Annotated in this window: 51 protein-coding genes and 1 pseudogene (1 of these 52 running past the window's edge); 34 read left to right on the plus strand and 18 right to left on the minus strand. The window is 44.1% G+C overall.

Translation table 11 applies throughout. The features are described 5' to 3' along the window. Positions 1–173 precede the first annotated feature (173 nt). Positions 174–656: a hypothetical protein gene (locus R8N47_RS19960; protein WP_017635276.1), complete on the minus strand. Its 483-nt coding sequence runs from the start codon at positions 654–656 to the stop codon at positions 174–176. Positions 657–670: 14 nt separating this feature from the next. Continuing rightward, positions 671–1,204 carry a nicotinate-nicotinamide nucleotide adenylyltransferase gene (locus tag R8N47_RS19965; protein ID WP_064354884.1) on the minus strand — a complete coding sequence of 178 codons (534 nt, stop codon included), beginning with the start codon at positions 1,202–1,204 and terminating at the stop codon, positions 671–673. Between the two features lie 178 nt (positions 1,205–1,382). Here R8N47_RS19965 and nadE point away from each other — a divergent pair, with 178 nt between their 5' ends. Then, positions 1,383–2,213 carry an ammonia-dependent NAD(+) synthetase gene (gene nadE / locus R8N47_RS19970; protein WP_005375299.1) on the plus strand — a complete coding sequence of 277 codons (831 nt, stop codon included), beginning with the start codon at positions 1,383–1,385 and terminating at the stop codon, positions 2,211–2,213. A 99-nt stretch (positions 2,214–2,312) separates the two neighbouring features. Here nadE and R8N47_RS19975 read toward each other — a convergent pair whose 3' ends face one another. Continuing rightward, the gene (locus tag R8N47_RS19975; RefSeq protein ID WP_064354885.1) at positions 2,313–4,130 is read right to left on the minus strand and encodes a hybrid-cluster NAD(P)-dependent oxidoreductase; all 1,818 of its coding nucleotides are present in this window, start codon (positions 4,128–4,130) and stop codon (positions 2,313–2,315) included. Positions 4,131–4,397: 267 nt separating this feature from the next. On the opposite strand from R8N47_RS19975, the gene R8N47_RS19980 reads away from it, so the two are divergent. Continuing rightward, positions 4,398–4,562 carry a YqaE/Pmp3 family membrane protein gene (locus R8N47_RS19980; RefSeq protein ID WP_005375297.1) on the plus strand — a complete coding sequence of 55 codons (165 nt, stop codon included), beginning with the start codon at positions 4,398–4,400 and terminating at the stop codon, positions 4,560–4,562. A 155-nt stretch (positions 4,563–4,717) separates the two neighbouring features. Continuing rightward, a complete protein-coding gene (pyrC, locus tag R8N47_RS19985; protein WP_064354886.1) occupies positions 4,718–5,746 on the plus strand; it encodes a dihydroorotase in 1,029 nt (342 codons plus the stop codon). A gap of 95 nt (positions 5,747–5,841) precedes the next feature. On the opposite strand, the gene R8N47_RS19990 is transcribed toward pyrC, so the two are convergent. Beyond that, positions 5,842–6,747 carry a DUF808 domain-containing protein gene (locus R8N47_RS19990; protein WP_062730918.1) on the minus strand — a complete coding sequence of 302 codons (906 nt, stop codon included), beginning with the start codon at positions 6,745–6,747 and terminating at the stop codon, positions 5,842–5,844. Positions 6,748–6,919: 172 nt separating this feature from the next. Between R8N47_RS19990 and R8N47_RS19995 the strand changes: the two genes are divergently transcribed. The 7 genes from R8N47_RS19995 to R8N47_RS20025 all read left to right on the plus strand — a co-directional run bounded on the left by R8N47_RS19995 (position 6,920) and on the right by R8N47_RS20025 (position 17,355). Next, positions 6,920–7,840, plus strand: a complete 921-nt coding sequence (locus tag R8N47_RS19995; RefSeq protein ID WP_064354887.1) for a M14 family metallocarboxypeptidase — start codon at positions 6,920–6,922, stop codon at positions 7,838–7,840. 760 nt (positions 7,841–8,600) lie between these two features. Next, positions 8,601–9,545: an iron ABC transporter permease gene (locus tag R8N47_RS20000; RefSeq protein ID WP_005375291.1), complete on the plus strand. Its 945-nt coding sequence runs from the start codon at positions 8,601–8,603 to the stop codon at positions 9,543–9,545. Further along, positions 9,542–10,495 carry an iron chelate uptake ABC transporter family permease subunit gene (locus R8N47_RS20005; RefSeq protein WP_064354888.1) on the plus strand — a complete coding sequence of 318 codons (954 nt, stop codon included), beginning with the start codon at positions 9,542–9,544 and terminating at the stop codon, positions 10,493–10,495. The genes R8N47_RS20000 and R8N47_RS20005 overlap by 4 nt, the downstream gene beginning before the upstream one ends. 53 nt (positions 10,496–10,548) lie before the next feature. Beyond that, a complete protein-coding gene (locus tag R8N47_RS20010) occupies positions 10,549–11,517 on the plus strand; it encodes a siderophore ABC transporter substrate-binding protein (RefSeq protein ID WP_064354889.1) in 969 nt (322 codons plus the stop codon). Between the two features lie 94 nt (positions 11,518–11,611). Further along, on the plus strand, positions 11,612–13,792 hold the full coding sequence (locus R8N47_RS20015) for a TonB-dependent receptor (protein ID WP_005375288.1): 2,181 nt from the start codon (positions 11,612–11,614) through the stop codon (positions 13,790–13,792). A 264-nt stretch (positions 13,793–14,056) separates the two neighbouring features. Then, positions 14,057–15,667, plus strand: a complete 1,611-nt coding sequence (locus R8N47_RS20020) for an ATP-binding cassette domain-containing protein (RefSeq protein ID WP_064354890.1) — start codon at positions 14,057–14,059, stop codon at positions 15,665–15,667. After that, positions 15,664–17,355, plus strand: a complete 1,692-nt coding sequence (locus R8N47_RS20025; protein ID WP_064354891.1) for an ABC transporter ATP-binding protein — start codon at positions 15,664–15,666, stop codon at positions 17,353–17,355. The genes R8N47_RS20020 and R8N47_RS20025 overlap by 4 nt, the downstream gene beginning before the upstream one ends. Positions 17,356–17,558: 203 nt before the next feature. Here the strand turns inward: R8N47_RS20025 and R8N47_RS20030 are convergent, their stop codons facing one another. Further along, the gene (locus R8N47_RS20030; protein WP_025768515.1) at positions 17,559–18,347 is read right to left on the minus strand and encodes an AraC family transcriptional regulator; all 789 of its coding nucleotides are present in this window, start codon (positions 18,345–18,347) and stop codon (positions 17,559–17,561) included. Between the two features lie 98 nt (positions 18,348–18,445). On the opposite strand from R8N47_RS20030, the gene R8N47_RS20035 reads away from it, so the two are divergent. The 3 genes from R8N47_RS20035 (at position 18,446) to R8N47_RS20045 (ending at position 20,399) form a co-directional block, all read left to right on the plus strand. Further along, the gene (locus R8N47_RS20035) at positions 18,446–19,351 is read left to right on the plus strand and encodes a DMT family transporter (protein ID WP_017821248.1); all 906 of its coding nucleotides are present in this window, start codon (positions 18,446–18,448) and stop codon (positions 19,349–19,351) included. A gap of 145 nt (positions 19,352–19,496) precedes the next feature. Further along, complete coding sequence (locus R8N47_RS20040) at positions 19,497–19,982, plus strand: acyl-CoA thioesterase (RefSeq protein ID WP_005375279.1); 486 nt, start codon at positions 19,497–19,499, stop codon at positions 19,980–19,982. A gap of 171 nt (positions 19,983–20,153) precedes the next feature. Continuing rightward, entirely contained in the window at positions 20,154–20,399 is a 246-nt protein-coding gene (locus R8N47_RS20045; protein WP_005375277.1) for a hypothetical protein, read from the plus strand. Positions 20,400–20,766: 367 nt separating this feature from the next. On the opposite strand, the gene malG is transcribed toward R8N47_RS20045, so the two are convergent. From malG to malE, 3 genes are all read right to left on the minus strand, one after another. Beyond that, positions 20,767–21,657 (minus strand): maltose ABC transporter permease MalG, encoded by an 891-nt coding sequence (gene malG / locus R8N47_RS20050; RefSeq protein WP_005375275.1) that lies wholly within the window; start codon positions 21,655–21,657, stop codon positions 20,767–20,769. Positions 21,658–21,669: 12 nt separating this feature from the next. Next, positions 21,670–23,244, minus strand: coding sequence for a maltose ABC transporter permease MalF (gene malF / locus R8N47_RS20055; RefSeq protein WP_005375273.1), 1,575 nt, complete (start codon positions 23,242–23,244; stop codon positions 21,670–21,672). A gap of 79 nt (positions 23,245–23,323) precedes the next feature. Then, entirely contained in the window at positions 23,324–24,502 is a 1,179-nt protein-coding gene (gene malE / locus R8N47_RS20060; RefSeq protein ID WP_005375272.1) for a maltose/maltodextrin ABC transporter substrate-binding protein MalE, read from the minus strand. Positions 24,503–25,174: 672 nt separating this feature from the next. On the opposite strand from malE, the gene malK reads away from it, so the two are divergent. From malK to R8N47_RS20145, 17 genes are all read left to right on the plus strand, one after another. Beyond that, positions 25,175–26,293: a maltose/maltodextrin ABC transporter ATP-binding protein MalK gene (malK, locus tag R8N47_RS20065; protein WP_005375271.1), complete on the plus strand. Its 1,119-nt coding sequence runs from the start codon at positions 25,175–25,177 to the stop codon at positions 26,291–26,293. Between the two features lie 421 nt (positions 26,294–26,714). After that, positions 26,715–28,115 (plus strand): undecaprenyl-phosphate glucose phosphotransferase, encoded by a 1,401-nt coding sequence (locus tag R8N47_RS20070; RefSeq protein ID WP_033906767.1) that lies wholly within the window; start codon positions 26,715–26,717, stop codon positions 28,113–28,115. 10 nt (positions 28,116–28,125) lie between these two features. Continuing rightward, on the plus strand, positions 28,126–29,331 hold the full coding sequence (locus tag R8N47_RS20075) for an outer membrane beta-barrel protein (RefSeq protein ID WP_064354892.1): 1,206 nt from the start codon (positions 28,126–28,128) through the stop codon (positions 29,329–29,331). Positions 29,332–29,343: 12 nt separating this feature from the next. Beyond that, the gene (locus R8N47_RS20080) at positions 29,344–29,877 is read left to right on the plus strand and encodes a polysaccharide biosynthesis/export family protein (RefSeq protein ID WP_064354893.1); all 534 of its coding nucleotides are present in this window, start codon (positions 29,344–29,346) and stop codon (positions 29,875–29,877) included. A 15-nt stretch (positions 29,878–29,892) separates the two neighbouring features. Beyond that, positions 29,893–32,073, plus strand: coding sequence for a GumC family protein (locus R8N47_RS20085; RefSeq protein ID WP_005385847.1), 2,181 nt, complete (start codon positions 29,893–29,895; stop codon positions 32,071–32,073). Then, complete coding sequence (locus R8N47_RS20090; protein ID WP_005385848.1) at positions 32,051–32,860, plus strand: putative capsular polysaccharide synthesis family protein; 810 nt, start codon at positions 32,051–32,053, stop codon at positions 32,858–32,860. Before R8N47_RS20085 ends, R8N47_RS20090 begins: the two co-directional genes overlap by 23 nt. Before the next feature lie 2 nt (positions 32,861–32,862). Then, positions 32,863–33,915, plus strand: a complete 1,053-nt coding sequence (locus R8N47_RS20095) for a glycosyltransferase (RefSeq protein ID WP_064354894.1) — start codon at positions 32,863–32,865, stop codon at positions 33,913–33,915. Next, positions 33,881–35,128 carry an O-antigen ligase family protein gene (locus R8N47_RS20100; RefSeq protein ID WP_064354895.1) on the plus strand — a complete coding sequence of 416 codons (1,248 nt, stop codon included), beginning with the start codon at positions 33,881–33,883 and terminating at the stop codon, positions 35,126–35,128. Before R8N47_RS20095 ends, R8N47_RS20100 begins: the two co-directional genes overlap by 35 nt. Before the next feature lie 15 nt (positions 35,129–35,143). Then, positions 35,144–35,977, plus strand: coding sequence for a putative capsular polysaccharide synthesis family protein (locus R8N47_RS20105; protein WP_005375258.1), 834 nt, complete (start codon positions 35,144–35,146; stop codon positions 35,975–35,977). After that, the gene (locus tag R8N47_RS20110) at positions 35,974–37,005 is read left to right on the plus strand and encodes a glycosyltransferase (RefSeq protein WP_064354896.1); all 1,032 of its coding nucleotides are present in this window, start codon (positions 35,974–35,976) and stop codon (positions 37,003–37,005) included. The genes R8N47_RS20105 and R8N47_RS20110 overlap by 4 nt, the downstream gene beginning before the upstream one ends. Before the next feature lie 8 nt (positions 37,006–37,013). After that, a complete protein-coding gene (locus R8N47_RS20115; RefSeq protein ID WP_042521586.1) occupies positions 37,014–38,321 on the plus strand; it encodes an oligosaccharide flippase family protein in 1,308 nt (435 codons plus the stop codon). A gap of 2 nt (positions 38,322–38,323) precedes the next feature. Then, positions 38,324–38,719: a VanZ family protein gene (locus R8N47_RS20120; protein ID WP_053350073.1), complete on the plus strand. Its 396-nt coding sequence runs from the start codon at positions 38,324–38,326 to the stop codon at positions 38,717–38,719. A gap of 67 nt (positions 38,720–38,786) precedes the next feature. After that, positions 38,787–39,107 (plus strand): N(4)-acetylcytidine aminohydrolase, encoded by a 321-nt coding sequence (gene yqfB / locus R8N47_RS20125; RefSeq protein ID WP_005385855.1) that lies wholly within the window; start codon positions 38,787–38,789, stop codon positions 39,105–39,107. A 50-nt stretch (positions 39,108–39,157) separates the two neighbouring features. Next, complete coding sequence (locus R8N47_RS20130) at positions 39,158–39,757, plus strand: TetR/AcrR family transcriptional regulator (protein ID WP_005385858.1); 600 nt, start codon at positions 39,158–39,160, stop codon at positions 39,755–39,757. A gap of 151 nt (positions 39,758–39,908) precedes the next feature. Continuing rightward, the gene (locus tag R8N47_RS20135; RefSeq protein ID WP_005385860.1) at positions 39,909–40,943 is read left to right on the plus strand and encodes an NADP-dependent oxidoreductase; all 1,035 of its coding nucleotides are present in this window, start codon (positions 39,909–39,911) and stop codon (positions 40,941–40,943) included. Between the two features lie 14 nt (positions 40,944–40,957). Next, on the plus strand, positions 40,958–41,575 hold the full coding sequence (locus R8N47_RS20140; RefSeq protein WP_005375238.1) for a glutathione S-transferase family protein: 618 nt from the start codon (positions 40,958–40,960) through the stop codon (positions 41,573–41,575). Positions 41,576–41,856: 281 nt separating this feature from the next. Further along, the gene (locus tag R8N47_RS20145) at positions 41,857–43,296 is read left to right on the plus strand and encodes a catalase (RefSeq protein WP_005385862.1); all 1,440 of its coding nucleotides are present in this window, start codon (positions 41,857–41,859) and stop codon (positions 43,294–43,296) included. Positions 43,297–43,491: 195 nt separating this feature from the next. Here the strand turns inward: R8N47_RS20145 and R8N47_RS20150 are convergent, their stop codons facing one another. From R8N47_RS20150 to norV, 4 genes are all read right to left on the minus strand, one after another. Next, positions 43,492–44,370, minus strand: a complete 879-nt coding sequence (locus R8N47_RS20150; RefSeq protein WP_005375233.1) for an NAD(P)-dependent oxidoreductase — start codon at positions 44,368–44,370, stop codon at positions 43,492–43,494. A 184-nt stretch (positions 44,371–44,554) separates the two neighbouring features. Further along, a complete protein-coding gene (locus R8N47_RS20155) occupies positions 44,555–44,893 on the minus strand; it encodes a DUF1971 domain-containing protein (RefSeq protein ID WP_005375231.1) in 339 nt (112 codons plus the stop codon). Positions 44,894–44,936: 43 nt separating this feature from the next. After that, positions 44,937–46,085, minus strand: coding sequence for an NADH:flavorubredoxin reductase NorW (norW, locus tag R8N47_RS20160; RefSeq protein ID WP_064354897.1), 1,149 nt, complete (start codon positions 46,083–46,085; stop codon positions 44,937–44,939). Between the two features lie 8 nt (positions 46,086–46,093). Continuing rightward, on the minus strand, positions 46,094–47,596 hold the full coding sequence (norV, locus tag R8N47_RS20165; RefSeq protein WP_064354898.1) for an anaerobic nitric oxide reductase flavorubredoxin: 1,503 nt from the start codon (positions 47,594–47,596) through the stop codon (positions 46,094–46,096). A gap of 190 nt (positions 47,597–47,786) precedes the next feature. Here norV and norR point away from each other — a divergent pair, with 190 nt between their 5' ends. From norR to azu, 4 genes are all read left to right on the plus strand, one after another. Then, positions 47,787–49,319, plus strand: coding sequence for a nitric oxide reductase transcriptional regulator NorR (gene norR / locus R8N47_RS20170; RefSeq protein ID WP_064354899.1), 1,533 nt, complete (start codon positions 47,787–47,789; stop codon positions 49,317–49,319). Between the two features lie 399 nt (positions 49,320–49,718). Next, on the plus strand, positions 49,719–50,237 hold the full coding sequence (locus tag R8N47_RS20175; RefSeq protein ID WP_054578641.1) for a hypothetical protein: 519 nt from the start codon (positions 49,719–49,721) through the stop codon (positions 50,235–50,237). Between the two features lie 256 nt (positions 50,238–50,493). Further along, complete coding sequence (locus tag R8N47_RS20180; RefSeq protein ID WP_054578640.1) at positions 50,494–51,144, plus strand: HAD family hydrolase; 651 nt, start codon at positions 50,494–50,496, stop codon at positions 51,142–51,144. A gap of 335 nt (positions 51,145–51,479) precedes the next feature. Further along, positions 51,480–51,932 carry an azurin gene (azu, locus tag R8N47_RS20185; RefSeq protein ID WP_005375211.1) on the plus strand — a complete coding sequence of 151 codons (453 nt, stop codon included), beginning with the start codon at positions 51,480–51,482 and terminating at the stop codon, positions 51,930–51,932. A gap of 226 nt (positions 51,933–52,158) precedes the next feature. On the opposite strand, the gene R8N47_RS20190 is transcribed toward azu, so the two are convergent. The 6 genes and pseudogenes from R8N47_RS20190 to R8N47_RS20215 form a co-directional block, all read right to left on the minus strand. Continuing rightward, entirely contained in the window at positions 52,159–52,509 is a 351-nt protein-coding gene (locus R8N47_RS20190; protein WP_017635301.1) for an ethanolamine utilization protein EutQ, read from the minus strand. Then, the gene (locus R8N47_RS20195; RefSeq protein WP_005385877.1) at positions 52,506–53,822 is read right to left on the minus strand and encodes an NAD(P)/FAD-dependent oxidoreductase; all 1,317 of its coding nucleotides are present in this window, start codon (positions 53,820–53,822) and stop codon (positions 52,506–52,508) included. Before R8N47_RS20195 ends, R8N47_RS20190 begins: the two co-directional genes overlap by 4 nt. 12 nt (positions 53,823–53,834) lie before the next feature. Further along, the gene (locus tag R8N47_RS20200) at positions 53,835–55,118 is read right to left on the minus strand and encodes an NAD(P)/FAD-dependent oxidoreductase (protein ID WP_242412963.1); all 1,284 of its coding nucleotides are present in this window, start codon (positions 55,116–55,118) and stop codon (positions 53,835–53,837) included. After that, positions 55,107–55,268: pseudogene (locus R8N47_RS20205) on the minus strand (rubredoxin); the annotation flags it as partial. The gene R8N47_RS20200 and the pseudogene R8N47_RS20205, both read right to left, overlap by 12 nt. A gap of 157 nt (positions 55,269–55,425) precedes the next feature. After that, positions 55,426–56,847: an aldehyde dehydrogenase family protein gene (locus R8N47_RS20210; protein ID WP_005375192.1), complete on the minus strand. Its 1,422-nt coding sequence runs from the start codon at positions 56,845–56,847 to the stop codon at positions 55,426–55,428. Between the two features lies 1 nt (position 56,848). After that, positions 56,849–57,671, minus strand: partial view of an aromatic ring-hydroxylating oxygenase subunit alpha gene (locus R8N47_RS20215; RefSeq protein ID WP_005375185.1) — the 3' portion only. Its footprint extends 365 nt past the window's final position; 823 of the gene's 1,188 nt are visible here — the last part of the coding sequence; its start codon lies off the right edge, out of view — the gene reads right to left on this strand; the stop codon is at positions 56,849–56,851.

The raw sequence follows: 57,671 nt of genomic DNA on the forward strand, positions 1-57,671 counted from the left end.
CAGTGAGTTTAAAAGCGAGGGAGTAATCGCGCTGAGTTCTTTTAGTTGTTGATTTCATAACACTCTCCAATTTTTTTTGGGGGGAAAGTGTCAACCTTATTTAGGACGGCACAATTAAAACAAAAAGGGCGTACATTGATAATGTACGCCCTTTTTTCATTTGCTTGAGATGCCTAGAAAGGTACTTCTATCTGCATCATCCAGTCAGCGTCATAATATTCGTGCCAACGATAATCAAACCGCATTCTTGGCTGCCCGTCGGATTTATCACCAAAACCAACGCTGAACATCAACCCGTGACTACGTAGCCACTCTTCTGTATCCATTTTACTCTCTTCGTCTCGAAGCTCTTCCGGCATCCAAAAACCAAGACCAAAGTAATTCTTTTCTAAGTTTTGAGTTAGAAGTGGGGTGTCTTCCGGCTTAATCGCCCACTCCTCCCAATAGTTTTCTGTTGGTCCTTCAAGCTTCGCTTCCGCTGCATACCAAATCAATGCTTCAGTACTTAACACGCCGATGGAATCTAAAATTTCTTCACAGATTGGAAGCGTGTTATCTTCAAACACCACGGAACGATCAGAAAAATAGTTACACGCGGAATGAGCTTGTGTCACCACAAGCAGCGCACATGCACTAAATAAAACGACTCTGACCATGAAAATCTGACCTCTCAGCTCCCAGACAATGTTTCTCTGTATAAGCCTTTACTAAGTAATAAATCACGTACGGAAGGTGTTGTATAGGCGCCGATCTCTTCACCCTCGGCCAATGCTTTGCGAATATCCGTGCTTCTGACTTTTACTTTTTCAGGACATGCCATAACAGTCCAACGTTCCGTAATCTCTTCAGCTCTACTAAATTTAGCAAATTTGAAGAAATTATCAGGACCAATGACAAAAGTTATATCGGCAGTTGGGTAGATTTCTTGAATTTTTTCTAACAACGCATAGGTCGTCACACTTTGTCCAGGTTGGTATAAAGCTTGCTCTGCATCAGAACGCTGAACATTAGAAAGCCCCATATCCTTGATGAACACATCAACCATTTTGCACCGAGTTGGGTAATCAAGCATGTTCTTGCCCCAAGCGTGTGCAATGCTTGGCTCAAGTAGCACAAGATCAAAGTGGCTCAAAGACTCAATAACACTTTTATGCCCTAAACTAGGTGGGTTAAATGCACTACCAAAAATGGCGATTTTTTTCATATCCGGTGATTACCTGGTTGAAGAGAGTTTTCTAATCTGATGATTTCGGTATGATACTACTAATCTTTACAGCTTTTGACCCTAAAGTCGCGTTTAATGAGCCTCAACTGTATGGTTTATCACCATTTGAGCAAATGCGCTTTAGAGTCTGAAATATTTGCAGGAAAAGGAACCCTAAATGGAACAATCCATCCGTGACGAAATGCGCGTACTCCCTTCAATTGATCCGCATTTTGAAATTGAACGCCGTGTCGCTTTTATTAAGCGTAAATTGCAAGAAGCGGGCTGTAAGTCTCTTGTTCTTGGCATCAGCGGTGGCGTTGACTCAACGACATGTGGTCGTTTAGCTCAGTTGGCTGTAGACCAACTAAACGAAGAAGCGGGCAACAATAGCTACCAATTTATCGCAGTTCGTCTGCCTTACGGGGAGCAAAAAGATGAAGATGAGGCTCAGCTCGCTCTGTCTTTTATCCAGCCAACCCATTCTGTATCGGTGAACATCAAAGCAGGTGTTGACGGGCTTCATTCGGCTTCTCACGTTGCATTAGAAGGCACAGACCTTCTACCAACTGATGCAGCAAAAGTCGACTTCGTAAAAGGCAATGTAAAAGCGCGTGCTCGCATGGTTGCTCAATACGAGATCGCGGGCTACGTAGGCGGCCTTGTTCTTGGTACTGATCACTCAGCAGAAAACATCACTGGTTTCTACACTAAATTTGGTGATGGCGCTTGTGACATGGCACCATTGTTCGGATTAAGTAAGCGCCAAGTTCGTGAAGTAGCTGCTACATTGGGTGCACCTGAGCAACTAGTTAAGAAAGTGCCAACAGCAGACTTAGAAGAGCTTGCTCCACAAAAAGCAGATGAAGATGCCCTAAGCCTAACTTACGAGCAAATCGACGACTTCTTAGAGGGCAAACCTGTTCCACAGCAAGTGAGTGACCGTCTGGTAGCGATTTACAAAGCAACGCAGCACAAACGCCAGCCAATCCCGACGATTTACGACTAAGCGATATTTTCAGCTCTCTTTAAAACTCAAAACGCTGCTAAAAATAGCAGCGTTTTTTGTCTAGGAACAGTTTTTGTCGAAGGACAAAATTGCTCTCGCCTAGTTGGTTACTGTTACGTCCGTCTCTGGCACAGCACAACACGCCAATACGGTTCCCATTGCACGTTCCTCATCTGTCAACGCAGGCACGTCCGGATGATGTACTTGACCCGACGTAAGCTGAACCTTACACGCGCCGCATAAGCCAGCACGACAGCTATTGCTAACAACCTTCCCAGCATCCTCGAGCTGATCTAACAACGTTTTTTGGTTGTTGCCTACGACTTTAGTTCCATTAAAGTCAATAGCGAGACTTTTCTCTGGCTTTGACGTAAGAGAAGAAACTCCAAACGCTTCTTGATGGTAGTTTTCTTCTGGCAGCCCTTTTCTTAGCAGGAGATTTTTCGCTTTCTCCATAAAACCATCAGGACCACACACAAACACTTGGCGCTGTTCAACATCTTTGATTTGCTTAATGTGTGACAAACTTAAACGCCCTTTTAACCCAAACCAATCAACGGCAGGCTGCGTTAAACAGACTTTTACTTCTAGCCCTGGGTGCTCACGCTTTAACTGCTCCAACTCTGAGCGACAAGGAATATCATTTTCGGTCCGACATTGATGGTAGAAAACCACGTTCTCCAACTGATTATGATCCGCTAAGTAACGCACCATTGATAACATTGGTGTTACTCCGCTACCCGCAGAGAGTAACAGCAGAGGCTGCGCTTCATGCGTTTTAAGGTGGAACTGACCGTCAGGTTGTTCTGCCTCTAAAACATCACCGACTTGTAAGTTGTCTAAGAGTGAGTTAGAGACTCTTCCGCCCGCGATACGCTTTACAGAAATAGCATAACGACCCGGACGAGAAGGACTGGATGATAAGGTATAGCGTCGACCCACTTTCTTACTATCAATATTCACCTCTATTGGCAGGTGTTGTCCTGGCAAGTAATTAGGCAACGAACCTTTGTTTGGCTCTAACCATAAGGTCACAAAGTCTTGGGCAATTTCTTCACGCTCAACACATGTAAGCTTCATGCGCACTGGCGAGTTATCTGCGTAAAACTCCGGCTCTTTGTACTCCAATACTTCAACTTTATCGCCTTGACGAATAATGCCTTCATTTCGCGCGACAAGATTCTGGCCAAAGAACACACCACCGACATCGTTTGCACGGAACTGTTGCAAGGTTTTGAGCGGCTCTTTGCTCTCACGGAATGTGCCTCTTTGGGTATTCACCGTAGTCAGGATACAGCGCTCGCAAGGTTTGAGAGACTCAAACTCTACCTCACCGATTCGTATGCGCTTCCATGAATCTTCTTCAAATGGCTTAGTATCAGAGACAACTAAGTTAGTACGAAACTGATCCATTGAGTGCAGCTCTGAACTTCTTCGATTCAGCTCATCAAGTGAAGCTTGGCTGATCACTAAAACCGGATAACCATCAGCAAAACTGACGTTTTGACCTAGCTTTTCACGGACACGATTCGATTGCTCACCACTAAATAACAACTCAACGCGCTGCCCCAAAACACGACTAAACCAGTCATCTGCATCATCTGTCGTGGTATAGGCAGTAAATGTATCTTTCCAAACCGTTGCAGGTGTCTCCTGCATTTTGAAATCTTGGTAACGGATTTTAAGTGGCTCCATACCCAAACTACTAAACACCACTCCATCGGACAATAAGGCAGACTTAATGGTTACCATTTGCGGATACTTTCGCGCAGTGATCATCGAGCCATCAGCTTTCGCAATCATAAAGCGACGATCGAAGCTCAATCCTTGCTTCTCAACCCATACGGACGACAGCGATAATCCGCCAACTGACTTAACCGGAAAAACATTAATTTGGGATAAAACGGGTTGCGACATTGCCTTCTTCCTACGGGTGTTTTTTATTTGTTGCGGTATTGTATACTCAAATCACATTAAGTTGCAGAGTCTACTGCCTCTTCATCCATCGCAACTTTCTCGAAACCATATTCTTATAAATTTGGTTTTAGTGACAAGTATTTACTACACTCAACATTCGCGTTTTTTAACACCGTTCTGACCAAATACCGTTTGATAAAGTGTGATACGACACACATAATTCACCCAAGTTATCACTACTCCCATTTATCGATTTGGAGCTTAATTATGGATACAAGAAAACTGGTTCTGATTTTGTTATGTATCTTTCTTCCGCCTGTCGCGGTGTTTATGGAGAAAGGTCTAAATAAAGACTTTTTGATTAATCTAATATTGACGTGTTTCTTCTTTCTACCAGGTACGATCCACGCGCTTTGGTTAACAATGAAGTAACCACTTACACTCTCACTCTTTATAAAATTGAAAAATGGGATGAAATATGAGGGCAATTCCTCTATCATCCTGTCGCCTAAGCGCAAGCGTTTGCTCAAAAGCAAATACGGCGCTTAGGCTCCAATCAGACAACTTTTCAATGGTGGGAGCAATTAATGACAACACTGACTATCACTCGTCCTGACGACTGGCACGTTCACTTACGCGATGGGGAAGTTCTTAAAGACACCGTTCGCGACATCAGCCGCTACAATGGCCGTGCGCTGATTATGCCAAATACCGTCCCACCTGTTACTACAACTGAGCTCGCCCTAGCCTACCGTGACCGAATTATTAAAGAGCAACATGGCGAACAGTTTGAGCCTTTAATGGCGCTTTACCTTACAGATAACACGACACCAGACGAAATACGTAAGGCTAAAGCAACCGGACACATTGTTGCTGCCAAGCTTTATCCTGCAGGCGCTACCACAAACTCAGATTCCGGTGTGACCAATGCGAAAAACATTTATCACGTTTTAGAAGCAATGGAAGAAGTAGGAATGTTACTTTTGGTTCATGGGGAGGTAACACATCACGATATTGATATATTCGACCGAGAAAAAGAATTCCTTGATACCGTCCTCGCTCCTATCGTCAATGACTTCCCTAATCTTAAAATCGTTCTAGAACATATCACCACCGCCGACGCAGCAAACTTCGTTAGCAACGCCTCAGACAACGTAGCGGCTACCATCACTGCCCACCACCTTCTTTTCAACCGTAACCACATGCTTGTGGGTGGTATTAAACCTCATTTCTACTGTTTGCCAATTCTTAAGCGCGGAACCCACCAGCAAGCGCTGATCGAAGCAGCAACTAGTGGTAGCAAGAAGTTTTTCCTAGGTACAGACTCAGCGCCACATGCGAAAGGGGCAAAAGAATCGGCTTGCGGTTGTGCTGGTTCTTACACTGCACACGCAGCGCTAGAGCTTTATGCAGAAGTCTTCGAAAAAGAAGGCAAGTTGGAAAACTTGGAAGCTTTCGCAAGCTTCAACGGTCCTGATTTTTACGGCATTGCACGTAACACAGATACGGTAACGTTAGAAAAATCCGCTTGGGATGTGCCAGAAACGATGCCATTTGGCAATGATATCGTTGTGCCTATTCGAGCAAATGAACAGATCGAGTGGAAAGTGAAGTAAGTACTTTACTGACGTTTCACCTATAAAACAGGGTCATGCTTTTTGTAAAAAGAAGTCATGACCCTTGTTACTATCGTCTCATGTTTTAGATGTGATTATTGACCACGAAGCTTTTCAACCATCGTCCATACCGCAACCACAACTAACCCTGCCACAAAGCCGATAATACCGTTCAATAAAATAGGCAAAATGGCTGTAGCAACCGAATGGCCACTAAAGTTCATAATAATCGGCTCTACAAAGTGATGAATGGCTGGCACGTTGTGCACCACAATTCCTCCACCCACCAAAAACATCGCAGCAGTTCCTACAATGGTTAACAACTTCATCAACTTTGGTGCAAAAGCGACCAAGGCCCCTCCGACTTTCGCCACCCAACCTTTACCGTTTGAGCGACTTTCAAGGTAAAGGCCTAAATCATCTAGCTTCACAATCCCAGCGACTAGTCCATAAACCCCAACCGTCATAATCACTGCAATTAAACTGACAACTAAAATTTGCGTAACAAGACTGGCTCCTGTCACGGTACCTAACGCAATCACGATGATTTCTGCGGAAAGGATAAAGTCTGTTCGAATTGCACCAGAAACTTTACGCCTTTCATACTCTTCTATCGACTCGCCAGTATTAACTAGCTCCTCTTTTTCTTCGTGCGGATGCGAGTGAGGAAACACTTTCTCAAGTACTTTCTCTGCCCCTTCAAAGCAGAGAAATAAGCCGCCAATTAGCAATAATGGCATGATAAGCCATGGAATAATCGCGCTAATAAGTAAAGCTGAAGGAACTAAAATCAATTTATTTTTGAATGAGCCTTTTGCAACCGCCCAAACTACTGGAATCTCTCGCTCAGATGCAACACCAGACACTTGTTGAGCGTTTAACGCTAGATCATCTCCCAACACACCTGCGGTTTTCTTTGCCGCCATTTTTGACATTAAGGCGACATCATCAAGCACCGTGGCAATATCGTCCAACAGTGTGAGTAAACTTGCTCCAGCCATTTTTGGTCTCTTATATGAAATTGAGTAAGTAACAAAATGTAACACCAATGAATCACTCATCAAAGTGATGATTTTGCAAAGAATACCACCCCAAATGGTGTTTTATATTGCCGTAAAGATAAGACGGGTCTAGTCTTGTGATACCTTTCAGCAGTCAAAAGAAAAAGTATAGATGAAAAGTGGATACATTTACCCGATCGGTACTCCTGGCCAACCTTGGACCGAAGAAGAACGTAAAGCTTGGTTAGCAACGCAAGAAGTAAAACGTAGCTACCAAGATGAAGTCGTCAGTAAAATCGATGCCCTACGCGGGCATTTTGATGTTGAACAATATGGTGCGCTCTCATACAACGAGGCACGCTTCCCTCTGTTTTGTATCAAAACACGCAATTGGGATTCAACTAAACCTGTTGTGTTGGTCACAGGCGGCGTGCACGGTTACGAAACCAGCGGTGTACATGGCGCATTAAAGTTTGTAGAAACGGAAGCAGAGCGCTATGCAGAGCATTTCAATATTGTCGTTGCCCCCTGCGTAAGCCCTTGGGGTTACGAGGTGATCAACCGCTGGAATCCAAACGCGATTGATCCAAACCGCTCTTTCTATAAGAATAGTCCTGCCGAAGAATCCGCTAACCTCATAAAGCTAGTTGCAACTTTAGGCGATGTGTTAATGCACATTGATCTACATGAAACGACAGATTCTGACGAAACTGAGTTCCGTCCAGCCTTAGCTGCTCGTGATGGTATTGAGTACATTGAAGGTATGATCCCAGATGGCTTTTACACGGTGGGAGATAGTGAAAACCCTCAGCCTGACTTCCAAAAAGCGGTCATTGAGTCAGTTGCAAAAGTGACTCACATTGCACCAGCAGATGAAAACGGCGAAATCATTGGTTCACCCGTCGTACAGTTTGGCGTTATCAACTACCCAATGGTAAAACTGGGCCTGTGTGGCGGCGTAACAAATTGCGTTTACGGCACGACAACGGAAGTGTACCCAGACAGCCCAACGGTGACCGACGAAGAATGCAACGATGCGCAAGTTGCAGCCGTAGTTGGTGGTTTGAATTACGTACTAAGTAAGCTCGAATAACACAGGTTAACAATAAAGCAACTGACGATGTCTTTGAATTGTGAATCAGCTTTACTTTGCTCCAAAAGCAAGTTGAGACATTAATCCGCTAGTTTATTAGAAATTACCGCATTAACATCGCTAACACTGAAGATGCGAAGCATCACGACTTTATGACGCTATTTTAATGCGGTATCTAATAAATCCTAAAATACAAATGACATCTAGACATCATCGTCACTACTAACTCCTCTTCCTGAACAAACTATCGTCATACCATTTAAATCAAACCTCAACCAACGAGCTTCTGAAGCGAAAAACATCCTTAAACAATAAGAAAGCTTAATGCTCTTTGGCTTTATTTTTTAATCACTTACCCAAAAGCACATGCATTAGCCATTGCCTTGTTTTTATACGCGATTGATCTTTTTAGAGAAACACATATGAACCTCATTGCTTAACCGAAAAAACAAAGATATAATGAAAATAATTATCATTTGTATTTTAATTTTAAATCGAGAACCTCTTTCTCTTTGCATTGAAAGCGGCACTTTTCTTTTGCTAGTTAATCCAGTTTTAAAGCCAAATCAGCACGTTGAATTTTTAGGTATGGCCTAGTGATACTTTGAGGGCTGGATTGTGACCTTAATGTTTATAAAAAATAACTTGGTTATGTTTTGTTGGAATTTAGAACCTATATGCGAATAGATATTCATTATTCGTATTCCATCCCCAAGTCATAAGTTAAGAGAAACTCACTTTATTTTGGGGCAGATTCTGTATGAGTATTCACGTAGTAAGCCTGTTTTTTATACTGTGCTTAACTTCAATTTTCGTCGGCGCAAACCAACTAGATTGGTCGTTATTGCTGACCATGGATGACAAAGCTTGGCTACCGATTACTGCTAGCAGATTACCAAGGCTAATCGCACTAATTCTTACCGGATCTGGTCTCGCAATATGTGGTGTTATTCTTCAACATATTGTTAGAAATCGTTTTGTTGAGCCGGGCACCACAGGCGGTATCGATGCGGCAAAGCTCGGTATTTTGGTATCTATCGTCATGCTTCCATCCTCAGACAAGCTTGAACGTATGCTCTTCGCCGTACTATTTTGCTTCGCCGCTGGCCTTATCTACATTGCCATCGTACGAAAAATTAAATTCAGTAACTCTGCGTTAATACCTGTGATTGGGCTTATGTTTGGTAGTGTACTAAGTGCCATAGCGGAGTTTTATGCTTATCAAAACAACATCTTACAGAGTATGTCCGGTTGGTTAATGGGAGATCTCTCCAAAGTGGTCCAAGAACACTATGAAATAATTTTCTTGATTTTACCCATCACCCTACTGACTTACTTATATGCACATAAGTTTACTGTGATGGGAATGGGCGAAGATGTTGCGTCCAACTTAGGAATTAATATTGCGTTCACTGCCGCCTTGGGTCTAATGCTAGTTTCCGTGACAGTTGCTATAACAGTGGTGACCGTAGGTGCCATTCATTTTATCGGTTTAGTCATACCTAACCTAGTCGCACTAAAATATGGCGATCACCTTAAAAATACCCTACCAATCGTTGCACTAGGCGGCGCTTCGTTACTTATTTTTTGCGATGTCATAGGCAGAGTTGTTGCCTTTCCTTTTGAAGTCCCAATTGGATTAACAGCCAGTGCTATCGGGGGAGTTATGTTTCTTGTGTTTCTTTTGAAAGGAGCACGAGTATGAGATCACATTACTCAAACATGCGAGTGAGCATTATACTCGTTTGCATACTATCTATCGCCTTTATCTTTACAAGCTCTGGGTGGGATTTTGATTACGTCATCCCCAAGAGACTGATTAAACTTGGTGCCATAGTTATTGGGGGCAGCTGCGTGGCCATCTCTGCTGTTATTTTCCAAGCTTTGGCTGGTAATCGTATTCTTACGCCATCCATTATGGGATATGAGTCGGTTTATCTGGTTTGGCAAACCCTACTCTTATTACTAGCGGGCACTTCTGGCATCGCTACATTAGGCGTTGTCGGTAATTTCGCTGTCTCTGCAATACTCATTCTGTTGTATTCCTTAGCGATTCAATCTTGGGTACTCAATAGATTTAAACATGACATGCACCAAGTTCTGCTGATTGGCTTTGTTTTGACAATGGTGCTGACAACTCTTGCTCAATTTATCCAGATCAGAATAAGCCCTGGAGAATTCTCTATCCTTCAAGGATTCAGCTATACCTCGTTTGAGCGAGCGAAACCTTCTACGTTACTTTTTTCCAGTATTGCGTTAAGCGTTTTGGCACTCTTTGCTAACAGATGGTCACGCGAGCTAGATGTGATAGGTCTAGGTCGAGACCAAGCGATGTCATTAGGACTAAATGATAAGCAATATGTACCAAAGTTCTTTGCTGTAATCGCCATTTTGGTAGCAATTTCGACGAGCTTGATTGGCCCAACGGCTTTTATGGGAATTTTTATTGCCAATATTGCTTATTCCATTACTAGCGCACCGAACTACAGACACATATTGCTCGTTGCTTGTGCTATTGCAATTGTCATGTTCTTGTCTGGTCAACTTCTGGTAGAGCACTTATTTAACTTTAAAACCACCGTCTCTATTTTGGTGAATGTCCTTTGTGGGGGATATTTCCTAGCCATCACGATAAGAGCAAGAAGCCAAATATGAAAACTGTTACTCGCCTGTTTAAAGACAACTCACTGACAAAAAGGAAATACCCCATGTTTAAGAGCCCCCTACGTTTGAGTATCGTGCTTGCTTGCTGCGCTCTAGGAACCTTATCAGGTTGCGAGCCGGAAATAACTAAAATTGAAGATACTCAGCCATTAGAAAAGCTCATCGTGATTGAACACAATCTCGGAGCAACTACTATTTCTCATCGCCCTCAACGAGTGGCAGCATTAGATATGAACGAAGTGGACTTTTTAGATCAGCTAAATGTTCCAATCTCAGGAATGGTGAAAGACTTTGTTCCTCACTTTCTAGCGAAATACAAAGACACACCTGAGATAGCGGATCTTGGTGCGATAGTTCAGCCTAATATGGAAAAGATCTATGCCCTAAAACCAGATCTCGTATTGATGACTCCGCTACATGCTAATCAGTATGAAGAACTCTCTCAACTCGCTCCGACTTTACATTTTGACATCAGCTACCGTAATAGTCGTGACCATCACGTCGATACCATTAAGAAACACCTTGTAGAGCTTGGTGAGATCTTTGAAAAGCAAGAGCTAGCCCAACAGAAAGTTGCCGAAATCGATGCAAAAGTCGCAGAAGTGCGCGCTGTTACGAAAGAGCGTTCAGAAAAAGCTTTGGTTGTCATGCATAACAATGGTGCTTTCAGCTCATTTGGCGTTGAGTCTCGTTATGGCTTCGTTTTCGATGTTCTGGGGGTAAAAGCAGCGAGTGAAAAAGTGGAGACAGGTTTGCATGGTCAGCCAATTTCTAGCGAGTTCATTAGCCAAGCTGATCCAGACATTCTTTACATCATTGATCGAACAGCAGTAATGGAAGGAAAGCCTGTCATTGATGCGGAACACTTAGCAAACCCGCTACTCCGTCAAACCAAAGCATGGAAAAACGACAACGTCGTTTTTGTTGATGTCGATGCTTGGTACATCACTTCAGCAAGCATCACATCTCTGAAAATCATAATTGATGACATCCTAAAAGGTTACCAAAGCTAAATCTAATAACAATGAGTTGGATCTTAAGTAATTCAACACTCAACCGACGTCAGAACGGATGTGAGCTAGCCCAAACAAAGAAAAGGAATCTATAATGACTCATGACTATCATCAGATAGCGATGGACTCTTCACAGAAAAACAAACCAAGCCCGTGTCATATCGCCCTCTTTATTTCACTTCAATTTAGTACTTTTGTCGTACCAATTAGTATCGCTCAAGCTGAAGAAGTCGTAGATGAATCAATGACAGTTTATGGTGAAGCAAACAGAGTTTATGCCGCTGGCAAAGTTTCTCACGCGAGTAATATGGGAATGCTTGGCGACAAAAACTTCATGGAAACGCCTTTCAATACGATTGGATACACAGAAAAACACATTCAAGACCAACAAGCACGCGATATCTCAGATGTAATCTCAGCTTCTGATCCCTCTGTTTTCACCAGCGGTGAAACCGGCTTAAACAAAGAAAGTTTCAAAGTAAGAGGTTTCAACTCAGACATTAGCGACGTTATGTTTAATGGATTGTATGGTATCGCTCCTTATTACCGAACCTCTCCTGAAATGTATCAACGTATTGATGTACTTAAAGGTCCTGCTTCTTTGCTCAACGGTATGCCACCGAATGGATCTGTTGGTGGCACCATCAACTTAGTGACAAAAAGAGCACAAGAAACACCAATCACATCTTTCACCGGCAGCTACTTATCGGACACTCAATTCGGAGGACATATCGATATTGGACGTCGCTTTGGTACAAATGAAGAATTTGGTATTCGTTTCAACGGTGCATTTAAAGATGGAGACACCGCGATAAACAACCAAAGCAAAAAAACTCAACTTGCATCATTAAGCCTTGATTGGCGTAATGACATTGCTTTCCTTGAAGCAGATTTTTACTACAGTACAGAGCGAGTTGAAGGTGCAAACCGTGGGTTAAGCATCGCTTCTGGTCTCAAAATCCCATCACCTCCTCCATCTGACACATTATTGACGCCAAGTTGGGCCTACAATGATAGCGAAGATAAAGGGATGATGATTCGCGGGGAGCTAAACGTTAGTGACTCTGTAACTGTATACAGCGCATTGGGTGGTAGCCGTACAGATTTTCATTCAAATGTACCGCAACGAATCAAAATCATCGATAACGAGGGTAACCTAGAGGTATCTCTCGGATCAGTTAAGCTTGAGAACAAACGAACTTCAGGTGAGATAGGTGTTCGTAGCAACTTTGACATTGGCCCAGTAGAACACCACCTTGTACTGAATAGTACTTACTTTAGAGAAGATAAAAATGATTCTCCAACAGGTAATAATAATCCAGCCCCTTGGAACTCGAATATTTATGATCCTGTTTGGGGACCAGAAAATTCAGTTTACGACAACTACTATGGTTTACCTGTCGATTCAACTCAGGTCAGCTATGGCATTGCCGATACGTTATCTTTTGTTGATGGGAAATATCAAATCACGCTCGGCTTGCGTTACCAGAGCATTGATTATGAATCTGGAATAATAATGAACGGAATGTCGCTTCCTACCACCAAGTTTAAGGAAAGTACTTACACTCCCGCACTTGCAGCATTATACAAAGTTTCGAGCTCAGTTTCGCTTTATGGTAACTACACCGAAGGCTTAACGAATGGGAAAACAGCAGGCTCTAGCGCCGCAAACGCAGGAGAGGCTTTTGAACCCCAAAAAACCAAACAGACTGAAGCAGGCGTGAAGCTTGACCTGGACGGCTTTGCTCATACGTTCAGTTTATTTGAGATTAAAAAGCCAAATGGGTACCAAGATCCGGATACCAACATTTTTTCTTTCGGTGGTGAACAGCGCAATCGCGGTATTGAATGGGGGTTCTACGGCACACTATCAAAGGACTATACGCTCATCGGTGGTATCGCCTATACAGATGCAGAGATTACAAAAGCAACAGATGTGACAGAGGAGGGGAAACAAGCAACTAAGCTACCCGATTTACAAGCTAAACTCGCATTAGAATGGAACCTCCCTGCGATGCGTGATCTCACGCTTATCGGCCAAGCGAACTATATGTCTGAACAGTACATTGATGCACAAAACACTCAGGCATTACCTGCACAGACTATTCTTGATCTTGGCGCACGCTACAACTCAAAAATTGCTGAAACAAGCGTGGTTTGGCGCCTTAGCGTAAACAATGTCCTGGATGAAGATTACTGGACAACCACCCACTATGCGGACCTAGCTCTAGGCGCACCACGCACAGTGATGCTGTCAGCTACTGCGGATTTCTAATCCCTCCACCTCCCCTTTAGCCTGCCTTCTAAGGGGGACTTACTCCCATTTGGCTGTTCATGAAAATTCACAACAAATCAAAGGAAGTACTCATCTTCAACATTCAAGCAGACAAAGAGCTCGCAACACCTACGGCCAAAGTTAATTCAAAACATAATCCATCAACGTCCACTTCCATAGGCTTTATATGAAAAACGATAAGAGCTCAATATGCTCTACCACGTTCTCCTTATTTTCGCTTGATAGGCTAGATAAGGTGACAATATGATAAGTAAAATCAGCCAACATTACGTTACGCCTAGCTTAATGCCAGCCTTAAAGCCATCGATTAAGAAGCTTGCTTTGGGAACGTTTTGTGAAGCACTTGCCGCTGTGGCAAAAGTTGGTGCACTGCTATGCTTGATAAACCTTATCGATAAATTTGCAAACCAATGGATTTACGGTGCCATAGGACTTTGGGCGGCTAGCGCACTTGCCTCATCAGTGGGCTCGTGGTTAGTTCATGATGCCGAGTCGCAGTTTTCCACTCGATTACGTCGCCAAGTTGCTCAGCACTTGACGCGCTTGCCAAGCAAGACCATCTCTCAATATGGTGATAATCAACTGCGTCGCATAGTTTCCGAAGACATCGGCACGCTTCACCACATGGTTGCGCATTTGCCTTCAGAACTCGTGACATTCATTGTCGTACCCGCAACTTCTATTTTTATCATGTTGAATCTCACAGGTCCGGTAGCGATGCTTACTCTGCTCCCTGGTCTAATTGCATCATTGTACTACCTACTCTTTTTACCTAGGTTCGCCGCTAAACATGGCAAAGAGCGCATGACAATAATGGGTGATATCGTTACCGCAGTAAACGACTACACAAGAGGTATCCGAGTAAATCGAATTTACGGCACGCAAGCAGGAGCACTCGACAGCTATAATGATGCCACAAGACGCTTTACTCACGGCATAGTGAAATGGGTTGGTAGCGTTGCCCTTCCAGCAGCAATTGCTACCGCATTACTTCAAGCGGTTTCGACTTTCGCAATGGCCTATACCATTGGCTATGAATTAAGTCCCGTGGCAATGGCGTCGCTATTCTTTTTTGGTTTGGCCGTCGTATCACCCGCACTGAAGCTTGGCCATGGATTGGACTACGTTAACGCAGGAAAGAATGCTGCAAAGAACATCAGCGACTTTTTACAGCAACCACAAATAGAAAGTGGCAGTTTGAGCGCGGGAGAAAAACCGCTATCACTACAAGCATCAAATATCGTAGTGGCTAATGGAACTGTTAATATTATTGATAACTTCTCCCACTACTTCCCACGGGGTTCATTTACAGCCATCATGGGGCCTAGCGGAGCAGGCAAAAGTACGTTACTACGTCTATTAGCAGGTCAAGAAACACCTCTTTCAGGCTTCGTTACCTTAGGAGGCAATCAACTGTCTAAACTCTCTGAGATATCCCGATACTCCGCCATACGCTATGTACCCCAAGATATCGGTGTACTCAAAACTACCATTAGGCAGAATTTGAAACTATCAACGCCAAGTTCAAGTGACGACGAGCTGAACCAAGCTTTGCAACAAGCTCAATTAAAGATTGACCTCAATTCTGATGCAAGCGTGCTTTCAGGAGGCGAGCAACAACGTGTCGCAATAGCTAACACATTTCTAACTCAAGCCAACGTTCTATTACTGGATGAACCAACCAGTGCTCTCGATAAAAATACGGCCTTCACTGTGATCAGAAATCTCGCGAAGTTTGCGAAAACACAAGACAAGATATTGATCATAATTACTCACGACTCAGAACTCGCGAAACTTGCAGACACTACATTGATGCTCAACAGAAAGGCTCAACGACAGGATGAAGAAGTATGACGGCTCACAATACCCTCTATTCCAATTCGACAATTCCACAAAGTGCAAAGCACCGTCTATATCGAGTCGCTATAGGTTGGGGACTAGTTGCATTATTTGAGGCAACGGCTTACACATTTCTTGCAATATCTATTGTCGAACAAGCTTCACCATTGAACGTCATAATAGCTGCTGTTCTAACTGTGATAGTTACCGTTATTGTAACTCGTTCTGGATTTCTCTCTGGTGCGAAACTGGCTGGGGATCTTTATTCATCAGTAGGTCATTCGCTCAGTAAAGCAAAGTTAGCTTGGTTTAATGATCAGCATAGAACTCAGCTCACTCAACTAGCAGAACGAGGAATACCTGGCTTTATAGCCATTCCTGCTCATCAGCTACAAACATTTTTACACGCTCCAATGTTACCCATATTTTTAATTATCGGTATTGGGGTCGTTGGAGGAGGTGAAATTGCACTACTCAGTGCCGTACTGTTACTAGTTGCACTGCTCGTTCAGTACAAGGCGCAAAGATACCTAAGTCGCTCAGATAGCGACCGACATGACGCAGAGCTTCAAGCGACTAAATCAACACTTGAGCTCATAGATCACCTTGAGTTACTTCGCTCAACAGCGGGGCCTGAGCGCTCAATCGAGCGTATTGAACAGAGTTGGCACGCACAAGAAGAAGCTCATTCAACTATTAATCGTAACGCTTCTATCGCAACCTTAGTATCAGGATTGGCAACGATTTTACCCCTTGCAGGTATCGCCATCTATCTCGTCTTAGAGCCGATTACTCAACCCTTATTAGTCTTGGCTTTATTGATATTGATTACCCGTGCAGCTGCACCTTTGGGTGAACTCGCGTTGGCAGGCTTTGCGATTAACGACGTAAAATCCTCAATTAAAAATTACGCTCAGTTAACGAATGTCCCTGTTCTGCCTGAGCCTAATCCTCAATTTGCAACCTCCCCCAAAAACCATAAGTTCGAACTGAACCTTGTGGGCCATTTAGATCTCTTTGAAGATGCTAGCACGGAGATCAAACAAGGTGATACCGTCGTCATCAATGGAGTCAGTGGCAGTGGCAAAAGCACTTTACTGGGCCTGTTTCTAAGGTTTGATGATCCTGACCAAGGTCTTATTTCGCTCGGAGGGATAGATCTAAAGAATATCCCTTATGACGTGCTCACCCAGCATATAGCCTATGTTGCTCAAGAACCGGTCATTTTTACTGGCACATTGGCGGATAACATTCGGTTAGGTAATCCCAATGCAAGTGATTATGAAGTTGAGAGCTTTGCAAGACACGCACAATTGGACAAACTTATTGACTCATCTCCTAAAGGAATACATCAAACAGTAGGACAAAGAGGCTCAGGGTTGTCAGGAGGTGAAAGACAGAGAGTCGCAATTGCGCGAGCTCTCATTAAAAAGGCGCCAATCCTCATTTTCGACGAAGCGACGGCAGCATTAGACGAAGCAACCGAAAAAAGTATTGCTCAACATATTCAAACATTGAACTCGACCGTGATTATTGTGACGCATCGCGATCAGAATATATGGTCACCCACATTGGAACTCACGATTGAGGGTAGAAGAGTTATAGTTGCACAGTACAACTCTACTTCCTTGAAAAGTAGGGACAAATTGGCGGCTGAAGAAACTAATAACAATCAATACTTAAATCTAAGCGGTGTCAATTGAGTTTTTTGTCACTTTAGCACATTGTATCATCTAAAGAATCTTACAGGCATGTTGTAAAGCAATAATAATAAAGCGAATTCTCAAGGTTATAATTCTGACTCAATCTGACACAAGATAGACGTAAGTCTTTCCAATACCATCAGCTTTTCGAGTCGGTCATCATACAGCGCATTGTCAATTTTTTTAAAATAGACTCTACACTTTTACAACAATCGATTCTTGTATTGCTCCGGTGTCATGCCGGAGTATTTCTTGAACATCGCGATAAAAGGGCTAGCTTGGTTATAACCTAACGTCAGAGCGACTTCTTTTACGGTCTGCCCTTTACGCAGCAACTCCATAGAATGTAAATATCGCACACGTAAGCGCCACTCAGTAAAGCTCATGCCCAACTCACTCTGGCAATGTCTCGCTAACGTGCGTTCTGTAGTATGCACTTTTGCCGCCCACTCCGCCAAACTAATTTCATCGGTTGGCGATTCTTCTACTGCTTTTAAGATTGGCTGAAGATATTTGTTGTCGGTTGTCGGTAAAAAGTGATGTTCCACTTCTTGTTTCGCCAGTTGATCCAACAACACTCGCACCAAGCGTTTGTCTTCATCGCTCTGCGCGACGTTAATGTCACGCTGACGAAAGTCCTCAATGATGGCAGAAACGATGGGGGTGACTTTGATTAAACTGGTTTTGGTTGGAAAATGCGCCGTCAATTCAGGGGCAATGTTCAAAGAACAATATTCGATTGGCTTACGGTTGTAGCTAGTGTGACGAACTCCGGCGGGAACCCAAATAGCAAGATGTGGAGGTGCTAGAAATCTTGTGTCTTCTGCATCCATCTCCAGAATCCCACCGCTGATCAGTTGCACTTGCCCCCAAGGGTGGCTATGAATTCGTGTTTCTGTATTAGAGAGAAACGCTTCGAAATTCATAAATACATCTGATGGCGCACGATCGATTGATAAGGAGGGGTGAAGATTTCTGGCGCTCTTTTTCAAAATTGTCTTCCTATCGCTTACGATGTCTTTTAAGAGATACTTTTTATTATAAAGACCTGCCAGACTAGCGCCATCAATAATTGTGCTATAGGGTTCTCATGATTTATTTACTTCCGTTTTTCACCGTTATGATTTGGGGTGGTAACTCAATTGTGAACAAGATGGCTGCGAGCGCCATTGAACCAAGTGCGATGAGTTTCTACCGTTGGTTTGTCGCAATGGTACTCCTAACGCCATTTTGCCTGCCTGCAATCATCAAACAACGACACATTATTCGACCTTACTTAGCTAAGTTGGCGTTTCTTGCGTTACTTGGTATGGTTCTCAACCAGTCACTTGGATACTATGCCGGTTTAACAACAACGGCCTCTAATATGGCCCTGATCACCTCTTTAGTTCCTTTGATCAGTGTGTTTTTAAGTGTCCCATTGCTCGGTAAATCTATATCAATGTTAAGTATCGTCGGTGGTGTCATTTCGCTCGGCGGCTTGGCATTTATGCTTGGTCACGGTGATATCACTTACTTTTTACATCAAGACTTAACGCAAGGTGACAGCTTAATGCTCGTTGCTGCCATGGTATACGCGGCTTATTGTGTTCTGCTAAAACGCTGGAAAATGCCATTCAGTAGTTTGACTCTGGTTTACATGCAGGGCTTCTTTTCTGTTTTGATGCTCACACCACTTTGGCTCTCTAGTGAGCAACTGTTACCAAGCCAAGACGCGCTACCATTAATCGCTTATGCTGGTATTGCTGCTTCCATTTTCGCGCCGCTGATGTGGGTCAAAGCGATTGATTCAATTGGTGCTGATTCAAGTGCTATGTTCATGAACCTAATGCCTGTGGTTTCCGTCATACTTGCTTCAACACTAATTGGTGAGAAAATTTACGCTTACCACATTATTGGTGGGTTGTTAGTCATCTCTGGCGTTATCTTGTCGCAAATAAAAGTAAGACAGAGAAAACCATTATCCAATTCTGAGATTGCCTCTACCGCCAATTAACATCTACACCCCAAGCCACAGAACTACGCTGTGGCTTGTCACTTCCAGCGTTCGAATAAAAGTTAATATTTTGTTTCATTCGCTATTCCCGAAAATTCATCTTGCTGCTAAATTGGGAAAACAATAACCCATCAAGGAAAGACAGATGAGCAGTGGTCAAAGAGACATTACCCTTCGCTTTTTAGCAGAACCCAGCGATGTAAATTTTGGCGGAAAAGTGCACGGCGGCGCCGTAATGAAATGGATCGACTTGGCAGCGTACGCCTGCTCTGCAGCGTGGAGTGGTAAATATTGCATTACCGCATATGCTGGCGGCATTCGGTTTGTTGCGCCGATTCATGTCGGCAACTTAGTCGAAGTTAGCGCGAAAGTCATTTATACCGGACGAAGCTCAATGCACATTGCGATTGACGTGCAAGCTAGTGATCCAAAGCAAATGAAAAACAGACTCACCACTCACTGTATCGTTATCATGGTTGCTGTAGATGAAAACGGAAAACCAACCGATGTACCGAAATGGATTCCAGAGTCAGATGAAGACAAAGCCTTAGAGCAATCCGCTATCCGTCTTATGAACATGCGTAAAGAGATTGGGGAAGAAATGGAAGCACACGTTAAATATCTCAAGTAACTGGCATCCGTTAAGAACGCTATTAAGTACCTCAACGTTACCTAGACCCAGAGTGTGGAGCAACATCATGGTTTTGCCATTTGTTTCACGCTCGCCCTTCTCTGTCATAAATCCTTCACCTAGCTTTGCTTAAATCCATCCATTATTTTAGAGTTGGATAGAGTTTGGATCTTGAGACTAAAAGAAACGACCTTAAGTGAAGAGACGTTGACCAATTTAAAAGCGGTCGAGTACCAGTGGGTGAGAACCATGTACGTCGAGGGGTATAACGAAACAGAAATTAATCATTACATTCAAACTTGCTTTGGCGGTGACGTTACCTTTGCTAATCTATTTCGTCGCGTCGCACTGCAGCAAGAAAGTTTGTACACGCTGCTTCAATACGTTGGATGCGCACCTTCCAGCCGAGAGTTTTAATCTCTTCCTTCCCTACCTCAATTTAGCTTTTTACTAAGCTCTAGTTATTTATGTGAAGTGCTACGCAGGGCATTATTCAAGCCCTGTGTAATCCATTGCAAAGCCGCTAGTCTCTGTCTACTTATTGCAAAATTGCCTTTAACAGGCATAAAAAAACCTGAGTCTAAACTCAGGTTATGGTTACAAAAACTGTTAGTGATTGAATCGTAAGGAACTAAGCTAACAGCCAGCTATGCGTAACGCCAATAAAAGCCAAGATATTACTGATCGGCGGCCAAACCAAAAGTGTAATATCCGTGCTAAGTATAAGGGCGACCATGTGGTCGCCCTTTTCTAGTTATTCTTATCAATCTCAGACCACAAGAGATTATCCTTTCACACCACCAGCGGTTAGACCACCAACCAACCAGCGCTGCGCAAGTAAGAATACGGCAGTGATTGGCACTGCTGAAAGTACAGCAGCTGCGGCAAAGTCACCCCACAAGTAGTTTTGTGGATATAGGTATTGCTGCATACCCACTGCAAGTGTGTACGAGTCTACATCAGAAAGCAGTAGTGACGCTACAGGAACTTCACCAATTACCATGATGAACGACAATATGAAGACTACCGCTAGGATTGGCACAGACAGTGGCAGCAATACCAAACGGAATGCTTGCCATGGTGTAGCACCATCAAGAGCCGCTGCTTCTTCTAGAGACGAGTCAATACTTTCGAAGTAGCCTTTAATGGTCCAAACGTGCAGTGCGATACCGCCTAAGTAAGCGAAGATCAGACCGCCATGCGTGTTCAGACCAAGGAAAGGAATGTACTGACCCAGTTTGTCGAACAACGCGTACAGAGCAACCAGTGCCAACACCGCAGGGAACATCTGGAAGATCATCATCGCTTTAAGAATGGTGTTCTTACCTTTGAACTTCATACGAGCAAACGCGTAAGCCGATGTGGTTGATAGCGCCACGATTAGGATTGCAGAAATACCACCCACTTTTACCGAGTTCCACAACCATGTCATTACTGGGAATGGTGGCGGTGTAACTGTACCGTCTGGATTAGTCACCGAGAAACCTAATGCCAATTTCCAGTGATCAAGTGTTGGGTTGTCTGGGATCAGGCTACCCGTTGCAAAGTTACCTTCACGGAATGAAATCGCGATGATCATCAGTAAAGGGAAAATAATCAGTGCCAAGAATGCCCACATTGCAATATGAGTAGCCCAAACACGATACTTTAATGACTTACCTTGTACCATTGCCATTGTAATTTCTCCTTAGTCCTGAGCTACTTTAGTTACACGTAGGTTGATAAGTGCCAATGCGCCAACCAATAGGAAGATAAGCGTTGCTACCGCACTTGCTAGACCGAAGTCTTGACCGCCAGCACCTTCGAATGCGATTCGGTAGGTGTAACTTACTAGTAGGTCGGTGTAACCCGCAGGCTCTGATGTACCAATCATGTTTGGACCACCGCCAGTCAACAACTGGATAAGTACAAAGTTGTTGAAGTTAAATGCAAAACTCGCGATCAACAATGGTGTTAACGGCTTCAACATCATTGGTAGTGTGATACGTGTAAAGTTCGTGACAAAGTTCGCACCATCAATTGCTGATGCTTCATATAAATCGTCTGGAATCGCTTTTAGTAAGCCCATACACAAAATCATCATGTAAGGGAAACCAAGCCAAGTGTTCACAATTAAGATCATGGTTTTCGCCATGAACGGGTCAGAGAACCAAGCCGGGCTAATGCCGAATAAGCCTTCCAACAACATGTTGATCTCACCAAAGCTTTGGTTAAACAAACCTTTAAAGATCAAGATAGAAATAAACGCCGGAACTGCATAAGGCAGGATTAGCAACAAACGGTAAACTGAGCGACCTTTAAGTGCTTCCCACTGAACCACACTGGCAAGGACAAGACCAATAACAAGCGTAAATAATACGGTTAGCGCAGAGAAAACAATGGTCCAGATAAAGATACTGATAAACGGCTCTTTGATACCATCATCTTTCCAAACACGCTCAAAGTTGTGGGTACCAATGTTCACCACGAAACCTGGTGACACTGTGCTGCCAACAAATTGACCGTTTTCATCGACAGGCTGGTAGTAACCTACTTCCATATTTGGACGTAGCGTTTCTTCAGTCCGGTTGTTGTAAAGCGTTTCACCATCTTCTTGTAATGTGTACAAAGGCACAACTGCAGCAAATTTGCGCAGCCCACTCATGCGGATATCATCACCACTTGGCAAATGTAAATCGACACTGCTCAACGCACTGCGGTTCTTAACAATCGCCTTGATTGATTCTTTTTCACCCGTTACTTCTTCAATTGGTGAAAGATCAAACTCCGATGCTGAAAGGTTATCAAGCTGAAAAGTCGGGCTTGCAAGTAGCTCACCATCTTTTTCAACCACAAGTTGATGGCCTTGCTCCGTTTTATACAAAGTGAACGGGTAGCTATCACCACTTTGGTAAGTTCGGTCCAAAAGTACGTTCTGAGCGCGATCAAAAGAGAGTTGGTTTTTCGCGCTATAGTTGGTAAACGCCAAACCTATGGTGTACGCCAAAGGAAAAAGAATGAAAAGGATCATCCCTGCTATACCAGGGTAGATGTAACGGTGTGCGTACGTCTTTTTGCTACCAAAGATGAACAACGCTAAAGCGGTAAGAATGAGCGTAAGTAGTGCAAACGCAATCTCACCGCGAGAATACATAAGGATTGTTGCGTAGCCATTGATGATGCCGACTGTGCCTAAAAGTGACCATTTCATGAACACTTTTTTGCTGCTCGGAAGGCTGGCTTCTGGTGCTGTCATAGCATTTGTACCTTGAACTGACTGCATAGGGAACCTGCTAGCGAATATAGAATAAATATAGAAAAGTAAGGAGGAGTTGCCTCCTCCTTAAAAAGGTCTTACTTAATTATTTAGTCATTTGTTTTTCTGCATCTGCAAGAGCTGCATCGACAGTTTGACGACCGTCAACTACGTTGATGATTGCGTTCTTAGCCGCACCCCAGAATGCGTTCATTTGAGGGATATTTGGCATGATTTCGCCGTTCATCGCATTGTCCATTGTTGCTGCGATACGAGTATCTGAATCTAGCTCACGTTGGAACGAGTTAAGTGCTACCGCACCTAGAGGCTTATCGTTGTTAACCATACGTAGGCCATCGTTTGTTAGTAGGTAGTTCTCAATGAACTCAACTGCTAGGTCTTTGTTTGGAGACGCAGTGCTGATACCAGCCGTTAGAACACCAACGAATGGCTTAGAAGATTGACCTTGGAACTTAGGTAGCGTAGTCACGCCGTAGTTAACGCCAGACTTCTCAATGTTGCCCCAAGACCATGGACCGTTAATCGTCATCGCTGTTTTGCCTTGGTTGAACGCAGACTCAGACACGGAGTAATCCATATCCGCAGAGATTACGCCTTTATCAACTAAGCCTTTTACGAAGCTCATTGCGTCTTTAACGCCTTCTTTCGCGATACCAGCGTCTTTAACATCGTAACCTTCAGAAGTGTATTTGAACGCGTAGCCGCCATCAGCCGCCATTAATGGCCAAGTGAAGTACGGTTCTTTTAGGTTCCACATGATTGCAGACTTGCCGTCTTTTTTAAGTTTTGCATCTAATGCTGCAACCTCTTCCCAAGACTTTGGTGGGTTTGGAACTAGGTCTTTGTTGTAGATTAGAGATAGAGACTCAACCGCAACTGGATAGCCGATCAATTTGCCGTCGTAACGTACTGCATCCCAAGCGAAATCAACGATACCTTCTTGAATATTCTTAGAAGGTTTAATTTCTGCTAGCAGGCCAGCTTCTGCGTAACCACCGAAACGGTCGTGAGCCCAGAATACGATATCAGGACCGTCGCCAGTCGCTGCAGTTTGAGGGAATTTGTCTTGAAGGCCATCTGGGTGAGCCACAGTCACTTTAATGCCTGTGTCTTCTTCAAATTTCTTACCAACTTCAGCAAGGCCGTTGTAGCCTTTATCACCGTTGATCCAGATAGTAAGTTGTCCTTCTTCGATGGCAGCATTAGCACCAAAAGAACCCAAAGCAACAAGAGTACCTAGTGCTACAGCGCTTAACTTTTTCATGTTCGTATCCTTTTTATATTTTTGATGTAGGGCTAGTCCATTGAGGTTCAGCCGTATTTCGACATATATCATCTGAAATAATCCAATATGTCTCATCCTCCTAATCCCTACGCCCTTACAATTATGACGTATTTTCGTGATCTAAATCGCCAAGGGTAAGAGACTCAAATCACAAAATGGATAGTTCCTGTGATCGGTTTCAACTTTAGGTGGTGCAATAATGTGATTTCCGACCAACTGCTTTCTTCCTCCTCCTTTTTTACTCCTCCCTTTCTACTCCCCCTACAATTATTTCTATTAGGAGGATGTCGCACTACGCACAATCTTAGAAACTGCAGTCATCCAAGAGTGGATGGTAAGAACCCTTTCCCAGCAGTGCCTACGTATTAGGAAAAAGATTTGCTGGTTTTGCATTGCCAGACGAGTGGAATGTCATTATTAGTGTTGTTTGTGGTAATTATTTCACGGGGGAGACAATACGAATAATGTGGGGGAGAGAAACTCGTACTTGGCTATGATGGGTAGCACTTCTATTCAGGACATTTTATTGAAGTGCTACCCTACTTTTCTTACCAACCGCAAGAACTTACCGATTCCTACTGTTACTGCTCGCTAGATAATTCATATAATGATGAGCGGTGAATAATAAAAAATTGATCGAGGACGAGCTACATGGCGAGTGTCACGTTAAAAAATGTTTGTAAAGCGTATGGCGACGTACTGATTTCTAAGAACGTAGACCTAACAATCAACGAAGGTGAATTTGTTGTTTTCGTAGGTCCATCAGGTTGTGGTAAATCTACCCTTTTACGTTGTATTGCCGGTCTTGAAGACATTACTTCAGGTGATTTGTATATTGGTGACCAGCGCATGAATGACGTCGAACCATCCAAACGTGGTGTTGGTATGGTATTCCAGTCTTACGCTCTTTACCCGCACCTTAACTTATATGACAACATGTCATTTGGCTTGAAACTAGCAAAAGCAGACAAAGCAGAAATCGACAAGCGTGTTGAACAAGCAGCAGAAATCCTACAACTAGGCCACTTGCTTGAGCGCCAACCAAAAGCACTTTCTGGTGGACAGCGTCAACGTGTGGCGATTGGCCGAACATTGGTATCGCAGCCAAATGTATTCCTTCTAGACGAGCCACTATCAAACTTGGATGCGGCACTGCGTGTAAACATGCGTGCACAAATCACGAAACTTCAGCGCCAACTTGGTTGTACCATGATCTACGTAACGCACGATCAGGTAGAAGCGATGACAATGGCAGATAAAATCGTTGTACTAGACGGCGGTTATGTATCGCAAGTTGGTAAGCCGCTTGAGCTTTACCATTACCCACAAAACCGCTTTGTAGCTGGCTTTATCGGTTCTCCGAAAATGAACTTCATGAGCGTATTCATTGATGAAGTAGAAGCAGAGCGCGTCAAAGTTCAACTATCTAACGGCGTATCTTTCTGGATTCCGGTGGATGGTACAACAGTTAACCGCGGCGACCGAATGTCCTTAGGCATTCGCCCTGAGCACCTATTATCCGCTTCTGAAGCTGATGCAAGTATTCACGGTGAAGTGATGATTGTTGAGAAGCTAGGTAACGAAACTCAAGTATACCTAAACCTAGAAGGTGCGGACGCCGACGTTATTTTCCGTCAGCCTGACACGCTTGCAGTCGACACTGGCGATAAAATCGAGATCGGTATTCCAGCTCATCGTTGTCACCTGTTCCACAGTGATGGTCGCGCATGCCGCCGCCTATACAAAGAAAACGGCGTAGAAGTCGAATAATTCATTCGTCCTTACTCAAAAAAATCCCTCTCACTTGAGAGGGATTTTTTATCTTAATAAATATCAGCAATTCGATACTAAATCATTAATCGTTAACGAATCAAATCACCCGTTTCTTCTACCCTCACATAAACCATTGTCTTTGTACTGATACTTCATTTTTAATACTTTTCCTCATTCCTCATAAGTAAGTACCAGCTTTTTCCTAACCCGCCAAACTTAGCCAAAGGGCTAAATATCATTCTTATTTCCACTTACCTCTACAACGCAAATTTTTACACTTATCAACGAAATTACACGTGACAAAAAACTCAGCAGCATTCAACAGAATGCTCTGTGCACCAACTACTAATAACGTTCACGACACGGCAATTGGGGAAGACACCCAAGGGCGGTAGCGTGTCAGAAGGGAAACTGAGTCATGAAACAAAAAGGACTTATCCGCTCTCATGAGATGGAGTTCGCTTTTTTATATCGCATCTCAGATCTTGCTGTCATCGTCTCTTTTATGCTGCTTTTAGTGTTCAAAGACATGAATACTGCGATGGGGAAAGATTACGTCATATTGGCTTTCGTTGGAGGCATCTCCTTTCTATTTATGGCAGAAAGCGGCAATCTGTATCGCTCTTGGCGAACCAGTTCGTTTAAAGAGCAGATGTTTATTGTCTGTGTTGCTTGGGCGGTGACTTCTGCACTTATCTTTATTGTGCTGTATTTTTCTGAAGTCCATACCTTATTTGATAACACAATTTTAGCGCTGTGGTTTGCGATTACGCCCGCTCTGCTCTTAGCATGGCGAGTAACATTCCGTACCGGATTAGCCTATTTGAGAAAAAAAGGATTCAACACTCGCACTGCGATCATCATCGGCCAAACTCCTCACGGTATTACCCTAGCTAACGAAATTCAAAACCACACAGAACACGGTGTGCTTTTTGATGGCTTTTACGACGAGCGATCTTCCGACAGATTGCCAAATTCTGATTATCCTATTAAAGGAGCTGTTGACCACGCCCTTGAGCGAGCTAAAAAAGGGGAAGTAGATTACGTCTATATCGCGATGCCAATGCACGCAAAAGAGCGCATTGCGTCACTTCTTAACCAATTCTCAGATACCACCGCAAATACGTATCTGATTCCCGACTTCTTCACTTATAACCTTTTACATTCTCGTTGGGCGCAGATCGGCCAAGTTCAAACACTAAGTGTCTTTGATACACCTTTTGCTGGAATTTCTTCTTGGGTAAAACGGTTTGAAGACATCTTGTTTTCGAGCATTATTTTGGTCTTAATCGCCCCTATTCTATTCGTCATTGCGATTGGCATTAAGGCAACGTCTAAAGGCCCTGTCATCTTTAAACAACATCGGTACGGTCTTGATGGACGCAAGATTGAAGTCTGGAAGTTCCGTTCAATGACAACCATGGATCAAGGTTCCAACGTGAAACAGGCGACAAAGAACGATCCTCGTATTACGCCTTTTGGCGGATTTCTGCGTCGCACTTCTTTGGACGAACTACCTCAATTTATCAATGTACTGCAAGGGACCATGTCTATTGTCGGCCCACGCCCTCATGCCGTGGCACACAATGAAGAATACCGTCAGATCGTGGATCGCTACATGCTACGTCACAAAGTAAAACCAGGCATTACTGGCTGGGCGCAGATTAATGGTTATCGCGGCGAAACCGACACCTTAGAAAAAATGGAAAAGAGAGTCGAATTTGATTTGGATTACATCCACCACTGGTCGGTTTGGATGGACATCAAAATCATCTTTATGACCGTTTTCAAAGGCTTCACTGGTGCTAACGCTTACTAAGGTTGAGATTATGAAGAAACTGACAATGGCAATAGCATTGAGTCTGTTTTCTACTGACTTGCTCGCAGAACCGATGGCTTACCAAACCGAGTCTGGTATAGAGTTGATTCCCCTCGTAAAAACTTTCTACGAGGGAGATGACAACATCAATAAAGCGGAAAAATCCGGCAATGTGGAATCGGTCAATATTTGGGGTATAGAACCAAGCTTACTAGCACGTATAGAACGGAATCGCTATCGCGCAGATATTTTATATAAGTTAAAAGCTGGCTTTTCATCTGACGATCGCAACGACTTCGACGACCACACTTTTCAGTTTTCCAACTTTTTCGAATTTAATCATCGTCATCGTTTAGTGGTTGATTACCGTTTTCGCGCCCAGCATGAAGTTCGAGGAGAAGATATTACCGAAGGTAATGGTAGCGCAATCGACTCACCAATAGAGTTCAACCGTAACGATGTAAAAACCAATTATGTCTTTGGATCTAACGGTGCCAAAGGCAGACTCGAATTCGGTTTAGGCTATAGTGATAAAACCTATCAAAACTATCGTGACGGCTTGCCTGGTCGCCCAAACGCTAAAACTAAATACAACGATTTTCGAGCTCCCAATGCACATTTGGAGTTCTATTTAAGAGCGACGCCAAGAACCTATTGGTTAGTCGGAACAAACCAAATCGTAACCGAGTATCAGCACCGAAATTCTGCGCAGCCATCGAAAGATAACAACACCAGTTTCTATTACACCGGTGCCGAATGGGAAGTCACAGGAAAAACCAAAGGCATCGCTCGAATCGGTTATCAAATCAAAGATTTTGACAGCGCTCAACGAGAGACATTTAAAGGCTTTAGTTGGGATATCGGCTTTGAATGGTTGCCTCAAGAACAAACTCTAGTCAGCGTGAAAACCACTCAAGCGGCGGTTAACCCCGATCAAGATGGCGATTACAACCTACAAACTCGTTACCGACTGAACCTCAAGCACGATTGGAATAGTTACCTTGCAACTCGCTTAGGTGCTGTTTATCAACAAGATGATTACACGGGAATCTCCAGAAACGACGATCGGTACACTCTATCTTTTGGTATTGATTATCAGATCAAACGTTGGATACTGCTGCAAGCCGATTGGCAATACCAAGATAAAAACTCTAGCCGATCGGGTTATAGCTTCGAACAAAACATTTGGACTTTAAGCGCACAGTTTTCTCTGTAAAAAGGATTATTAATGAAGGCATTCATCAAATTCATGAGTGTAGCGTTGTTGCTATTTAGCACTTTGGTCAACGCTGACTCAAACGAGGAAGATTACTTACTCGATACTGGCGATACCATTTCCGTGCAGGTCTATGGTGAAGAAGATCTTACGATTAAAAGTATTCTAATAACGTCAGATGGCTACTTTGATTACCCCTACCTTGGCCGAATTAAAGCAATCAAAAAAACACCGAAACAACTCAAGTACGAAATAGAAACGGGCTTAAAAGGCGATTATCTCATCAATCCAAAAGTGATGGTCACCATCAATAACTTTCGTCTGTTTTACGTTAATGGCGAAGTCAGGAAACCTGGTGGATTTGAGTACCGTCCAGGATTAACCATAGAGAAGGCGATCGCTCTAGCAGGTGGCTTGACCGACAGAGCCTCACGCAAAGGCATTAACCTCACCAAGCATAAAACAGGTCAAACGATGGAAGGAGTCAGTATGCACCGCAACGTTGAACCTGGTGACATTGTATTTATTGACCAGAGCTTCTTTTAAGTGACAGGGAATCAAATGAACGGGACTCATCCAAATAATCTCCAGATGAACAAAGTAGAACTGATTCGTTTTGGCCATCACTTCAAAGCGATTAAAAAGAATTGGCTAAGCATCGCAGCATTCACGCTTCTGTTCTCATTAACTTGTACTTGGTATATCTACTCCAAAGCATCGATATACCAAGCTACAGCTACGCTACTCATCCAAGAGGAGCAAAAAAGCGCCCTTTCAATCGAGGAAGTATATGGCGTCGACACGACAAAAAAAGAGTACTTTCAAACGCAAATCGCCATTTTAAAATCGAATCATATTGCAGATAAGGTCATTAGAGAGCTGAACCTCACCCAATTACCTGAATTCACAAGCTCAGGGGGGTTAAATAAAAAAATCGACCAAATAAAGTCGATTCCTTTTGTTCAAGACCTACTGAATGTGGCACCAAGCCCAAAAGAAACCGCCCAGTTTTCAGAGTCCTATTATCAGGCACTTCAAGCTTTCAGAAGTAAACTCGATATTGAGCCAGTACGTAACACCCAATTAGTCAGAATTCGCTTTCGTTCTACCGATCCTAAGCTTGCGACGACAATCGCCAACGCGGTCGGCCAAGCCTACATTGACGCAAATTTTGAAGCCAAACTGGTCGTTACACAAAATGCGGCTACTTGGTTGACAAATAACTCTCAAAAATTGGAGGAGCGATTGCGTAACTCGGAGCAAGCGCTGCAAGAATTCTTGTTAAAAGAAGGGTTGATCGATATAAACGGTATTGATGAAATTTACGCAAATGAGCTAGAAGAACTCACTCGCAAGCTGAATATCGCTGTTAATAAGCGTATTGAAGCGCAGACGTTAATCCAACTGTTACGACGTAAATCTTCGCAAAGTTTAGACAGCTTGTTGTCAATTGATGAATTCGCTAATCAAGCGCAAATCCGCGATCTAAAATTGTCGGAAGCACAGGCAGCCAAAAATCTCTCTGAACTGGCACAGCGCTACGGACCTAAACATGATCGAATGATTCAGGCGAAAGCACAGCTTGCTGAAATTCAATCAAGAACCCAGCAACTCATCCGTGACATTTCCTTCAGTAAGCAACAAGACCTTCTTGCTGCAAAAGCGCAAGAGGACATGCTTCGAGCAGAACTCGATAACAAAAAGTCAGACTTCCAATCGTTAGGGTCACAAAAAGCGCGTTACGAACAGTTAAAACGCGAGGTTGAATCTAATAAGGCACTCTATGAAGCGTTCTTAAATCGTGAGAAAGAGACCAACGCCACCAGCGACTACAAGAATGTCACTGCTCGCTTTACTGATAAAGCCATCATTCCTCTATTCCCGGTGGCACCACAACGAATCAAACTGGTACTGATTGCCACCTTTTTTGGCTTTGCCATTGCTTGCGCTCTAGTCATCATCTTAGAAACGATGCGAGAAGTTATCCGAAGCACAGCCGATGTGCAGGAAAAACTTGGTGTTACGTGTTTAGGTGTGATTCCTATGGTCAAAAAACGCAATTTGCGTAAAAACGGCGTCAGTTATACCGCGTATTTAGATGATGAAGAAAAGCTATTTAGTGAAGCTTGCCGCTCCGTCAGAACCTCGCTTCTGCTCAGATTAACCAACACGAAGCAAAAGATATTGCCCTTTACCTCTGCTATTCCAGAAGAAGGAAAAACATCAACCAGTATCAATATGGCGGTGTCGTTTTCAAAAATGGAAAAGGTATTGATCATCGACTGCGATTTACGTCGACCTTCCATAGCAAAGCGATTCGGTATTGCTGAATCAAGCCCTGGCTTAACGCATATCCTGACGATGGATACGCCAATCAAAGATTGTGTTACACATATAAAAGAAGCCAACTTAGATGTATTATCGGCCGGCCTAATTCCGCCAAACCCACAGGAATTATTGGCTTCTGATCGCTTTAAAAAGTTGCTCGAACATTTTCAAAATAAGTATGACCGGATCATTATCGATACACCGCCCCTACTGTCAGTGAGTGACGCACTTATTCTTGGTCAGTATGCCAATGGTCTGATTACCGTCATTCGCTCAGAATCGACAAAATCATCACTGGTTAACCTTGCGTTATCTAAACAAATACAACACTCAGTTCCATCTCTTGGCGTCTTAATCACACAAGCCAAGGCCAAGGAAGGAGAGACGCTTTATGTCCAGAAATACGCCTACTAACGTAAACCTATCTTGGTACCAAACGTTGAAAAGCCAAGAACAGCCGGTATTGATCTATCAAATGGGCAAAGTAGGTTCGAGTGCATTAGAGCATTCCATTCCTGACTCGATTCACTTGCACGACCTTATGACCGTCGATGCGCAAAAACAAATATCCCCCGTTAGAGCGCAATTGCATAAGCCTCAGATCAATGCGTTAAAGCGACGACTAAAGCGTATAACGATGAGCCATATGTTAAAGCGCAAAAAAAAAGTTCGAATTATCTCGCTGGTGCGTGAACCGATCGGACGAAATGTCTCAATGTTCTTTCAAGCACTTCCTTTTTGGATGGCGGACAAATATCTAAAGGATGACAGCGCAATACGTACCGAACGACCGCAATTACTCCAAGAAGCATTTGATAAGCACATGAATCATCAATATGCGCTGCAGTGGTTTGACAACGAGATCAAACAACTAACAGGGATTGATGTGTTTAACGAGTCTTTTAATCACGAAGTAGGCTATCAAACATACCATAACAATAACTTCTCACTGTTGGTCATTCGAAGTGACAAGCTAACGAAGGCTAACTCCGCAGTTGAAGACTTTTTAGGTTACCCCGTGGATGTTGTTTATGAAAATCAATCAGACAACAAATGGTACTCGCCACTAATGAAAGAATTCAAAACGCAATTTCAACCTACACCCGAGTACGTTGAAGAAATGCTGAATTCTAAATTGACGAAGCACTTTTTCTCAAATGCAGAAATCACCGACCTTAAACAGCAATATCTGACCAATTAATCATGAAAACCAAGATTCTACATATTATTAATGATCTTTCTCAGAACGGCGGTGCTCAGAAGTTCTTAGTCGACCTTGTTTTAGAACATAAGCCTGAATACGAAATCAAAATTTTGGTCTTGTGTGATGAAAATGATTACTTACCAATGCTATCCGCCCAAGGGGTAGAGTGTTTTAACTGGCGCACATTGTCATTGAGTGAGAAATTCTCTTTGCTGCGTTGGCCGGATGTCGTTCACGGGCACCTCTACCCTTCCATTTACCTAGCGCTATTGGCGGTAGGTAAAAAACGAATCCAGACTGAGCACTGTTCTTATAACCGTCGACGTGACTATCCGCTGTTTAAGTTCATGGAATACGTCTTGTATTGGGGCCACGACTTGACGGTCAGTATTAGTGAAAAAGTACAAGATGAACTGGTGAAGTTCATGCCTCGCTACCAACACAAATATCACGTGGTGCACAATGGCGTTGATTTAAAAAGGTTTTCTATGACGCCAAGATGCGCCAGCCACCTAATCGACAAACCAGTTATCAAGATTGGAATGGTGGGCCGACTTCACCAACATAAAGATCATGAAACGCTTATCCAAGCACTTATCCATTTACCAAGACGATACGAACTCCACCTTGCGGGAGATGGAGAAAAAAAATCGTCACTGCAAGCATTGGCAACAAAAATCAACGTCGCGCAACGTGTTCACTTTCATGGCGTAGTTTCTGACGTTCCAGCCTTTTTGAACGACATGGATATTTACGTGCAATCGTCGCACGTCGAAGGCTTTGGTTTGGCGGCGGTTGAGGCGATGGCAGCAGGCTTACCCGTACTATCGTCGGACGTACCTGGTTTGGATGACGTCACCGGACGTGCCGAATATTTATTTCAAGTTGGTAACGTCACTGAACTGAGCCAAAAAGTTCTCCAGCTGTGTGAAAGTGTTGAGCGGTATGACGCTGCAAGTCAATACTCAGTCAATAGGGCCTCTCTCTACACCATCGATAAATTTCGTGAAGGTTACTATGGAATCTACCAGCAGCTTTGCGCCAACAAATAGTTCCGTGCCATCGAGCCATCGCGCCTCATTGCTTGCAGCATGCCTATTAGCATTGTTCTTTATTCCTATGAAGTTTCGTGCTGGAGGAATAGCGCTAGCCCCATCTGACATCGCAAGCCTTTTGTCCATTGGTTTTACTGCATTAGTGGTATTGGAAGGAAAAGCTGAAAAACTCATGCATCCCTGTATGGGGTTCCTCATATTGTTCACTGGGTATGTGTTCATAAATGGTCTGCTAAATCGCGTCCCTTTAATGCCGCTAGTTATAGAAACTGTGCAATGGTTAGCGATTTTGTGCCTACTGAGCCTAATGTACGCCTATGGCGTGTTTGATGACGAACGGATAATGGTTTATTTCACGTATTTGTTGTTTTTCATCTGTACGCTCGTTGCCTTATGGCACTTTGCTCAGGGCTATCAAAGCGGGTTTAAGTTACTCGGGGTAAGTAAATATGGGTTCGGTGTACTGTGCTCACTACTGTACCTTTATCGAGATAAAATTCGCGCTTTCCACCTTTTGATGCTCGTAGCTTTAGTATTACTGGTGTTGTCACAAGAAAGAAAAGCGCTACTTGGTTTTTGTCTGCTTTTCTTCTTTGACCAACTGCTCGTAAAAAACTTAATGAGAAAATCGCTCAGCGAAACGTACACGTGGGCGATTTTATTAGCCTTGAGCTTCATTGTGTTTACTGCCGTCACAACCACACTCTACGTTGGGTTTGAAACTCTAGCAGACACATTGGAAATAACCCAAGAAGACGTCTTATTTGCCAACCAAAGTGAAGCCCGCTGGGTATCGAATCTTCATAGAAAACTTTTACTTGCCAATGGGCTAGATATTTTACTTCAACACCCAGTGTTAGGTGTCGGCGCGAAAATGTTACCCAACTTTATGATCAGTTACTTTAACTATGATGAGCTGGCGATCTACACCCACAACTTTGTGTTAGATACCGCAATTGAATACGGATTGCTTGGTATTGGTCTGCTGTTTGGTGGTTATTTTCTTTTTATTCGCTTTTGCTTCCGTAGTCTTAATGAAAACAGAAAAAGCTTATTACTTGCGATATACGCCCTCATCATGGTGTTTTTCGTTGCGGTAAACACCACCATAATTTTAATACTCTTATTACCCGTCATGATCAGCATGAGCAACGACTCAAGGGCCATTGCTCATACTTTTCCGGTAAACCATCACCACGAATATGAATAATCAAGGATAGGATAGATGAAGTATTCAATCTCTCGACAATTTGAAAAGAACCGAGAACTCCAAGCTGATAATTTTGTTTTAGTTTACCAAATGGGCAAAGTTGGCTCCTCATCAATTGAGCACACGCTAGGGGAGAAAAATATCCCGAGCTATCACATCCACACCTTTGATGATCACGAAGAATTTCACATGTATCACAATAAAAAAGACGTGAGTAAATTCTTCGACTTCCGAAACCGCGCACTCTATCGCTTAGTGCTCAAGCAGCGAAAACGTATCTTACAAAAACGCGAGCAGATTAAAATCGTTACGCTGGTCCGCGATCCAATCGCAACTGTCTTTTCTCGTTTCTTTCAAGACCTCCATTTGCAATTTATCGAAGGCAAAAAGAATGATGCAATTCACCGAGATATGGAAGTCACGTATCAGCACCTCGAGCATTGCTTTGATAACTATATCAATCTCAACTATTTTGCGGACTGGTTCGACAACGAGTTAAAGCGTAATTTCAATATCGATGTGATGCGCCAAGAGCTGGACAACACTCAACCTTTCTTCACATTCCAGAACGATCAGGCCAACGTCATGCTAATCAAATGCGAACAGCTCAGTTCCCTTGATAAAGAAATCGGTGAGTTTCTTGAGTTGCAAGACTTCGTACTGAAAAACAGCAACGAAGCGAAAAACAAGTGGTACTCCAATATCCACCAACACTTTAAGAATCACTACGACTTCTCAAAACTGTTCTATATGTACGATCTTCCCTTGTATCGCCACGTTTATTCAGAGCAAGAGCGTGATGCTTTTAAACACAAATGGATGCAAACACCAGGGACAAAATCATCATGAAGAAAGTACTCCATGTTACAGAAGCGTTTGGAGGTGGCGTTCAAACCGCCCTCTATAGTTATGTTCACTCATCCAGAGACGAGCCTTATCAACATTTCTTGCTAGCCAGAGCCCGAGAAAACGACTTGACCAATGAGAACAACCACCACATTTTCGTACAGACAAAGTGGGTAGAAGGCGGCTTGCTTCAATTTATTCGCGATGCAAACCACATGATTGCATCACTTGCTCCCGACGTCGTGCATTTGCACTCGAGTAAAGCGGGATTTCTCGGCCGATTTCTAAAGCTTGGCAAGGCACGCTTGGTTTACACACCGCACTGTTATGCCTTCGAACGTGAAGATATCTCAGAGCTTGCACGCCAGATCTATAAAGCACTAGAGAAAGTAAAACTGAGCAAAATTGATGTGGTTGCAGGCTGTAGCCAACGAGAGTGTGACCTAGCCATTAGCATTGGTGCGAAACGTGCCGAACTGCTCAACAACTACGTGTCTTATCAAAGTGAAGATCGTATAGAGCGAAACAAGCAAGAAGCCCTGAAGCTCGTTGTACTTGGCCGTGTCGCGCCCCAAAAAGATCCTCAGTTTCTTATCAGCACATTGCAGTTCCTTAATCGGTATGCGCTTAACCGCCCGATAGAGATCACATGGATAGGTGGCGGTGACCAAGTACTCGAACAGAAATTACGTACTGAAAATGTGGATGTAACGGGTATGCTGCCTCGCGATGAGGTAGTTGAAAAGCTCAAAGGTTCAGACCTTTATCTACACACTGCAGCATGGGAAGGGATGCCGTTAACCATTCTAGAAGCATCCAAGTTACATCTTCCTATGGTTATTCGGACCATCGGCGCAACCAAAGATCTCAACTACCCGTTTTTAGCGCTCACACCTGAAGAAATGGCCAAGCAGATCGCGCATTGTGTCAATCATTATGAAGAGATCGATTTTCGCCAATATACAGCAGAATTAAACGATGCCTTCAGTGAAGAAAAGCAGCGCCTCGCACTCAATAATATTTACGGTTAAATGCCCCTATGTTTCACACTGTTCAACAAAAATTACTGTTGATGCCCAGCGGTAAAAAAAGCTTGTTATCTACTGGATTAAAAACCGCAATCACGCGTGTGTTGAGTGCGCTATTTGCTTTTTTACTGACTCTGATTGTATCGAAGACCAGTGACGCTTCGACGGCCGGTCAATTCTTCTTTTTATTCAACCTAGTCTCGCTACTCGCCATCGTTTCTCAGCTAGGTTTTGATGTCTCGTTAGTTCGTTACAATGCGATCGCTTTTAATAACAAAGAGAAGCTTGAACAAAGCCAAAACTATAAAACCGCACTTTATCGAAGTATGGCATTTTGCTTGCTCGCCATAGGCGTTTTGTTGGCAGCGTTTAATCTGTTTCCAGAACAGCTAAACCAGACTCAATCACCAATGTATGCGATTACTTTATGCTTGCTTTGCATACCTTTCTTGGTGCTTGCGCAAACCAACAGTCGGGTGCTTCAAGCATGTAGAAAAGTTGTATCATCTCTGTTTGCGTTGCAGCTTGGGGTAAGCATGTTGATGGTCATTTTTGTCTTTGCCCTAGACTATATCGGTCAGCAAAATATCAACAATCTAATGACCGCACTGCTTTTAGCGAGCATAGGTGTCGCGGTCATATCTAGTGCCAATTGGCTTGGCTCAGATCAATATCAAACATCGGCTTTCGTACCAAACAAAAAAATGGTCGCTTCTGCCAAGCAAGTCTGGGTTGGCAGTATCTTCACGAATGTTCTTCAATGGGGAAGCCTTGTTATTGCGGGCTTTTTTATCTCAACAGCGGAAATCGGTTTGTTAGCCGCAGCCCAACGCACATCACTACTGATTGGCTTTGTGCTGATTACCATTAACTTTGTGGTCGCCCCGATGTTTGCCTCTCTCTACAAAGAGCGTCAAATGCTCAAACTGCAGAACCTGAGCCGCTTGGCGTGCCGAGCCAATGTTGGTTTAGCGATTGTACCCGTAGTTATTTGCACCCTCTTCCCCGAGTTTGTAATGCAGTTTTTTGGTGAGGAGTTTCTCGCCGCGGCGCCACTATTAGTCGTCCTTTCTCTGGGGCAGTTAGTCAATGTTGCGACTGGTTCAGTAGGGTTTTTATTATTAATGAGCGGTCATGAGAGAACCATGAAATACATTACAATTTCCTCCGGTACGGTGTCTATCTGCCTACTTGTTACGCTTTGCCAAATGTTTGGGGTGATTGGTGCAGCGTGGGCAATGGCAATTGGCATGGCTATCCAGAATTTAGCTGCACTGTACTTTGTAAAACGTTACTTAGGCTTCTTTCCAATAGGTTAATTATGGCTTTAATACTGGCACGCACGAGTTTTGTTTTAGTCCTGATGCTAACCGCTTCACTCTCTTTGTGGAAAAGCTCTGACCTACACCATACTGCTTACCTGCAAATGGAAACCTACTTAGGCGGATCGAGTACGCTTCACTTTACTTTCAGTTTATTGATCGGCTTTTTATCGGTTTTCACGTTCCCTTCTCTGGTGAGCTCGAATAAAACCGACGTTTTTGGGATTCGTCTTTTGCTACTGCTGTTGGCTATCGTTTCAATGGAAGAAATAAGCCAACTTTTTATTCCAAATCGATCATTTAGTTTTGATGATCTCAGCACCAACTGGATAGGCGTTATCTCAGGTTACTTTAGTGCCAAGTTAATTCGCTTCATCCGCACTCGATCGTTCTAGTAATACAGGAATCTCTGGGGGATTTGGGTATATAATTGCGCCAAACATCCAGACTAACGAGTACATCATGCCATCTCATCCAACCAAGATTACTTTTTTTGAATTCTTAACCCCGTTGATCACGTCAGGCAAAAAGACGATAACGATTCGAGATGAATCAGAAAGCCATTACGTTCCCAATACAGAAGTCGAAGTTTTTACCTTAGAAACGGATCGTAAAGTCTGCGATATCAAGATACGTTCTGTAGAACCACTTCACTTTGAAGATATTAATGAGTTTCATGCGGAACAAGAAGCCATCGAACTACCAAAACTCAAGCAGTTAATTCGAGAAATCTACCCAAATACCGACACGCTCTTTGTTATTGAGTATGAGCTGATTAAATAACCCACAACAAACACTAGACGACTGGTCTAATTCATTCTATAGTACACTCCATGAACGCAAAGACGAATGACACACGCCAACATATTCTCGACGTCGGATACGAGTTGATCGTAAACCGAGGGTTCACGAGTGTTGGTCTTTCAGAGCTGTTAAAAAAGGCCGCAGTGCCAAAAGGCTCGTTTTATCATTACTTCAAGTCCAAAGAACAATTTGGTGAAGCGATGATTCAAGACTACTTTACTAAGTATTTTGAGCGTTTAAACGCACGCTTTACCAATACTGAACTGAGTGGCTACCAACGCCTAATGAGCTATTTCGAAGAAATGGTCAAAGTAGAAGACGACGTGTGTAATGCGAACAAATGTTTATTGGTCAAGTTAAGTGCAGAAGTCTCCGATCTCTCTGAGTCAATGCGCTTGGCATTACGCCAAGGAGCAGACAAAACCATTCAAGCGATAGCGGATTGCATAGACATCGGCATTCAAGATGGCTCAATCCCCAATGGTGACAGTGCGTTATTAGCAAGGCAGATATACTACCTTTGGAATGGCGCTAGCTTGCTGAACAAACTTTATCAAGATCAGGCAGCATTGACGCAAAGTCTGACCTATACTCAACACTTACTGCAGAATACGCGCACTTGTCCATAACAGGCGGCGTGGAAGCAGAATGAACACCCTACACACGTTTCACTGTCAGAAAAAGCGTCAGTGTTAACACAGTAAACCTTCCCGCTTTACATAAGCGGGATATTTTGAAATGAATACTAGACGACCGGTCTAATCAACAAGTGAGATAGATATGACTAACGCAACAAATCGCAGAATAGTACTCGCGTCACGTCCCCATGGTGCACCGACACAAGAAAACTTTCGTTTAGAAGAGGTAACGAAACCGACTCCGAAAGAGGGTGAAATGCTATTGAGAACGGTTTATTTATCTCTAGATCCATACATGCGTGGTCGCATGAGTGATGCCGAATCATACGCTGACCCTGTTGCAATTGATGACGTAATGGTCGGTGGTACAGTTTGTCAGGTAGAAGCATCAAACCACCCAGATTACGAAGCAGGTGAATGGGTTCTTGCCTACACTGTTGGCTGGCAAGACTACGCTATCTCAACTGGTGAGATGGTCATTAAACTTGGTAAAGAACCGCAAAATCCTTCTTACGCGCTAGGCGTTGCAGGTATGCCAGGATTTACCGCGTACATGGGTTTACTCGACATTGGTCAGCCAAAACCAGGGGAAACCATCGTGGTAGCAGCTGCTACGGGGCCTGTAGGCGCAACAGTTGGTCAAATTGGTAAAATCAAAGGTTGCCGAGTTGTTGGTATAGCAGGCGGAGACGAAAAATGCCGTTACGCTAAAGAGGTGCTTGGTTTCGATGAGTGTATTGATCACAAAGCTGAAGATTTTGCAGAACAACTGAAAAATGCCTGTGACAAAGGTATTGATGTTTACTTCGAAAACGTAGGTGGCAAAGTATTCGAGGCTGTAATGCCACTTCTGAATACAAATGCGCGTATCCCACTTTGTGGTTTGGTTTCTCAGTACAACGCGACAGAGCTGCCTGAAGGTACCGACCACCTTCCATTACTAATGGGTAAGCTCCTGACCAAACGAATCAAGGTGCAAGGCTTCATCATTTTTGATGATTACGGACATCGTTACGGTGAATTTGCGCAAGATATTAATCAATGGTTGGCAGAAGGAAAGATCCAATACCGCGAACATCTAGTACAAGGACTGGATAATGCGCCAGAAGCATTCATCGGTCTGTTGGAAGGTAAGAATTTCGGCAAACTTGTAGTACAGATTAACGACCCATTATAAAAAGGGATATGTAAATGATTAAACTTCACCACCTCAATCAGTCTCGTTCAAAGCGCATCATTTGGTTACTTGAAGAGCTAGATGTAAATTACGAGATTGTACCCTATGTCCGTGATTCCGTGACCTTCATGGCACCGCCAGAACTAAAAAGTGTTCACCCATTAGGGAAGTCACCTGTTCTTGAAGATAACGGCGAGATTATCATTGAGTCAGGTGCAATGACCGAATATTTGATTGAGAAATACAGTGACGGAGCCTTTGCTCCTGAGCGTGGTACAAAAGCACACACAGAATATTTGCAATGGATGCACTTTGCAGAAAGCTCTGCAATTTTACCTATGCTGCTAAAAATCTTCGTAAGCAAAGAGCCAAATGAAACTCAGTTTTTATCAGGCTATGCCGACAAGGAAGCAATGAATGTACTAGGCTACTTCGAGCAATCTTTAGAAGGCAAAACTTACCTAGTAGAAGAGCGTCTGACTGGCGCAGACATCATGATGTCTTTCATTGTCGAATTGGTTCAAAAGTTTGGTTTAGTTAATCACTTCCCTAATATTGAACGTTATGGGAAACAGCTCGCGACACACCCAGCATTTGCAAAAGCTGAACAACTTGAAGTGAAGTACTCTTAATTACTTCGCCCCTTTGATGACGCGTAAAACTTCATTTAAGGGGCGATATTACTAACATCGTAGACACGCTAACTGGATAGCGCTCCCCCCAGTCAATCGCTTTCGAGAACGTCGATTGTTATGTCAATCAAGCTAATGTAGTAAATTTCTGATTCTAATATAGTTTCGACCATAGTCACCATCTATTGAATTGATAAGCAATATCAGTTTTCTCCCCCAGCTTTTCCGTAATAACCTCCTCTACAGTTTCTAAGGTATTGAACCCTGGAGGGGGAAGAAAAATGACAAACAAGAAATTGACTACAGCAGCAGGTTGCCCTGTCGCACATAACCAAAACGTTATGACTGCAGGTCCTCGTGGCCCTCAACTATTACAAGACGTTTGGTTCCTTGAAAAATTGGCACACTTTGACCGCGAAGTGATCCCAGAGCGTCGTATGCACGCAAAAGGTTCTGGTGCTTACGGTACGTTCACAGTAACGCACGACATCACAAAATACACTCGCGCTAAGATCTTCTCTGACATCGGCAAAAAAACAGAACTATTCGCTCGCTTCACTACCGTAGCTGGTGAGCGCGGTGCAGCAGACGCAGAACGTGACATCCGTGGTTTCGCACTAAAATTCTATACTGAAGAAGGTAACTGGGACTTGGTTGGTAACAACACACCAGTATTCTTCCTACGTGACCCACTAAAATTCCCAGACCTAAACCACGCAGTAAAACGCGACCCTCGCACTAACATGCGTAGCTCTACCAACAACTGGGATTTCTGGACATCACTACCAGAAGCATTCCACCAAGTGACTATCGTAATGAGTGACCGTGGTATCCCCGCTTCTTACCGTCATATGCATGGTTTTGGTAGCCACACATTCAGCTTCATCAACGCAGAAAACGAGCGTTACTGGGTGAAATTCCACTTCAAAACTCAGCAAGGCATCAAAAACCTAACTGACCAAGAAGCAGAAGCAATCGTAGGTAAAGACCGCGAAAGCCATCACCGTGACCTCTACGAAGCGATTGAGCGTCAAGACTTCCCTAAATGGAAGATGTACGTACAGATCATGCCTGAGCTAGAAGCGGATGAAGTCAACTTCAACCCATTCGACCTAACACGTGTATGGTCTCAAAAAGACTACCCACTGATCCCAGTTGGTGAGTTCGAACTGAACCGTAACGCAGAAAACTTCTACGCAGAAGTTGAGCAATCAGCGTTTAACCCAGCAGCAGTTGTACCTGGTATCGGCTTCTCTCCAGATAAAATGCTACAAGGTCGTCTGTTTGCTTACGGCGATGCTCAGCGTTACCGTCTAGGTGTGAACCATCATCAAATCCCAGTGAACGCACCTCGTTGCCCTGTTCACAGCTACCACCGCGATGGCGCAATGCGCGTTGATGGCAACTTTGGTTCAACACTAGGTTACGAACCAAACTACAAACAAGAATGGGCAGAGCAACCAGATTACTCTGAGCCACCTCTACGCATCAACGGCAACGCTGATCACTACGATCATCGTGTAGACGAAGACTACTTCAGCCAAGCGGGTGACCTATTCCGTCTGATGAGCGAAGAGCAACGTCAAACTCTGCTCGATAACACAGCTCGCGCAATGGACGGTGTACCAGAGTTCATCCAACAGCGCCACGTTCAACACGCATACCAAGCGGACGAGGCGTACGGCAAAGGTCTTGAAATTGCACTAGGCTTAAACAAGTAAGCGAACGCTGTAATCATTACACTGTGTGATTTAAAGACGAAAAAAAGGAGGTGCTCTACAGCACCTCCTGATTTCAAATCACTAATCCTTAATCACAAGTCATAAACCATGCTCAAGGAGGTTCATTATGATTAACTTAGATTTCTTTAAGCTCTTTAATACCAAAGAACTGTTTATCTATTACTGATTCATCAACTACTGATTTTTAGCGACCGCTTTGATCAGTACTGATGTATCCATGCGACCTAAACCATCACGTTGAAGGTCTGCGTATTGCTCATCCACTTTCTTAGTCAGTGGAAGTTCTAGACCCACTCGCTCAGCTTCTTGCAGACAGAAACCTAAGTCTTTGCGCATCCAATCAATAGCGAAGCCAAAATCGAACTTGTCTTCAGCCATTGTATTTGCGCGGTTTTCCATCTGCCAAGAACCTGCAGCGCCATGCTTAAGCGTTTCTACAACTTGAGCGATGTCCAAGCCTGATTTTTGTGCCAGCAACAAAGCTTCACTCAGACCTTGTAAAACGCCTCCAATACAGATTTGGTTTACCATCTTACAGCGTTGACCCTGACCGTTTTCACCCAGTAGCGTCATCTGCTTCGCGTACACATCCATCGCCGGAGACACACGGTCAAAAATGCTTTGTTCACCACCACACATGATGGTTAGAACACCATTTTCTGCGCCCGCTTGACCACCAGAAACTGGCGCATCAATGAAGTGATTACCATACTTAGCACACGCTTCAGCCAGCTCAACCGCTAGGTCTGCAGAAGTCGTCGTGTGATCGACTAACACTGCATCTGCTTTCAAACCGACCAGAATGCCTTCTTCACCGTAAACAACGCTACGAACGTCATCATCATTACCCACACAGGTAAAAACGATGTCACAGCCTTCTGCCGCTTCACGTGGTGTTTCACAAGCTACGCCTTGGTATTCTTCAGCCCATTTGTCGGCTTTCGCTTTTGTGCGGTTGTATACTTTGGTTTCAAAGCCCGCTTTACTTAGGTAACCAGCCATTGGGTATCCCATCACACCCAGACCAATAAATGCTACTCGTTGTTTTTCCATTGCACGCTTCCCTTAGTTCACCTGACTGAAATGTTTCGTAACATGCTACTAAAGAATTGAAATCATTACTCGTGATTTCTCTTTCCTCGGTCTCGATGATCCTGCATTGCAGTCCGTTTATTGCGCCTTCTACACCCCTTTACTTGACGATTAGCGTAACAGTCAAAGCACTTACAAAGGTTCACTACTGCTTAGCGTGGAACATCGCTTGCCCACTCTTGTCCTTGTTCGACCAGAAATTGATGTTGAACTGAGCATCATCGCTCATCTCAATGCGGTGCCAGTACTGCGGTGGACTTGTAGCAAACTGGCCTGCATTAATCACCACCACTACTTCTGCTTCTGTGGCATTTTCATCAGCAAAGCCGTAGTAAGTCACTTGCCCTTCCATGACGCACAGTTGTCCAAACACTCCCTCAGCGGTATTGTGATGAGTCAGTAGCGCTGGTGGCACATTGTCTTTAGTGAAGAAAGGTGTTGAACGTTGAACAGTCCAGTCTTTAGGAATTCGTAGATGCGACATAATGATACCCTCTCTCAATTACAATTCTTTTCGTTTAAATCGGTTAAGCCTGACCGGCTTGAGACAACTCTCGAAGTAATGGAAATGCTTGCGTAACTTGTTCTCCCGTCACAACGAAGCCCATGAGTCGGCTATTTTCATCTTCTGCTTTCGCGGCAATGCCAGTTTGAGAAATCTGCACGCTCCAGTTCGTCACCGAACTAAAATCGCCTGCCAATTGAATTGGGTAGCTCGGCGTTTTGACCTTTACCATCATGGGCGGTAGTTTCAACTCTGCTTCTTGCCCCAGTAGTTGTTTGCCCAAAGCATTGGCACTTAGCACGATCGGTTGGAGGTACGGCATCATTCGACCTTGGATCTCAGCACAATCGCCTAATGCGAACACATTGGCTGCTGATGTCTGTAATCGAGCATCCACCTCGATGCCTTTGTTCACGCTCACCCCACAAGCCTTCGCTAACCAAGTGTTAGCACGTAAACCCGCAGCTGAAATCACTACATCGGCTTCGATTTCCTTACCTTTGCTCAAGCTTGCCACCAGCGAATCATCCGAGTGATTGATCGCGACAACTCCAGTCTCTAAGGCAAGTTGAATACCTTGCTGCTTAAGTTGATTCTCCAGCCGCAATGCAACAAATTCAGGAATCAAGTTAGCGAGCAAACGGGGATTTGGCTCAACCACCGTAACGGCTTTACCACTGGTTGCGAGATCCATGGCGATCTCGACGCCGATCAAACCACCACCCATTACTAGAATTCGTTCCGCGCGGCTAATTTGCTCTTCCGCTAATTGATATTCTTGTAGCGAGTTCAGCGTTATCACCTCAGGTGCTGCACCACCAGATATTGGCGGCACAAAGGCTTTCGCGCCTGTCGCAAACACCAGTTTGGAATAAGGATAGGTTTGGCCGTTGGCGACCACTTGCTGAGCTTGCACGTCGACATGCTCAACCTTGGTATGGGCAAACAGTTCGATGTTGTGTTCCTGTGCAAACGCCTCACCACTTTTAACTACCAAGTCTCGGGCAGTTTGCTTGTTACTAAATACATGACTCAAATCGGGCTTGTTGTATTCCGCGCCATCATCAGCAGTAAACACTTGCAGCGGAATATGTGCGTCCATTCGACGCACTGTTTTCACCAATTGGTAAGCCGCAAAGCCGCTACCAATAATCACAATAGGTGCTTGCATATTCCCTCCTAACCGTTGTATTCAACGAAAACGTCTTTACCTAAATGGCATTCTGGGCACAAGAAGTAATCTGGCACTTCCGACCAAGCTGTACCCGGTTCAACACCTTGGTTAGGCTCGCCTTTAGCTGGGTCGTATACCCAATTACAAACCGTACAAACCATGCATTGACAATCTGCGGGATGCGCCTCAGTACTAGGGTTGCTAGGAGCAGCATCTACTACCGCTGGTGTTGTCACTGGCGCAACGGGTTGTGATTGAACTTGTGGTACAGATGCAGTAATCGCAGGAGAAATAACAGGACTTGTCAGGTCATGCTTTGCCCACAATTTTGCGATGTTCTGACCATGTTCGCGACATTCACGCATCGCTTTACCATCTGGTCGCCATTTGGTTTTCAAGCTCACTGCGGTTTCAAAACCTGCGTCAGTCAATCGAGCATGGATACGATCCACCGCGCCACCATTCCAACCGTAACTACCGAATGCTGCGGCCTTCTTCGCTTTAAAGCGCAGACCGGTAATTTCTTCTAGCATGCCTGCGATCTTCGGCATCATGACGTTATTCATGGTTGACGAACCAACCAAGATGCCTTTTGAGCGGAATACATTGGCGAGAATTTCATTCTTATCATGCTTAGAGACATTAAAGACTTTGACCGCCACGCCAGGGTCGACATCGTGAATGCCTTGCGCGATTGCATCGGCCATCATTCGGGTGTTGTTTGACATAGAATCGTAGAAAATCGTAATGCGATCTTCTTGATAATTGTCTGCCCATGCTAAGTATTGCTCGATGATTTGAACTGGATTATCGCGCCATACAATACCGTGTGACGTAGCGATCATGTCGACAGGCAAATTAAAGCTCAGCACTTCTTTGATTTTTGCGGTTACCAAGCTGCTAAATGGCGTTAGGATGTTTGAGTAGTAACGCAAACACTGTTCCATCAACTCATTTTGATCCACTTCATCATTGAATAAGCGTTCATCGCAGTAGTGCTGACCAAATGCGTCGTTACTGAATAAAACTGCATCGCCCGTTAGGTAAGTCATCATACTGTCCGGCCAATGCAGCATCGGCGCTTCCACGAAGACCAATTGCTTACCGTTACCAATATCAATGCTATCGCCCGTTTTTACGGTTTTGAAGTTCCACTCAGGATGGTGATGATGACCCACAATCGAATCAATCGCCGCTTCTGTACAGTAAATTGGCGTGTTCGGAATCTTCTCCATCAATGCCGACAATGCGCCTGAGTGATCTTCTTCTGCATGGTTTACTACGATAAAGTCGATAGACTTAAGGTCGATTTCCATTTCTAAATTTTGGATGAATTGTTGACTGAATCGATGATCGACCGTATCAATCAATACGGTTTTCTCTTCACGAATTAGATAACTGTTGTAGCTGGTACCTTTTGTCATTTTGTATTCTGTACCGTGGAAGTCTTGAACTTCCCAATCGCGTTGACCTACCCAGTGAATGTTGTTTTTTACGTGAATTGTCATAATTACTACCTTGAATGACGGGATAAACAAAAATAATTTCTTCTTGTATTGCACCGGGCGTGCCAACTTTTAATTGCTATATATTTCAACACGTTAATTAAAATCCAACTTTAATAAGTGTCATTTAGACACAGTTGAAAATTGTCATCAAGACACTACAATAGTCATATTGACACAATCGGTATTGGCTATGACTTCTTTAATCGCGCAATGGCTACACATCACGCAAGACCTTAACTCGGCGCTCACTCAACAGGCTCGCTTCGATACGTTATTAACCACGATTCGAGATGTATTGAAGTGTGACTCTTCAGCCCTTCTTTTGTATGAAGACCAGCACTTTAAACCTTTAGCGATCAATGGATTGGCGAAAGAAGTGCTTGGACGCCGTTTCTCCATTGAGCAGCACCCAAGGTTAGAAGCCATTGCCCGAGCAGGCGACATCGTGCGCTTTCCCTCTGACAGCGACTTACCTGATCCATACGACGGCTTGATTCCAAACCACGATGACAAACTGCATGTCCATTCCTGCATTGGTTTACCTCTACTGATCGACGATCAACTGATTGGTGCCATTACGATTGACGCCTTCGATCCCAACCAATTTGATGGGCTACGCAACCAAGAGTTACGTTTTGTCAGCGCGTTGGCAGCAGGTGGCCTACACACTGCACTCCTACTAGAACAACTAGAGACGCAAGCGAGCCTGCCACGTGATTCTTACGCCGAGAAACGCACCTTAAGTAACGAAATCATTGGTAACTCTCAGGGTATGAAGAATCTTCAAGAGCAGATTGATGCCGTCGCCGATACTGAATTGTCTGTGTTGGTCATGGGAGAAACGGGCGTAGGTAAAGAGTTGGTTGCCAGCGCTATTCACCATCGTTCTAGCCGCTCTAGCAATACTTTGGTTTACCTCAACTGTGCGGCGCTGCCGGAGTCAGTCGCGGAAAGCGAGTTGTTCGGCCATATCAAAGGCGCATTCACAGGCGCAATCAGTAATCGTAAGGGTAAGTTCGAACAAGCCGACGGCGGCACACTGTTTTTGGATGAAGTCGGCGAACTGTCGTTAGAGCTGCAAGCCAAGTTACTTCGAGCTCTACAATACGGCGACATTCAACGTGTGGGTGATGACCGTCATATTCGAGTCAACACACGCATTGTCGCCGCCACTAACCGCATATTGCATGAAGAAGTGACTGCTGGTCGCTTCCGAGCCGACTTGTATCATCGTTTAAGTGTCTTCCCGCTTCATGTTCCACCTCTTCGTGAACGTGAAGACGATGTGGTATTACTCGCAGGCTTTTTTGCCGAACGCTTAAGAAGCAAATTGGGATTGAACAGCATTCGTTTGTCCCCCACTTTAGTGCAAGCACTCAAAGACTATTCATGGCCAGGCAACGTGCGAGAGCTTGAGCATGTAATTAAACGTGCCGGTGTTTTGGCAAAAGCACGTACTCACGCCATAGACATTGAGTTGGTTGAGCAAGATTTTGATATTCGAACGCCGAATCAGAACATCAAGAATGTTGAAGAAACGGAGCAAAACTCTCAGCTTGAGCTACCAGAAGGTGGATTAAAGCCTGCCACAGATGCCTTCCAAAAAGCGATGATTGTTCGAGCACTGGAAGAGAATCAAGGCAACTGGGCAGCAACGGCACGTCAGCTTGAATTAGATAACGGTAATTTACACCGCTTAGCAAAACGCCTAGGGATAAAATAGACACTAACGAATATCACCTAATATGGCATATTCATCGCCAAATAATGTGCCTGATGCCCAACCGCGCACTCAGCCCACCATAAGTAGTGGGCTGAGTGCTCAGATAGAATAGCCACCTAAGTTTGACGGTATTTTCTTCTAAATTTTATTGTCTTGAACCACCTCACAGATTTAATAACCCTTAACAATAAACACAATAATAGTTAAGGTATTTTTATGAGCTAGATCTAATAAAATTAAATATATAGTATTTATTTTAAGAATTTAAACTTTCAAAGTTCATCATAATAAATACAACCTCTATATATACACTTTACCTTCAAAAAACATCAAAATATAATCCCTTCGATAAAAAACACTTAAATGAATTTAACTGTATAAAAGTGAGGAGAATAAAATATGGGATATGGGGCGACAGTATATTCATTAGATACTGAAAAGGTTTTTAACGTACTAAAGAATGAGCGTAATCCAGAGCTAGAAAAAGCCATCATGGAAAGGTGTCAAGACTCCTTTAAGGCGATTAATGAAATGCTGGAAAGTAGTGGCGAAAGCATCCGAGCTGAAGAGCTTCTTATGCAAATGTTGTCTGAAGAGATAAAATACAGTCACTTGGGTTACGCCTATGCTTACTTGCTTGAAGCTATATGTAAGATAACTGGTTATTACTTATCCAATAACTCTTGGTATCCTTGCGATGTAAACGATTTCTGCGATATTCCATTCACTAATACCGATTATCCTATAAAATTCCCATTCCCTGACGATTTCCCTGTTGTTTTTATGATAAAAAATCAAGATATTCACCAAGATAACGTTGACTTCGGAGGCTTATCAGAGCAACAAATATCTGAAGTCAAGAGCTGGTACACTCATGCAGTCGTAAACAATCGTGACTTGGTATTATTTTATTATTAATAAATCATTCAATAGTTAAAATAACAATAGGATATTAATAAAACTCTAGCTTATATTAAGATAGAGTTTTATCTATTTAACTGAAATTTTTCTAATTTTAAAAACATTATATTTCACACCTAGTTTATAGACTCTGTGTATAGTGTGTTCAAAGGCAATGTGAACTCATAGGATCAAAATCAAGTTCTAATTTTTAGAAGAAAAACCGATCTGCTTGTGTCAAAATGCGCCATCCCAACCAAAAAGTCTTAATGTAATGAACTACCAAGCTGCTATTTTTGATATGGATGGTTTGCTCCTTGATACTGAGCGCGTCTGTATGCATATTTTCCAAGAAGCATGTGAAGCCCAGAACCTACCCTTCTATAAAGATGTTTATCTTTCAATCATTGGTCGCAATGCAGCGGGCATTGAAGTGATTTTTCGTAAAGCTTATGGAGATGATCTTGACCGCTTACACCAAGAGTGGCGCGACCGTTACGACGCTGTGGTTAAGCACCAAGCGATACCAGTAAAAGAAGGGGTGATTGAGCTGCTTGAGTGGTTGAAAAGCCAAGGGTTGCCAATTGCAGTCGCCACTTCTACAGCAAAAGAAGTGGCACAGAAGAAGTTGGAATTAGCGGGCCTAAGCAAGTATTTCGACAACTTAACGACAGGCTGTGAAGTGTCACACGGCAAACCTGAGCCAGAGATCTACCTGCTTGCAGCAAGTCGTCTAAGCGTAGATCCAACCAAATGTCTCGCCTTTGAAGATTCAAATAATGGCGTGCGTGCTGCTGTAGCAGCGAACATGATCACTTATCAAATTCCTGATTTGGTTGAGCCTTGCAACGAAATAAAACAATTAGGCCATACCGTCGCACCTTCACTGCATGATGTGTTGCACACGTTAAAGCAAACTCGCTAGGTCTACTTGTCGTCTGTTCTCTAGAAGCTCAGCAATTTAGCTGAGCTTCTTTCTTGAAACCTCTCCAATACCGTAAAACCAAACAATTCTGCCACCCGTTTAGAGAGATTATTTTCACCTTAACTCTGGCTAATCACGACTTTTGATTTAACTCACGCAATCGCATGAAATAAGGCATTTGAGTGATCAAATAGCGGAACTGACCAGTACAAGCTTGCAACAAAACGTCAATATACCGATTGAAGCACGTTTTTGGAGTGAAAATTGGCTGATAATGAGAACTATTGGATAAGATCAATCCAAGTCAGCCTAAAATACAAAATGGAGAGTGTTATATGTCTTTACGTTTATTAGCAACAACCTTCGCATTAGTAGGAATGAGCTTTGGTGCCCAAGCCAGTGCCGAGTGTGAAGTGTCATTAGATGCTAACGATATGATGCAGTTTTCTACTAAAACATTGAGCGTACCAGCCACTTGTAAAGAGGTAAAACTAACGCTGAATCACACAGGTAAGATGCCAGCGCAATCGATGGGTCACAACGTGGTCATCTCTGACACAGCCAACCTACAAGCAGTCGGTACTGATGGCATGGCAGCTGGAGCAGAAAATAACTACGTAAAACCAAATGATGATCGCGTCTACGCTCACACAAAAGTAATTGGTGGCGGTGAAAGCACCAGCATTACGTTCAGTACTGAGAAAATGAAAGCCGGCGGTGACTATTCATTCTTCTGTTCGTTCCCGGGTCACTGGGCAATCATGCAGGGTAAATTTGAGCTAAAATAAAAGATTCAGCCAAGCCAAAAGAAGACTCATTATAGGGAAGCCAAGGCTTCCCTTTTTGATAGATAAAATAGCAATTGAGAAAGGTCTAACACGTCTGGAAACGTGACCAAGAAACATAGCAAGTAAGAAACCCTTGCTCCACTGAGATTAAGTTCTTTTACGAAAACTCATGGGTAAAAATCGGATTTTTGTTTTGCCTTTCCGAAACACTACTAAATGATAAAAGTCATTCAATACCATGTAACTCTTTCCAGTTTCCTGGATGAACCACATAGCCGAACAGAGCATGCCCACCATAAACCAATTCAGTCCCTTCCGGTATCCACAGCATCTGACCTGGGTGCACAAAATGTGTTTCACCATTTGCGGTCAGCTCGAAACAGCCTTCAATCACGAAAATAACCTCATCATAAAGCACTGTCCAAGCCACTTTAGCGCCTTCCCATTTAGCAAAGCCTACGCCTATGTTTGGTGAAATTTCTGGGCTTAACGCCCTGGCAACATACGCCATTCCCGGCGTATCACCACGAACATTGAAATCTAGACTTTTACTATCAACAAGTTTGACTGGCTTCATAATTCACTCCGGCTTTGCCATTTTGCTAATTGGATACGCGTTTTTACTCCCAAACCTAAAAAAGGCTCTGGCGGATTCAAACAAGGCATTCCTGTCACTTGCTGTATGTCATCCAATGATTTAGATGTCGCACCAACGACATAGTCAGCTAACAGTGTTCCAGAAATGGTTCCCCACGCAGCACCAACACCATTGTCACAAGCGCTGGCATAAACACCTTCATCTAATTGACCGAAAAAGTTAGTAAAGTTACGAGAGATTGCATACACCCCACCCCATGTGTGAGTAAATGGTACGTCGGCCAGCTCGGGATAACGCGCCAGAAAGACTTGACGATGATCGTCTCGGATTTGCTCTCTGACTTTATCGTTCATGCTTGAGCCATATTTCGGCACGTGTTTGTAAGTATTGCGGATCAAAATACGTCGATCGGCGGTCATACGTAACGTCGTTCCCGCATGATCAGCTGGAGTTAACCCCCAATTCAGCTCACCTCCGTATCGTTGCATTTCTGCGTCGGTTAATGGACGCGTCCAGCTTGCAAACGTCATCACTGGAAGTAGTCTGTTTTTAAGATAACCAAACTCCCGAGTAAAAATGCTGGTCCCAAGCAGCAGTTCAGGGGTTTCAACAGAGCCACTATCTCCATGTAATACCCAGCAACCGTTTTCTTTACTGAGCTTGCGGATTGGCGAGTTCTCTAACACCTCGACGTTCTCTGGAAGGCTTTCCCCTAGCCCACGCACCAAAGCAGCAGGTTGCATTAAATAACCACCTGGCGTGTAAATTGCGCGGCTGTAGTAGTTGGTTCCCAAGACTTTCGCCAGCTCACTGCCATTAACATGGAAGTATGGTTCGCCAAGGTCTTTCATTAGGTGCTCAAAGTGATCGAGATACGCTTCACCGCGCGCCCCTACGGCTCCTTGATATTTGCCCTTTGCTGACCACTGACAAGAAATACTGTGCTTCGACACTAAAGTGTTTAGCTGAGCAATCGCAGAACGGTTGAGCGACAATAACTTTTGTTTGTGCTCAGGGTCGGGATGCTCAAGTGAAAACTTATGAGGCAAATCGATAACAAAGCCCGAATTTCTTCCTGAAGCCCCTTGGCCGATACGTTGCGCATCAATCAGTATAATTCGTGCATTAGGCATAAGTTCAGCTAAACGTCTTGCCATAGCTAGGCCTGCGAAACCGGCACCTAACACGGCATAGTCAGCACTTTGTTTACCTTTTAACGCCGATTTTTCTGGAATACTTGGCAACGCATGGTACCAACCACACGTCACGTCATCATTGGGTAAATGAATCATCTTTTTTCTCCGCTACGCTGCTGACAGTTTCAATGACAATTGATCTAGCCAAGGGCCGCGTAATGACTGTACTTTTCTTCCTAGCAACGCAAAACCGAGCATTGCTCCTTCTGGTGAATAAAACGCAGCGGTCAATTCATCTGCTTGGTTCTCAATGTACCATTGTCCCTGTTCTTCAGCGGCTACCGGGAAAATCGTGAGTGGAAGAATCGGCGTTTTTACAATCACTGGAGTTGGTGTTAAAGAGGTAGGCGTAATATCACCTAGCAAGCTTTTCGCTACGGAAGGAATCATTTGATTAATCGGCGCAATATACGGCTGCCAACCTTGCTCCGTTTCAACACAGTCGCCTAGCGAGTAAATACTCTCATCACTCGTCTGGCCGAATTGATTCACTTTAATGCCGCGGCCCACTTCGAGCCCCGCGCGCTCAGCCAGAGAAACATTTGGTTTGAGTCCAACCGCGCTTAGCACTAGGTCTGCTTCAATCTGCTTGCCACTGTTCAGATGTAAAACCGCACTGGATTCGGACCTTGGCTCGATTCTGGCGATACTGTCTTGTAGAGCCCATTGCACGCCTCGTTCGGCGAGTGCACTTTGTAATGATTCACCCAACTGTTGCGGGATCAAACGCTCCATTGGCCATTGACCCAACCCGATAACTGTCACTTCATAACCGCTTTCGATCAGGTCATTCGCGAACTCACAGCCAATTAAGCCATCACCTAGGATCGCGATGCGCTTTTTGTCTTGCAGCTCCGATCTGAAACGGCGGTAGTCAACTAAGTCGTTCACACTCATAACCCAAGAGCGATCGCCCTCAATTGGGATTTCAATCGGTGATGCACCTGTTGCCAGTACCAAGCGGCTGTAGGCGTATTTACCGATGGAGGTATGTAGCGTTGAATTGGCACGATCGATCTGTTCAACACGCGTATGCGGGTAAACGCGGATATTGAGACGGCTTTCCCACTTCAACGCGCTTTCACTTTGCAGCGCGTCGCCGTCTTTGTTCATGACCAACGCATTAGACAAAGCTGGTTTGCTGTACAAAGCGCCATCATCAGCGGTAAAGACGGTGATAGCAACCGTCTCGGATTGTGCTCTAAGTGCCGCCGCCAACTGGTAACCACTGTGGCCACTACCTATGATAACGATAGGGTCATTTGAGAATACAGGTTGAGTAACTTCAGATGGAAGAGGCTGAGCCGTATTTCGCTGAACAGACTCTTCTACCGACACCGAAGACACAGCTGCAACCTCTTCTAGTGGCGCATCGTCGGTGATTTCGATCATTTCAAAATCGGCCTTACCCACTAAACAGTCAGGACATAACCAGTCATCCGGTACATCTTCCCATGCTGTTCCTGGTGCAATGCCATCGGATGGCCAACCTTGTGCTTCATCATAGATTAAGCCGCAAATAATACAGAGCCACTTTCTCATCACTTATACTCCAACTACCTTGTTCAGAATTTCCGTGTTTACAAACCGCTGTCAGATTTGTTGTGATTCCATCAACCTCGCCCTAGCTTGTGGTCTGAAATCCAAGCCGGTACGAGGTGATGAAAATACAGTTACACGGTAGCTATACGTTGCTGTCTTACTGCAAACGAATGGCAATATTGCGTGTCTGGACGTAGCTATAAATCGCTTCTTGTCCTTTTTCTCGCCCAAACCCGGACAAGCCCACGCCACCAAATGGTGTTTCGATGCCACCAGCAAACCATTCATTGATGAACACTTGTCCACCACGCAGTTGCTGTGCCACACGCAATGTTTGGTTTAGGCTTTCACCAAAGACACCAGCGACCAGGCCAAAATCGGTGCCATTCGCGATTTCAACGGCCTCTTGCTCGGTTTCAAACGGTGTAATTACCAGTACAGGGCCAAACACTTCTTCTTGAGCAATACGCATATCTGGTGAGGCTTCAATCACCGTCGGTGCCACAAAGTAACCTGACAAATCAGGGGCGTACCCACCCGTTAGGATGTTCGCGCCGTCGGCTTTTGCTTGTTCTATCATTTCAAGCACGCGTGCTTGTTGATCAGCCGATACCAACGGTGTGATGTCCGGCTGGCTTTCGCCTTGACCAATAGTTAGGCTTTTTGCCATTTCCACTACCGCCGCTTTTACTTCTTCATAACGCTCTTTTTGAATTAGCAAACGAGACATTGCCGAACAAACTTGACCAGCGTTAAAGAAAATGCCGACTTGAACGCTTTGTAAAAGCGTTTCGAGACTCACATCTTTCAGTGCGATAGCGGCCGATTTACCACCCAGCTCCATCACAGATGGTGTGGCGCGTTGCGCTGAATCTTTCAGTATGCGTTGGCCGGTCGGCACAGAACCTGTAAAGACAATTTGATCAACGTCTTGATGCTGCACCAAGTGGCTGCCAACGACTGAGCCTTTGCCACATAGCAAGTTAATCGTGCCTTTTGGGAAGCCCGCTTTTTCAATCGCTTTAATCAACAACGTCATAGCGAGTGGGGAAATCTCTGGCGATTTGATCACCACTGCGTTACCAGCAGCTAATGCAGGTGCTAATGAGCGTGCACAAATAGAAACTGGGAAATTCCACGGCACAATCTGCACTGACACACCAAACGGCACATATTGGGTGAAATCGACATAATCTTTACCCAATGGAATTGACGTGCCTTCCAGCTTGTCGGCCATGCCAGCGTAGTATTCGAAGTAACGTGCCGATTCTAAAAACTCATCTTTGGCATCTTGCAAAGATTTCCCATTTTCACGGCAGGCAACTAACCCACCTTCATCAACCATTTCACGAATAGCCGCGGAGGCTTTTAACATCCACTCGGTTCTGACGGCTGGACGAACGTCCGAAAGAAGACCTTGCTTGACCACTCGACGTGCCGCTGCCATTGCGCGGTCGGCATCGGTGATAGTGGCTTCTGCAATCGTCGCATACGCTTCGGCTGTGCCAGGGTTAATGACGGTCAGCGCTTGCTCTGAATCGCACCACTCACCATCAATATAATTAAGGTAATGCATCATATTACTGCTCCAGTGCCGCTTTCACTTGCTTTGCCAACCAGGTTTGAAAGAAATGCGTCGGAACATCCATTTCTGGTGAGAACACACCACCACCAAAGCCAGGTGAGTAACGACCTTCCTGCATGCCCTCGACCGCTCCAATATCTTCGCCGAATACGACTCGCCATGACTCAACGGTAGCAGTACGGCACGCAGCGAACTCATCTTTCGTTGCTTCATCACCCACATAGAAAACACGTAGGTGCTCAACACTTTTATTCGCAGTGATTGGTTCAATCATCATTGCAAAGGCATGATCGGCTTGAATACCAAGCAACACGTTTGGAAAGAGTGCAACATATTCTGCATGACGCAGTTTATCTTCTGGCCAGCTTGGAAATTTAGGTAAGTGTGTTCCTGCAGTATCAGAGAGGTTGTATGCGAGACTACCTTGGCCAGCAAAACGCTCTGCAAACATGATGTTGTAGTGATCCTCTAGGCGAGAATAACTGTTCAAACTCGGATGCACCCAAGGTAAGTGGTAAGCTTCACAGTAGTTTTCTACGGCAAGCTTCCAGTTACTTTTCACTTCTATCTCTAAGTTGCCACCCATGTTCACGCGGCGAAGAAGCCCTAATCCTTCTTCACCTAAGAATTGCTGCCAACGTTGCTCTAGCGGCGCGATATGCTCTTCAAAGCTTTCTGCATTGCCCGATAAGTTGACGAATACCATGTCCATCCAAACGGCTGAACGAAGTGGCTTAAGGCCGTGCTTTTCACACTTAAATCGGTCATCTTTGTGTTTTGCGATACCACCGATGTGTGGTGTGCCTTTTAGATTGCCG

The sequence above is a fragment of the Vibrio sp. 2132-1 genome (assembly GCF_033344315.1).

Bases quoted from the DNA above. Each gene is read 5' to 3' on its own strand.
- R8N47_RS20080 (WP_064354893.1), top strand. From the start codon at position 29,344: ATGAAGGCATTCATCAAATTCATGAGTGTAGCGTTGTTGCTATTTAGC.
- R8N47_RS20135 (WP_005385860.1), top strand. From the start codon at position 39,909: ATGACTAACGCAACAAATCGCAGAATAGTACTCGCGTCACGTCCCCAT.
- azu (WP_005375211.1), top strand. From the start codon at position 51,480: ATGTCTTTACGTTTATTAGCAACAACCTTCGCATTAGTAGGAATGAGC.
- R8N47_RS20155 (WP_005375231.1), bottom strand. From the start codon at position 44,893: ATGTCGCATCTACGAATTCCTAAAGACTGGACTGTTCAACGTTCAACA.
- malK (WP_005375271.1), top strand. From the start codon at position 25,175: ATGGCGAGTGTCACGTTAAAAAATGTTTGTAAAGCGTATGGCGACGTA.
- R8N47_RS20180 (WP_054578640.1), top strand. From the start codon at position 50,494: ATGAACTACCAAGCTGCTATTTTTGATATGGATGGTTTGCTCCTTGAT.
- R8N47_RS20100 (WP_064354895.1), top strand. From the start codon at position 33,881: ATGGAATCTACCAGCAGCTTTGCGCCAACAAATAGTTCCGTGCCATCG.
- R8N47_RS20090 (WP_005385848.1), top strand. From the start codon at position 32,051: ATGTCCAGAAATACGCCTACTAACGTAAACCTATCTTGGTACCAAACG.
- malE (WP_005375272.1), bottom strand. From the start codon at position 24,502: ATGAAAAAGTTAAGCGCTGTAGCACTAGGTACTCTTGTTGCTTTGGGT.
- R8N47_RS20005 (WP_064354888.1), top strand. From the start codon at position 9,542: ATGAGATCACATTACTCAAACATGCGAGTGAGCATTATACTCGTTTGC.
- R8N47_RS20200 (WP_242412963.1), bottom strand. From the start codon at position 55,118: ATGATCGAAATCACCGACGATGCGCCACTAGAAGAGGTTGCAGCTGTG.
- R8N47_RS20175 (WP_054578641.1), top strand. From the start codon at position 49,719: ATGGGATATGGGGCGACAGTATATTCATTAGATACTGAAAAGGTTTTT.
- R8N47_RS20070 (WP_033906767.1), top strand. From the start codon at position 26,715: ATGAAACAAAAAGGACTTATCCGCTCTCATGAGATGGAGTTCGCTTTT.
- R8N47_RS19960 (WP_017635276.1), bottom strand. From the start codon at position 656: ATGGTCAGAGTCGTTTTATTTAGTGCATGTGCGCTGCTTGTGGTGACA.
- R8N47_RS20140 (WP_005375238.1), top strand. From the start codon at position 40,958: ATGATTAAACTTCACCACCTCAATCAGTCTCGTTCAAAGCGCATCATT.
- malF (WP_005375273.1), bottom strand. From the start codon at position 23,244: ATGCAGTCAGTTCAAGGTACAAATGCTATGACAGCACCAGAAGCCAGC.
- R8N47_RS20035 (WP_017821248.1), top strand. From the start codon at position 18,446: ATGATTTATTTACTTCCGTTTTTCACCGTTATGATTTGGGGTGGTAAC.
- yqfB (WP_005385855.1), top strand. From the start codon at position 38,787: ATGCCATCTCATCCAACCAAGATTACTTTTTTTGAATTCTTAACCCCG.
- norV (WP_064354898.1), bottom strand. From the start codon at position 47,596: ATGACAATTCACGTAAAAAACAACATTCACTGGGTAGGTCAACGCGAT.
- R8N47_RS19965 (WP_064354884.1), bottom strand. From the start codon at position 1,204: ATGAAAAAAATCGCCATTTTTGGTAGTGCATTTAACCCACCTAGTTTA.
- pyrC (WP_064354886.1), top strand. From the start codon at position 4,718: ATGACAACACTGACTATCACTCGTCCTGACGACTGGCACGTTCACTTA.
- R8N47_RS20020 (WP_064354890.1), top strand. From the start codon at position 14,057: ATGATAAGTAAAATCAGCCAACATTACGTTACGCCTAGCTTAATGCCA.
- R8N47_RS20025 (WP_064354891.1), top strand. From the start codon at position 15,664: ATGACGGCTCACAATACCCTCTATTCCAATTCGACAATTCCACAAAGT.
- R8N47_RS20145 (WP_005385862.1), top strand. From the start codon at position 41,857: ATGACAAACAAGAAATTGACTACAGCAGCAGGTTGCCCTGTCGCACAT.
- R8N47_RS20120 (WP_053350073.1), top strand. From the start codon at position 38,324: ATGGCTTTAATACTGGCACGCACGAGTTTTGTTTTAGTCCTGATGCTA.
- R8N47_RS20130 (WP_005385858.1), top strand. From the start codon at position 39,158: ATGAACGCAAAGACGAATGACACACGCCAACATATTCTCGACGTCGGA.
- nadE (WP_005375299.1), top strand. From the start codon at position 1,383: ATGGAACAATCCATCCGTGACGAAATGCGCGTACTCCCTTCAATTGAT.
- R8N47_RS20085 (WP_005385847.1), top strand. From the start codon at position 29,893: ATGAACGGGACTCATCCAAATAATCTCCAGATGAACAAAGTAGAACTG.
- R8N47_RS20150 (WP_005375233.1), bottom strand. From the start codon at position 44,370: ATGGAAAAACAACGAGTAGCATTTATTGGTCTGGGTGTGATGGGATAC.
- R8N47_RS20190 (WP_017635301.1), bottom strand. From the start codon at position 52,509: ATGAAGCCAGTCAAACTTGTTGATAGTAAAAGTCTAGATTTCAATGTT.
- R8N47_RS19975 (WP_064354885.1), bottom strand. From the start codon at position 4,130: ATGTCGCAACCCGTTTTATCCCAAATTAATGTTTTTCCGGTTAAGTCA.
- R8N47_RS19990 (WP_062730918.1), bottom strand. From the start codon at position 6,747: ATGGCTGGAGCAAGTTTACTCACACTGTTGGACGATATTGCCACGGTG.
- norW (WP_064354897.1), bottom strand. From the start codon at position 46,085: ATGCAAGCACCTATTGTGATTATTGGTAGCGGCTTTGCGGCTTACCAA.
- R8N47_RS20010 (WP_064354889.1), top strand. From the start codon at position 10,549: ATGTTTAAGAGCCCCCTACGTTTGAGTATCGTGCTTGCTTGCTGCGCT.
- R8N47_RS20195 (WP_005385877.1), bottom strand. From the start codon at position 53,822: ATGATTCATTTACCCAATGATGACGTGACGTGTGGTTGGTACCATGCG.
- R8N47_RS20110 (WP_064354896.1), top strand. From the start codon at position 35,974: ATGAAGAAAGTACTCCATGTTACAGAAGCGTTTGGAGGTGGCGTTCAA.
- R8N47_RS19980 (WP_005375297.1), top strand. From the start codon at position 4,398: ATGGATACAAGAAAACTGGTTCTGATTTTGTTATGTATCTTTCTTCCG.
- R8N47_RS20040 (WP_005375279.1), top strand. From the start codon at position 19,497: ATGAGCAGTGGTCAAAGAGACATTACCCTTCGCTTTTTAGCAGAACCC.
- R8N47_RS20105 (WP_005375258.1), top strand. From the start codon at position 35,144: ATGAAGTATTCAATCTCTCGACAATTTGAAAAGAACCGAGAACTCCAA.
- R8N47_RS20115 (WP_042521586.1), top strand. From the start codon at position 37,014: ATGTTTCACACTGTTCAACAAAAATTACTGTTGATGCCCAGCGGTAAA.
- R8N47_RS20000 (WP_005375291.1), top strand. From the start codon at position 8,601: ATGAGTATTCACGTAGTAAGCCTGTTTTTTATACTGTGCTTAACTTCA.
- R8N47_RS20210 (WP_005375192.1), bottom strand. From the start codon at position 56,847: ATGATGCATTACCTTAATTATATTGATGGTGAGTGGTGCGATTCAGAG.
- R8N47_RS20095 (WP_064354894.1), top strand. From the start codon at position 32,863: ATGAAAACCAAGATTCTACATATTATTAATGATCTTTCTCAGAACGGC.
- norR (WP_064354899.1), top strand. From the start codon at position 47,787: ATGACTTCTTTAATCGCGCAATGGCTACACATCACGCAAGACCTTAAC.
- R8N47_RS20015 (WP_005375288.1), top strand. From the start codon at position 11,612: ATGACTCATGACTATCATCAGATAGCGATGGACTCTTCACAGAAAAAC.
- malG (WP_005375275.1), bottom strand. From the start codon at position 21,657: ATGGCAATGGTACAAGGTAAGTCATTAAAGTATCGTGTTTGGGCTACT.
- R8N47_RS20075 (WP_064354892.1), top strand. From the start codon at position 28,126: ATGAAGAAACTGACAATGGCAATAGCATTGAGTCTGTTTTCTACTGAC.
- R8N47_RS19995 (WP_064354887.1), top strand. From the start codon at position 6,920: ATGAAAAGTGGATACATTTACCCGATCGGTACTCCTGGCCAACCTTGG.